The sequence below is a fragment of the Streptomyces sp. NPDC006207 genome (assembly GCF_040613835.1).
GTDB lineage: Bacteria > Actinomycetota > Actinomycetes > Streptomycetales > Streptomycetaceae > Actinacidiphila.
On record NZ_JBEXSX010000017.1, the window covers coordinates 113249 to 160602 of the forward strand.

The 47354-nt window shown below is 73.6% G+C and carries 41 protein-coding genes and 2 riboswitches (1 of these 43 cut by a window edge); of the genes, 30 read left to right on the forward strand and 11 right to left on the reverse strand.

All coding sequences use genetic code 11. The features are described 5' to 3' along the window. A protein-coding gene (locus ABZ312_RS16425) for an amino acid ABC transporter permease (RefSeq protein ID WP_500323465.1) crosses the window boundary here: on the reverse strand, positions 1-656 show its 5' portion. Its footprint begins 349 nt before the window's first position; the window shows 656 of its 1005 coding nt (coding positions 1-656); its start codon is at positions 654-656; the stop codon falls past the left edge of the window. 359 nt (positions 657-1015) lie between these two features. Next, positions 1016-1115, reverse strand: a riboswitch (SAM riboswitch). Between the two features lie 169 nt (positions 1116-1284). Continuing rightward, positions 1285-1388: riboswitch (SAM riboswitch) on the forward strand. Between the two features lie 201 nt (positions 1389-1589). Between ABZ312_RS16425 and ABZ312_RS16430 the strand changes: the two genes are divergently transcribed. Continuing rightward, positions 1590-2375 carry a glutathione S-transferase C-terminal domain-containing protein gene (locus tag ABZ312_RS16430; protein ID WP_500437946.1) on the forward strand — a complete coding sequence of 262 codons (786 nt, stop codon included), beginning with the start codon at positions 1590-1592 and terminating at the stop codon, positions 2373-2375. Positions 2376-2450: 75 nt separating this feature from the next. Here the strand turns inward: ABZ312_RS16430 and ABZ312_RS16435 are convergent, their stop codons facing one another. Beyond that, positions 2451-2957, reverse strand: a complete 507-nt coding sequence (locus tag ABZ312_RS16435; protein WP_500323463.1) for a cupin domain-containing protein — start codon at positions 2955-2957, stop codon at positions 2451-2453. A gap of 139 nt (positions 2958-3096) precedes the next feature. Here ABZ312_RS16435 and ABZ312_RS16440 point away from each other — a divergent pair, with 139 nt between their 5' ends. The 11 genes from ABZ312_RS16440 to ssuE all read left to right on the forward strand — a co-directional run bounded on the left by ABZ312_RS16440 (position 3097) and on the right by ssuE (position 14048). Further along, positions 3097-3531, forward strand: a complete 435-nt coding sequence (locus ABZ312_RS16440; RefSeq protein ID WP_326570637.1) for an RrF2 family transcriptional regulator — start codon at positions 3097-3099, stop codon at positions 3529-3531. Further along, positions 3528-4445, forward strand: coding sequence for a DsbA family oxidoreductase (locus ABZ312_RS16445; protein ID WP_500323462.1), 918 nt, complete (start codon positions 3528-3530; stop codon positions 4443-4445). Before ABZ312_RS16440 ends, ABZ312_RS16445 begins: the two co-directional genes overlap by 4 nt. Positions 4446-4933: 488 nt before the next feature. Further along, positions 4934-6508 carry an ABC transporter substrate-binding protein gene (locus tag ABZ312_RS16450; RefSeq protein WP_500323461.1) on the forward strand — a complete coding sequence of 525 codons (1575 nt, stop codon included), beginning with the start codon at positions 4934-4936 and terminating at the stop codon, positions 6506-6508. Positions 6509-6540: 32 nt separating this feature from the next. Then, on the forward strand, positions 6541-7569 hold the full coding sequence (locus ABZ312_RS16455; RefSeq protein WP_499516029.1) for an ABC transporter permease: 1029 nt from the start codon (positions 6541-6543) through the stop codon (positions 7567-7569). A 2-nt stretch (positions 7570-7571) separates the two neighbouring features. Continuing rightward, positions 7572-8459, forward strand: a complete 888-nt coding sequence (locus ABZ312_RS16460; RefSeq protein WP_500323460.1) for an ABC transporter permease — start codon at positions 7572-7574, stop codon at positions 8457-8459. Then, positions 8459-9337 (forward strand): ABC transporter ATP-binding protein, encoded by an 879-nt coding sequence (locus tag ABZ312_RS16465; protein ID WP_500437948.1) that lies wholly within the window; start codon positions 8459-8461, stop codon positions 9335-9337. Before ABZ312_RS16460 ends, ABZ312_RS16465 begins: the two co-directional genes overlap by 1 nt. Next, positions 9334-10206, forward strand: coding sequence for an ABC transporter ATP-binding protein (locus ABZ312_RS16470; RefSeq protein ID WP_500323458.1), 873 nt, complete (start codon positions 9334-9336; stop codon positions 10204-10206). The genes ABZ312_RS16465 and ABZ312_RS16470 overlap by 4 nt, the downstream gene beginning before the upstream one ends. 26 nt (positions 10207-10232) lie before the next feature. After that, positions 10233-11573, forward strand: a complete 1341-nt coding sequence (locus ABZ312_RS16475) for an NtaA/DmoA family FMN-dependent monooxygenase (protein ID WP_500437950.1) — start codon at positions 10233-10235, stop codon at positions 11571-11573. 24 nt (positions 11574-11597) lie between these two features. Then, positions 11598-12638, forward strand: a complete 1041-nt coding sequence (locus ABZ312_RS16480) for an LLM class flavin-dependent oxidoreductase (RefSeq protein WP_500437952.1) — start codon at positions 11598-11600, stop codon at positions 12636-12638. 1 nt (position 12639) lies between these two features. Next, positions 12640-13434 (forward strand): alpha/beta hydrolase, encoded by a 795-nt coding sequence (locus ABZ312_RS16485; RefSeq protein WP_500437953.1) that lies wholly within the window; start codon positions 12640-12642, stop codon positions 13432-13434. A 56-nt stretch (positions 13435-13490) separates the two neighbouring features. Next, positions 13491-14048, forward strand: coding sequence for an NADPH-dependent FMN reductase (ssuE, locus tag ABZ312_RS16490; protein ID WP_500437955.1), 558 nt, complete (start codon positions 13491-13493; stop codon positions 14046-14048). Positions 14049-14078: 30 nt separating this feature from the next. Here ssuE and ABZ312_RS16495 read toward each other — a convergent pair whose 3' ends face one another. After that, positions 14079-14573, reverse strand: a complete 495-nt coding sequence (locus ABZ312_RS16495; protein WP_500437957.1) for a LysR substrate-binding domain-containing protein — start codon at positions 14571-14573, stop codon at positions 14079-14081. Between ABZ312_RS16495 and ABZ312_RS16500 the strand changes: the two genes are divergently transcribed. Then, entirely contained in the window at positions 14461-15300 is an 840-nt protein-coding gene (locus tag ABZ312_RS16500; RefSeq protein WP_500323451.1) for an AAC(3) family N-acetyltransferase, read from the forward strand. The genes ABZ312_RS16495 and ABZ312_RS16500 overlap by 113 nt on opposite strands. On the opposite strand, the gene ABZ312_RS16505 is transcribed toward ABZ312_RS16500, so the two are convergent. After that, positions 15293-16408: a hypothetical protein gene (locus ABZ312_RS16505; RefSeq protein ID WP_500323450.1), complete on the reverse strand. Its 1116-nt coding sequence runs from the start codon at positions 16406-16408 to the stop codon at positions 15293-15295. The genes ABZ312_RS16500 and ABZ312_RS16505 overlap by 8 nt on opposite strands. A gap of 169 nt (positions 16409-16577) precedes the next feature. Here ABZ312_RS16505 and ABZ312_RS16510 point away from each other — a divergent pair, with 169 nt between their 5' ends. From ABZ312_RS16510 to ABZ312_RS16530, 5 genes are all read left to right on the forward strand, one after another. Beyond that, positions 16578-18845: a large ATP-binding protein gene (locus tag ABZ312_RS16510; RefSeq protein WP_500437959.1), complete on the forward strand. Its 2268-nt coding sequence runs from the start codon at positions 16578-16580 to the stop codon at positions 18843-18845. A gap of 68 nt (positions 18846-18913) precedes the next feature. After that, positions 18914-19819 carry an AAA family ATPase gene (locus tag ABZ312_RS16515; RefSeq protein WP_500437961.1) on the forward strand — a complete coding sequence of 302 codons (906 nt, stop codon included), beginning with the start codon at positions 18914-18916 and terminating at the stop codon, positions 19817-19819. Continuing rightward, positions 19816-20844 carry a hypothetical protein gene (locus tag ABZ312_RS16520; protein WP_500437963.1) on the forward strand — a complete coding sequence of 343 codons (1029 nt, stop codon included), beginning with the start codon at positions 19816-19818 and terminating at the stop codon, positions 20842-20844. The genes ABZ312_RS16515 and ABZ312_RS16520 overlap by 4 nt, the downstream gene beginning before the upstream one ends. Further along, positions 20838-23645, forward strand: coding sequence for a hypothetical protein (locus tag ABZ312_RS16525; protein ID WP_500437964.1), 2808 nt, complete (start codon positions 20838-20840; stop codon positions 23643-23645). Before ABZ312_RS16520 ends, ABZ312_RS16525 begins: the two co-directional genes overlap by 7 nt. After that, entirely contained in the window at positions 23642-24868 is a 1227-nt protein-coding gene (locus ABZ312_RS16530) for a toll/interleukin-1 receptor domain-containing protein (RefSeq protein WP_500323444.1), read from the forward strand. The genes ABZ312_RS16525 and ABZ312_RS16530 overlap by 4 nt, the downstream gene beginning before the upstream one ends. A 59-nt stretch (positions 24869-24927) precedes the next feature. Here ABZ312_RS16530 and fxsT read toward each other — a convergent pair whose 3' ends face one another. The 3 genes from fxsT to ABZ312_RS16545 all read right to left on the reverse strand — a co-directional run bounded on the left by fxsT (position 24928) and on the right by ABZ312_RS16545 (position 31584). Further along, positions 24928-28887: an FxSxx-COOH system tetratricopeptide repeat protein gene (gene fxsT, locus ABZ312_RS16535; RefSeq protein ID WP_500437966.1), complete on the reverse strand. Its 3960-nt coding sequence runs from the start codon at positions 28885-28887 to the stop codon at positions 24928-24930. Continuing rightward, positions 28884-30065, reverse strand: coding sequence for an FxsC protein (gene fsxC, locus ABZ312_RS16540; RefSeq protein ID WP_500323442.1), 1182 nt, complete (start codon positions 30063-30065; stop codon positions 28884-28886). Before fsxC ends, fxsT begins: the two co-directional genes overlap by 4 nt. A gap of 370 nt (positions 30066-30435) precedes the next feature. Further along, complete coding sequence (locus ABZ312_RS16545; RefSeq protein ID WP_500323441.1) at positions 30436-31584, reverse strand: FxsB family cyclophane-forming radical SAM/SPASM peptide maturase; 1149 nt, start codon at positions 31582-31584, stop codon at positions 30436-30438. Positions 31585-32305: 721 nt separating this feature from the next. Between ABZ312_RS16545 and ABZ312_RS16550 the strand changes: the two genes are divergently transcribed. Continuing rightward, positions 32306-34606, forward strand: a complete 2301-nt coding sequence (locus tag ABZ312_RS16550; RefSeq protein WP_500437968.1) for an esterase-like activity of phytase family protein — start codon at positions 32306-32308, stop codon at positions 34604-34606. A 93-nt stretch (positions 34607-34699) separates the two neighbouring features. On the opposite strand, the gene ABZ312_RS16555 is transcribed toward ABZ312_RS16550, so the two are convergent. Beyond that, on the reverse strand, positions 34700-35434 hold the full coding sequence (locus ABZ312_RS16555; protein ID WP_500437969.1) for a class I SAM-dependent methyltransferase: 735 nt from the start codon (positions 35432-35434) through the stop codon (positions 34700-34702). Positions 35435-35545: 111 nt separating this feature from the next. Between ABZ312_RS16555 and ABZ312_RS16560 the strand changes: the two genes are divergently transcribed. From ABZ312_RS16560 to ABZ312_RS16570, 3 genes are all read left to right on the forward strand, one after another. After that, positions 35546-36019, forward strand: coding sequence for a carboxymuconolactone decarboxylase family protein (locus ABZ312_RS16560; RefSeq protein ID WP_500323437.1), 474 nt, complete (start codon positions 35546-35548; stop codon positions 36017-36019). A gap of 110 nt (positions 36020-36129) precedes the next feature. Next, positions 36130-36765: a DUF1345 domain-containing protein gene (locus tag ABZ312_RS16565; RefSeq protein WP_500323436.1), complete on the forward strand. Its 636-nt coding sequence runs from the start codon at positions 36130-36132 to the stop codon at positions 36763-36765. A gap of 182 nt (positions 36766-36947) precedes the next feature. Beyond that, positions 36948-37274, forward strand: a complete 327-nt coding sequence (locus ABZ312_RS16570; protein WP_500437970.1) for a hypothetical protein — start codon at positions 36948-36950, stop codon at positions 37272-37274. A gap of 102 nt (positions 37275-37376) precedes the next feature. Here ABZ312_RS16570 and ABZ312_RS16575 read toward each other — a convergent pair whose 3' ends face one another. Next, positions 37377-37856 (reverse strand): MarR family winged helix-turn-helix transcriptional regulator, encoded by a 480-nt coding sequence (locus tag ABZ312_RS16575; protein ID WP_500323434.1) that lies wholly within the window; start codon positions 37854-37856, stop codon positions 37377-37379. A 383-nt stretch (positions 37857-38239) separates the two neighbouring features. Between ABZ312_RS16575 and ABZ312_RS16580 the strand changes: the two genes are divergently transcribed. From ABZ312_RS16580 to ABZ312_RS16605, 6 genes are all read left to right on the forward strand, one after another. Continuing rightward, positions 38240-38596 carry a hypothetical protein gene (locus ABZ312_RS16580; protein WP_500323432.1) on the forward strand — a complete coding sequence of 119 codons (357 nt, stop codon included), beginning with the start codon at positions 38240-38242 and terminating at the stop codon, positions 38594-38596. Between the two features lie 170 nt (positions 38597-38766). Continuing rightward, positions 38767-38979, forward strand: a complete 213-nt coding sequence (locus ABZ312_RS16585; protein ID WP_500323430.1) for a hypothetical protein — start codon at positions 38767-38769, stop codon at positions 38977-38979. A gap of 462 nt (positions 38980-39441) precedes the next feature. Beyond that, positions 39442-40095: an FMN-dependent NADH-azoreductase gene (locus ABZ312_RS16590; RefSeq protein ID WP_500323429.1), complete on the forward strand. Its 654-nt coding sequence runs from the start codon at positions 39442-39444 to the stop codon at positions 40093-40095. Between the two features lie 182 nt (positions 40096-40277). Then, entirely contained in the window at positions 40278-40559 is a 282-nt protein-coding gene (locus ABZ312_RS16595; protein WP_500437972.1) for a hypothetical protein, read from the forward strand. Between the two features lie 47 nt (positions 40560-40606). After that, positions 40607-43483, forward strand: coding sequence for a SpoIIE family protein phosphatase (locus ABZ312_RS16600; RefSeq protein WP_500323427.1), 2877 nt, complete (start codon positions 40607-40609; stop codon positions 43481-43483). 229 nt (positions 43484-43712) lie between these two features. Beyond that, the gene (locus ABZ312_RS16605) at positions 43713-43976 is read left to right on the forward strand and encodes a response regulator transcription factor (RefSeq protein ID WP_500323426.1); all 264 of its coding nucleotides are present in this window, start codon (positions 43713-43715) and stop codon (positions 43974-43976) included. A 27-nt stretch (positions 43977-44003) separates the two neighbouring features. Here the strand turns inward: ABZ312_RS16605 and ABZ312_RS16610 are convergent, their stop codons facing one another. Beyond that, a complete protein-coding gene (locus ABZ312_RS16610; protein ID WP_500323425.1) occupies positions 44004-44549 on the reverse strand; it encodes a TetR/AcrR family transcriptional regulator in 546 nt (181 codons plus the stop codon). Positions 44550-44723: 174 nt separating this feature from the next. On the opposite strand from ABZ312_RS16610, the gene ABZ312_RS16615 reads away from it, so the two are divergent. Together ABZ312_RS16615 and ABZ312_RS16620 are read left to right on the forward strand one after the other, a co-directional pair. Further along, positions 44724-45575, forward strand: coding sequence for an oxidoreductase (locus tag ABZ312_RS16615; protein WP_500323424.1), 852 nt, complete (start codon positions 44724-44726; stop codon positions 45573-45575). A gap of 74 nt (positions 45576-45649) precedes the next feature. Beyond that, positions 45650-47101 carry an aldehyde dehydrogenase gene (locus tag ABZ312_RS16620; RefSeq protein WP_500323422.1) on the forward strand — a complete coding sequence of 484 codons (1452 nt, stop codon included), beginning with the start codon at positions 45650-45652 and terminating at the stop codon, positions 47099-47101. Between the two features lie 79 nt (positions 47102-47180). On the opposite strand, the gene ABZ312_RS16625 is transcribed toward ABZ312_RS16620, so the two are convergent. Beyond that, on the reverse strand, positions 47181-47321 hold the full coding sequence (locus ABZ312_RS16625; RefSeq protein WP_500323706.1) for an ATP-dependent DNA ligase: 141 nt from the start codon (positions 47319-47321) through the stop codon (positions 47181-47183). Between the last annotated feature and the right edge of the window lie 33 nt (positions 47322-47354).

A 47354-nucleotide genomic window follows, 5' to 3' on the forward strand; every position in this document is an offset into this window, starting at 1 on the left:
AACTGGTAGCGCTTCGGCAGGCCGAGTGCGGCGGCCGCCTCGTGCTGGCCCTGGTCCACCGAGAGGATTCCGGCCCTCACCACCTCGGAGGCGTAGGCCGCCTCGTTCAGGCTCAGACCCACGACGGCCACCACCAGGTCGGTGGCGAGCCTGGACTCGTCGAAGGTGAGGAAGGCCGGCCCGAAGGGCACGCCCAGGCTCAACGTCCGGTACAGCGCACTGAAGTTGTACAGGAACAGCAGCACGACGATGAGCGGCACCGAGCGGAACAGCCAGGTGTACGTCCAGCTGACGGCGCGCAGCACGGGGCTGCCGGAGAGCCTGGCCAGTGCGAGCGCGATCCCGCCGAGCAGGCCGAGCACAGCGCTGTACGCGGCCACCTCCAGGGTGATGAGCAGCCCGTCCAGGATCACCGGCCGGACGAACCAGTACGCGAAGCGGTCCCACTGGTAGAAGGGGTTGGTCACCAGGCCGTGGGCGATCTGGGCGACGAACACGAGCACGACCGCGGTGGCGATCCAGCGTCCGCGCCGCCGCAGCGGCAACACCCGCTGTGCGGTGGGGGGTCGTGGTGCGGGGAGCGTTCCGCCGGCGGGCGTTCCGGGCGGGGGCGGCGCCGGCCGGGAGGACACGGCGATGCCGGATGGTTCGGTCATGGGGGACTCCAGCGGTTCGGTACGCCCCGGTCGCGCACGCGGCAGCGGCCCCGCCGGGATCGGGTGTCCGGCGGGCGTGGCGATGGGACGGGGAGGCGGGCGGAGCGGGCCCGGGCGGGCCCGGGCGGGAGGGCACGCCCCCGCGTCAGCGGCGGGGGCCGGGGTTCAGGAAGCCGTCAGCCTTGACAGAGGGCGCGACAGTGCGCGGTACACGCGCAACAGGAGGCGCCGGGGACGTGGTGCGCGGCGACGGGGAGCCGCGGGTGCGACGGGACGCGGCCGTGGGGCCGCTGTGCGGCCGTCCCCGGGGCTGCGTGCATCGTCGTCACCGTTCCGCCCCGCGGGGCCTCGCGTCCGCCGTCGTCATCGGACCGTCCGGTCCGGTCGTCATCCGGGGCGTCCCACCGCGACACGGGGGCCGCCGGCCGGCGAGCCGGGCTCGCGCCGGAGCTCATGACCGATCTGCGGCGTAAGTTAGGCACGGCCCACTGGGAATGTCAACGACGCCGTCTCACATCGTGAACGGTCCGATGAGACGCGTACGCGTCCCTTGACGCACGGGGTTTGACGACTCGACACTGATGGGCAGGTCACGATCGTCAGCGCCCACCACACCGCCCCGCGGCACGGTGGGTCATCGGCCCCGGCCCGCTGACCGGCAACCCTCACATCGCGGTGGGGTGCCCCGGGTGACGACCTGGTCCCGCCGGCGCGGCGGGGCAAGCGCGGTCCCGCGTCCTGCGGGCCCCGAGCCGGGGAGGTGGACATGCCCAGGGCACGCGCCCTCCTCCTCACCCGACGTCTGCACATCGACTTCCTGCGCGTCTGCAGCTCGTTCGGCGCGGCCGGCTGACCTCCACCCAGGACCTTCAGCCGTCCCGCCGCCGGTGCCCCCAGGGGTCGACCGGCGGCCCGCCACGCCTTGGAGAGGGCATGACCGAGACGATCCCGCTCGACCCCGCACTCCACGTCTCCTGTTCGGCGCTGCCGCGCGCGTCCCGTCCCGACCGCTTCCGCAGCCGCATCGGTGTCGACCTCGCCGGCGGCTTCTACCCCGCGCCACGCCGGTACGAGCTGTTCCTGTCGCCGGGGTGCCCGCTCTCGCAACGGGTCGCCATCACCCTCGACCTGCTGGGGCTGCGCGACTCCGTCGTCACGACGCCCGTCCCCGCGGGGGCCGCCGGCGACACCGCCCTCGCCGCGCTGCGCGCGGCCTACGAGGCCACGTGGCACCACTACGACGGACCGCTCACCGTGCCCGCGCTGTGCGACCGGTGGACCGGGCGGGTCGTCAGCAACCACACCCCGGACATCCTCGGCGACCTCGCGGGCCGCCTCGGCGCCGAGGGCTGCGCCTCCGTACCCCCGCTGTGTTCCCCGGCCCTCCTGCCCGACATCGAGGCCCTCCGGCACACGGTCGACACGGGCGTGACGAGAGCCGCCCAACTGGCCGCGGACGGGGCACCGGCCGACCGTGACGCAGCCCTGCGGACCCTGCACGCCACCCTCGACATGCTGGACCGCCGGCTGGCCTGCGGGCCCTACGTCCTGGGTGGCCACCTGACCGCCGCCGACGTCGACGTGTGGGTGGCCCTCTCCCACCTCGCGAGCGGTCTGCTCTGCTCCTACGGCCGCCTCACGGCGTACGTCGCCCGTCTCGGCGGGCACCCGGCGTTCCGTGCGCAGCGGACGGCCGCCGATCTCGCGTCCGCACCCTGACGCACACAGCCGTCCCCGCCCTCGCCACGGGGGCGGAGGTCGGGGACGGCTGCGTGCGTCCGCGGGTCCGGCCGCTCAGGCGTCCTCGGCCGGAAGGGCGTACAGACCGGGGAGGTTGACCACGACGGCCTCCTGGGTGCTGCGGGCGATGACGACCACGGCCTCCTGCGCGGGGTCCGGGTTCTCCTCGCGGTGCGGCACGAACGGGGGGACGAAGACGTAGTCGCCGGGCGAGGTGCGCAGGCGCACCTCCTCGGGCGCGTCGCCCGAGTCGTCCAGGAAGACGAACTCGGGGTGCCCGCTCACCACGTAGATCGCGGTCTCGGACGCGCCGTGGTGGTGGTCGGAGGACGCCGTCGCCGGGGCCACGTGGGTCTGGCCCATCCACAGCTTCTCGGAGCCCACGGTCCGTCCGCTGACGGCGGCGAACCTGCGCATCCCGCCGGTCTGCGCCGTCCCGCCGTCCAGGGCCCCCGCGCGGATGTGGTGCAGCCGGGTCCGCAGGGGCGCAGCCGCCTGCCCGGGCGCGTCGTGGAGATGGGGGTGGAAGCCTTCACCGGGGTTCGTCAGGGGCTCGCTCATGGCCGGGACGCTAGAGCGGCCCCGAAAAGGATGTCAAGAAGTGTCCTTTGTGCTTCACCTGCGGCAATGCTGCCGCAATGTACGGAGCACGGCGGCCGAACCCCCGGGCCGGGCGGGCCGGTTGGGGCATGATGGGCCCATGCATATCTCCGCGAAGGCGGACTACGCCACGCGGGCTCTGCTGGAGCTCGCCTGTGAGCCTGCCCGCCCCCTGACCTGCGAGGCCATCGCCTCCGCGCAGCAGATCCCGTTCCGCTTCCTGAAGTCCGTGGTGAGCGAACTGCGCAAGGCCGGCCTGGTGCGCAGTCAGCGCGGCTGCGAGGGCGGCTACTGGCTCGGCCGGCCCGCCGGCGAGATCACCCTGCTGGACGTGGCGCGCGCGGTGGACGGCGAGTTGATCACCCTGCGGGGGGAGTCGCTGGCCGGGCTCGGATACCCCGGTCCGGCCGCCGGACTACCCGGGGTGTGGCGCCAGGTCGAGGCGGGCGCGGCGGCGGTCCTCGGCGGGGTGACCCTCGCCTCGCTCCTGCCCGCGGCCGCCGCGGAGCGGCTGGACCGGAAGGGAGCCGCGTGACGGCCCCGCCTGCCCCGCCCGCCGTGGAGGTGGTGGAGTACACCGATCCGCTGTGCCCCTGGGCCTGGGGTTCGGAACCGGTGTTCCGCAGGCTGCGGGCCGCGCTGGGCGGCCGGGTGCGCTGGCGCCGCGTGCACGGCGTCCTGTTCGACGCCGACGACGACCCAGCCCCCGACCCGGCCGCGGAGACCGCCTGGTACGCGCGGCACGTCGAGGAGATCAGCGCGCACACCCGGGCGCCGCGGGCGCGGCGGCTGAGCCGGGTGGCGGCCAGCTCCTGGCCCGCCTCGCTGGCCGCCAAGGCGGCCGAGCTGCAGGGCGAGGAGGTGGCCGGGCGGGTGCTGCGCCGGCTCCGGGAGACCGTGTTCGTGCTCGGGGAGCCGGCCGACACGCCCGCGCTCGCACTGGCCGCGGTACGGGGCGCGCCGGGACTGGACCCGGTACGGCTCGCGGCCGACGCGGCGGCCGACGACGTCCTGGCGCGGGTACGGGCCGACCGGGCGGAGGCACGGCGCCCGGTGCGCGAGGCGCTGGCGGCGCGCGGCCCGTCGCCGCACCCCGGAGCGGCGAAGGAGACCGGCGGCGGCGGGTACCGGTACGCGCTGCCGACGCTGCTCGTACGCGCCCCGGCCGGGCAGCGCGTGGTGCCCGGCTGGCGGCCCTACGAGGAGTACGCCTCCGCCGTCGAGGAGTTGTGCCCGGGACTGCTGCGGACCCCGGATCCGCTGCCGCCGGACGAGGCGCTGCGGCGCTACCGGAGCCTCACCGATCCCGAGCGGGCCCTGCTGGTCACCGGGGCCTGGCCGCCACCGGAGGCGGTCCGGGTGGACACCGGGAGCGGCCCCCTGTGGCTGCACCCCGAGGAGGCCGCGACGCACCCGGCCACCGCTCGCGGTGCTCGCGCCGTGCGCTGACGGGGCTCTGATCCGCCGTCACGGACCCGTCCCGCCAAATGAGACACCAATTGGTGTCTATTGACAGCCGCTCGCGGCGCTCGCCAGGATGAGCAGCATGCTCACGACGCACCCCGGTGTGGTGTGCCGCTACGTGGACCTGCGGCGCACCTGCAGCGCCCTCTGTCGCTGACCGGCCGCCCACCACGGCCCACAGGCGCCTGACCGCATCCGTCAGCACCGGCCGCGCCGCCGCCCCGTCGAGCCGCGCCCGCCGTCCGCGCCGCCCCTTCCGCGCTTCGCCGCCTTCTCCCACCGCATCCCGGTGAGCCCCCGCGTACCCCCGATCGCCCTGCCCTGAGCGCGGCGTGCCCGGCGTCTGCCCGCCAGACCCCGTCGGCACGGCCGTACCGGCACGGGACGGCCTCGGGCGCGGGTGCGCGCCGTGCCCGCCGCCACGCCCCCGCCTGCCCTGAGCCGGTCCGGGGGCCCTCGAAGAAAGCACTCACATGCCCGGACGACTCACGCCCAGCCGCCCCGGACCCGCCTCCCCTGCCGCCCGGCGCCCGGGCCGGCTGCGCACCGCGGCCCTCGGAACCGCCCTCGCCTCCGTCCTCGTCCCCGCCCTCGGCGCGTGCGGCGGCGGCGCCGGCGCGTCGACGGGGAGCGCCACACTGAAGTGGGCCTCCTCCTACTTCCCCGCCCACTGGGACCCGGTGGTCTCCGGCAGCGGCGCCCAGTTCCGCGAACTCGCCCTGGTCTATGCCTCGTTGACGCGTACCGACGAGAACGGCAAGGCCGTCCCCGACCTCGCGAAGAGCTGGGAGTACAACGACAAGGGTGACGAGATCACCTTCCACCTCCGCCCCGGCCTGAAGTTCAGCGACGGCGAGCCGGTCGACGCGGCGGCGGTCAAGGCGGCGATCGAGCGGGCCAAGAAGCAGAAGAACTCGGCGCTCTTCGGCGACCTGACCTCGATCGCGTCGGTGGACGCCAACGGTCTGGACGCGGTCGTCCACCTGACCCAGGTCGACTACCAGATACCCCAGTTGCTCGGTGAGCGCGTCCTGCAGATCGCCAGCCCCAAGGCGGCCGCGGCCCCGCAGAAGCTGGACCAGCACCCCGTCGGCGCCGGTCCGTTCGTGGTGGAGCAGCTGATCCCCGGCACCAAGGTGCTGCTCAAGAAGAACCCGGACTACTGGGACGCGAAGAACATCCACATCGACGACGTGGAGCTCACCTCCGCCCCCGACGCGTCGACGGTCGTCTCCGGCCTCCAGACCGGCGTCTACAACTTCGCCGACCTCGAACCGAGTCAGGCGGAGGCCGCCGAGAAGGCCGGCCTGGACGTCTTCGTGCAACCCGGCTTCAACGCCTCGAACCTCAGCCTCAACGTCAACAAGGCGCCGTTCGACGACGACAGGGTCGTCGACGCCGTCCGCCACGCGGTCGACCGCAAGGAGTTCGTCGACAAGCTGACCTTCGGCTACGGCGAGGCGACCGACCAGCCCTTCCCGCCGGGGTACCTGGCCTACGACCCGACGTCCCGGGACCCGTACCCGTACGACCCGGCGACGTCCCGCAAGCTGCTCGCCGAGGCCGGCCACAAGGCGGGCGACGTCAAGCTCGACCTCGTCATCCCGGCGGAGGACCCGCAGGCCGAGATCGTGCAGGCGCAGCTGGCCGCGGTCGGCATCACCGTCCGCATCAAGGTCGACAAGAACTGGGCCACCCCGTTCTTCGCCAAGGACCTGACGTTCTCGCTCTACGGCACCACGGGGCGGGACTCAGCGGTGCAGACCCTCACCGCGCACTTCGGCCCCAACGGCCCGCTGAACCTGAGCACTCCGTACGAGCCGGCCGGCTTCGACACTGCAGTGGCGAAGGTCCGCCGCACGCCGCTGGACTCCCCCGACTACGTGGGGAACCTCCAGGCGGCGACCCGCGCCGGGCTGAAGAGCAAGGCCCTGGTCTTCACCTACTCCTCGCCCAACCTCTTCGCCAAGAGCAAGGCGATCTCGGACCTGCCGAAGAACCCGGCCCACATCGACTGGACCGGCGTGACCATCGCCGGCGGCAGCTGACCACCGTCCACCACCGAAGGGGAGGCAACCTCATGACGACGACCGCCGCGCCGGTCGCCCTCACCCCCCGTCGCGGCGTCGCCGCGGCCAGGGCCCGGCACGCCGCGGGCCGGGTCCTGGCCGCCCTCGCCCGGTCCGTCGCGATCATCGTGCCCGTGTTCCTGGTCGCGACCTTCGTGACTTTCGCGCTGCGGGCGCTGAGCGGGCTCAGCCCCGCACGGATCCAGCTGGGCGAGGACGCGACACCGCAGGCCATCGCCCGGGTCGAGGCCCAGTGGGGGCTCGACCGGCCGTTCCTGGTCCAGTACGGGGACTGGCTCGACGGCATCCTGCACGGGCGGCTCGGCACCAGCTGGGCCAACGGCGCCGACATCTCCACCCTCATCGGGCTCGGCCTGGGCGTCAGCCTCTCGGTCGCGACGCTGGCCCTGCTCATCGGGGTGGTCGTGGGCTTCGCGCTGGGCACGGTGGCGGCGCTGCGCAGCACCACCTGGATCGACCGTGCGATCACCGGATTCGTCACGGTCATCTCGGTGATGCCGGCGTTCGTGGTGGGCATCGTGCTGGTCGTCGTCTTCGCCGTCGGTCTCCACTGGTTCCCCTCCGGCGGCTACGTCCCGGCGGAGCAGGGCGTCGGGCCGTGGCTGGCGCACATCACCCTCCCGGCGATCGCGCTGAGCTTCGACGTGGTCGCCGACGTCGCCCGCCAGCTGCGCGCGGGCCTCGTGGCGGCCCACCGCGAGAACTACGTCACGGGCGCGGTGGTGCGCGGCCTGAGCCCGCGGCGGATCTTCTTCGGTCACGTCCTGCGCAACGGCCTCGGACCGGCGCTCGCCACCCTCGGACTGAAGTTCCCGGCCCTGGTGGGTGCCTCCGTCGTCACCGAATGGATCTTCGGTCTGCAGGGCTTCGGCAGGTTCGCCAACGACGCCGCCCAGGCCGGGGACGTACCCGCCGTCCAGGGCGTCCTCGTGGTGTCGATCGTCCTGGTCGTCTCCTTCAACCTGATCGTCAACCTGGTGCTGGCGCGCGTGACGCCGGCGTCCCAGCGGGGGGTCTGACCATGGTGCGCCGCGTCCTCTCCCTCACCTCCGGCCGGATCGCCGCGGTCGTCCTGACCGTGATCGCGCTGCTGGCGCTGCTCGGTCCCTGGCTCGCACCGCACGATCCCCTGGCCACCAGCGACAACACCCTGGCCGCCGCCTCGGGCTCGCACTGGCTGGGCACGGACTACCTCGGCCGTGACGTCCTCAGCCGGCTCCTGGACGGCTCGCGCGTCAGCGTGCTCGGTTCGCTCGAAGTCGCCCTGACGGCCCTGGTCGTCGGCGCGGTGCCCGGCATCCTGTCCGTCTACTGGGGCCGGGTCTTCGAGTGGGCGACCCTGCGCCTGGCCGACACGCTGGTCGCCCTGCCCTTCCTGCTGTTCGCCGTCGCCGTGGTCGCGCTCCTCGGCAACGGCCTCACCCAGGCCATGCTGGTCACCGGCGTGCTGGTGTCACCGCTGTTCTACCGGGTGGCCCGCGCCGCCACCCTGGCCGTGGCGCGCTCGCCGTACGTGGAGGCGGCGCTCGTCTCCGGTGCCTCGACGGGCTGGATCGTACGCCGCCACGTGTGGGGCAAGATCCTCCCGCCGGTCGCGGTCGCGCTCGCCCAGACCATCGGCGTGGGTTTCGTGATCGTCTCCAGCCTGACCTTCCTCGGCATCGGCGTGCAGCCGCCGGCGCCCACCTGGGGCGGCCTGCTCGCCTCGGACCTGGGCTACCTCAGCCACCAGCCGTGGGCCCCGGTGGCCCCCGCCCTGCTCATCATGGCCACCGTCTGGGCGAGCAACCTGCTCGCCGACGCGATCCGCGACGTCTCCGGCGAGGCGGGACGCGCACTGCTCGACCGCCGCAGGGCCCGCGCCAACCGCCTCGACAAGCCCGACCCCGCCCCCGCCGGAGGTGCGTGATGACGACCGTGTCCGAAGGACTGCTCCCCTTGCCTGCCCCGGGCGCCGCGCCGGGCACCCCGGCACCGCCGGTGCTGTCCCTCCGAGGCGTGCGCATCGGCGACCGCGCGGGCGACCGCGAGATCGTCCACGGGGTGAGCTTCGAGCTCGCACCCGGTGAGGCGGTCGGCATCGTCGGGGAGTCCGGCAGCGGCAAGACCCTCACCTGCCGCGCGGCACTCGGCATCCTGCCCGCGCACTTCGAGGTCACCGGTGGGTCGATCGAGATCGACGGCACCGACATCGCCACCCTGACACGGGCTCGGTGGACGGCCCTGCGGGGCGCCACGATCAGCGCGGTCTTCCAGGACCCGGCCTCCTACCTCAACCCCTCGATCCGGGTCGGCCCGCAGATCGCCGAGGTCGTGCGCGCCAAGAAGGGGCAGCGGCGCCGCGAGGCCCGCCGGCGGGCCGTCGAGCTGCTGCGGACGGTGCAACTGCGCGATCCGGAGCTGGTCTACGGCAGTTACCCCCACGAGCTGTCCGGGGGCATGCTCCAGCGCGTCCTGATCGCGGCGGCGATCGCCGCCGGCCCGCGGATCCTCATCGCCGACGAGGCCACCACCGCCCTCGACGTCACCGTCCAGGCCGGGATCCTCGACACGCTCGCCGAACTGCGCGAACAGGCGGGGCTGGCCCTCGTCGTCGTCTCCCACGACCTCGCGGTCGTCGCCCAGCTCTGCGACGAGGTCGTCGTCCTGCGGGAGGGCGTGGTGGTCGAGCAGGGCCCGACCCGCGCGGTGCTGCACGACCCGCGGCACGAGTACACCCGTCTGCTGATCGCCGAACACGAGCAGTACGGCCTGGACACGTTCCTCACCGTGAAGGAGGACGCATGACGACCGGCGAACCGCCGCGGACGGCGCCGGCCGACGGTGCGGACCCCGCCGGTCCCGTGCTGGAGATCACCGGCCTCGACGTGCACTACGGCCTGCGCCGCCGGCGCCGCCAGGCACTGCGCGGGGTGTCCCTGACCGTCGCGCCCGGCGAGGCCGTCGGCCTCATCGGCGAGACGGGATCCGGGAAGTCCACCCTGGCCCGGGCCGTGCTGGGCCTGGTGCGCGCCTCGGCCGGGTCGGTCGTCGTCGGCGGGGAGGACGTCGCCCGGCACGGCCCACGCCGGTGGCGCGCCCTGCGCCGCCGAGGCGTCGTCCAGTACGTCTTCCAGGACCCCCTGCGCAGCCTCGACCCGGACCTCACCGTCGAGGAGTCCCTCACCGAACCGCTGCTCCTGCAGGGCGTCCCACGCGAGGAGGCGGCCGACCGGGCGCGGGCGTTCCTCCCCCGCGTCCGCCTGCACGAGGAGCTCCTCGGCCGGCTGCCCGGGGAGCTCTCCGGCGGGCAGCGCCAACGGGTCTCGGTGGCCCGGGCGCTGGTCACCGGACCGCGCCTGGTCATCCTCGACGAACCGGTGAGCGCCCTCGACGCGGCCAACCGCGTGCAGGTCCTGGAGATCCTCAAGGAGCTGCGCGCTTCCGGAGTGGCCCTGGTCTTCATCTCCCACGACCTCGGCTCCGTGGCCGGGGTCTGCGACCGCCTCGCCGTGCTCTACCAGGGCGAACTGGTCGAGGTCGGCACCACGCACGACGTCGTCAACCACCCCCGCCATCCCTACACGCGCCTGCTCGTCGGCTCGGCGCCCACCCTGCGTTCCGCCCCGGCGGACCGGGCCGAACGCGAAGCGCTGCGCGCGCTGCTGCGCACCTGACCCCACGACAGACAGGAACAGCCACCATGTCCCGCAGGATCCACCTCGCGCTCCACCCCTACGGCGTCGGCGGCCCCGGCCAGCACGGCCTGTGGAAGGACGCCCGCGTCGCCAAGAACGCCAGCACCGACATCAACTACTACATCGCTCAGGCCAAGGCGGCCGAACACGCCCTCTTCGACGCCCTGTTCATCGTCGACAGCCAGTTCATCAACGCCACCTACCCCGCCCACTACCTCAACCGGCTGGAGCCGCTGACCCTGCTGTCGGCGGTCGCCACGCACACCCGTCACGTCGGGCTGGTCGGCACGGCCAGTTCGACGTACAACTCGCCGTTCAACCTCGCCCGCCGCTTCGCCTCGCTGGACCACATCAGCGGCGGCCGCGCCGGCTGGAACGTCGTGACCAGCTTCGACACGGGCACCTCCAGGAACTTCGGGTTCGACGAGCACCTGGACTACGCCTCCCGTTACGGCCGCGCCCTGGAGTTCGTCAAGGTCGCCCGCGGCCTGTGGGACTCCTACGAGGACGACGCCTTCCCGGCCGACGTGGAACGGGGCGTCTTCCTCGACCCGGCCAAGCTGCACGCGCTCGACCACGAGGGCGAGCACTTCAGGGTCGCCGGCCCCCTCAACCTGTCCCGGTCCCCGCAGGGCCAGCCCGTGATCTTCCAGGCCGGCGTCTCCGAGGAGGGCCGCGACCTGGCCGCCCAGGTGGCCGAGGGCATCTACGCGCCCGGGGGCACCCTCCGGCAGGCGCAGGAGTACTACGCCGACATCAAGCAGCGCACCGCTTCCTACGGCCGCGACCCCGACCACATCAAGATCTTCCTCCACGGCGGTCCGGTGGTCGCCGCCACCGACGAGGCGGCCCGGCGCCGCGAGCGGGAGATCTTCGAGGAGGACAACGACTTCGACCGCAACCTCGCGCTGCTGGGACGTTCCTTCGGCGCCTACGACTTCAGCGTGCACGACCTGGACGCGCCCTTCCCCGACGTCGCGCACCTCGCCGAGAAGGGCGGACGCACGGGCGCGGCCAGGATCATCGAGCGGGCCCGGGCGGAGAACCTGACCCTGCGCCAGGTCGCCCAGTCGGCCAACGAGTTCCGCACCTCCCCCTTCGTCGGGTCGCCGCGGACCGTCGCCGGCACCATCGAGCAGTGGTTCGACGCCGGCACCTTCGACGGCATCAACCTCGCCTTCCGCACCACCGACGAGCTCGAACTCTTCGTGGACGGCGTCGTGCCCCTCCTCCAGCAGCGCGGCCTGTTCCGCACCGCGTACGAGGCCGACACCCTGCGCGGCAACCTCGGCCTGCCGGTCCCCGCCAACCGCCACACCCACGACCGCCTGCTCGTGGCAGACTGAGCACGGGACGGGACGGACAAGGCCATGACCACCGAGCACCCGCGCCTGCGACTCGGCTTCCTCACCCACGTGCAGGGCCGCGACGACGACCCGGTCCGCACCTACCGCAACGCCCTGGAACTCTTCGTCGCCGCCGACGAACTCGGCTTCGACGCCGGCTGGGTGGCCCAGCACCACGTCTCCCTGGGCGGCGGGGGGCTGTCCTCGCCCTGGACGTTCCTCGCCCACGCCGCGGCACGCACCACCCGGATCCGGCTCGGCACCGCCGTCACGATCCTCCCGCTGGAGGACCCGATCCGGCTCGCCGAGGACGTCGCCACCGTCGACACCCTCAGCGGCGGCCGCGTCGAGATCGGCGTGGGCAGCGGCTACAACGGCCTGGAGTACGCCGCCTTCGGCCGGGACGTCGCCCGCAAGCGCGAACTGACCAGCGAACACCTCGACGTACTGCGCAGCGCGCTGGCACGTGAGGAGGTCGGCGCGCCCGGCTTCCGCATCCAGCCGGCCGCCGGCGACTTCGGCGACCGCATCTGGCAGGGCGCCTTCAGCACGCAGGGCGCCGCGTACGCGGCGGCCGCCGGGTCGAACCTCCTGCTCAACCGGGCGGCGTACGGCTTCGACTCCCTGACCGACGCGGTGCAGCGCCCATGGGCGGACGCGTACCTCGACGCCTGGGACCGGCCGCGCCGCCCGCGGATCGGGCTGTCACGGTTCGTGTTCCCGGCCAAGGACCGGCGGACGGCGCTGGGGCAGATCGGCGAGGACGTCCACCGGGCGGCGCTGCGCATGGCGGAGGGCGGCGCCTTCCCGAAGGGCCTGCAGCTGGACGAGGCGCTGCGCCGCTTCCACTCCTTCTTCGGGCATCCCGAGGAGATCGTCGCGGCGCTGCGGCGGGAGCGGGTCCTGCCGGTCGCGACCGACCTGATCACCCAGTTCAACCCCGCCGTCCCCGACCACGACGCGGCGTTGCGCGCCCTGGAGCTCATCACGACCGAAGTGGCGCCGGCGCTGGGCTGGCGGCGCGCGTCCGAACCCGAGCCCCGGCCCGAGCCGGCAGGAGTCTGAGATGACCGAGCAGACCGACCGCATCGACCACGCCGACCACACCGACCACCACGGCCCCGAGGGCCTGCTCGACCGCGGCACGGTCGTCGTGGTGCCGGGCCGCGGCGAGACACGGGCGACCTACGCCCGCTTCGCGCGGCGGCTGGCCGCCGACGCCTACCGCGTACGGGTCGTCGACCCCCCGGAGCCGGACGCGGACGACCCGGCCGGTTCCCTGACCCGGTTCGACGAGCGCCTCGCGCACGCCGTCGAGGGCACCGCCGCCGAGGGCGCGCTGGCCACCCCCGTCGTCCTGGTGGGCGCCGACTCCGGCGCCGTCGCCGTCGCCGCGCTCCTGGGCCGCCCCGGCCGGGCCGGCGTCCGGCCGGACGGCGTCGTCCTCGCAGGGCTTCCCGGCCGTGCGGCCCCTGCCGAGGACGGCGGCTGGGACGGGGAGCTCGACGTGCGCACGTCCTGCCCCACCCACCGCGACACGCTCACCCGGGACCCGCGCGTACGCCGGGGCTCGCTGGGCGAGGCGGTGCCCGACGCCCTGCTCACAGCCGCGTACGAGGCCGAACTCGCCCCGCCCGCGCTCTTCCTCGCCGGTGACGCCGACCCGCTCGCCGATCACGACGCGCTCGCACGCGCCGCCAAGTCCCAGCGCCGCGCCCGGCTTTCGGTCGTCCGAGGCGCCCACCACGACGTGCTCAACGACGTACAGCACCGCTCGGTGGCAGCCGAGGTCGTCACCTTCCTGGAGACGCTGCGCAACGGTCTGGTGCCCGTCGTGGCCGTCGAATCCAGCACCTGGTGACCGCGCCGAGGTCCCCGCTCGCCCCCACCCCGCCCGCCCGAACCCGGAAGGTCCCCATGGCCGTCATCCTGTCCGTCTCCGGAAGCCCCTCCGCCACCTCCCGCACCGCACGGCTGCTGCGCCACCTGGACGACCGGCTGCGGCTCCAGGGCCACGAGGTGGTCCCCCTGGACGTGCGTACGGTGCCCGCCGACGCCCTGCTCGGCGCCGACGTCCACCACCCGGCCATCACCGGGGCCGCAGCCCTGTTCCAGCGGGCGGACGGGGTGGTGATCGGCACGCCCGTCTACAAGGCCGCCTACTCGGGCCTGCTGAAGTCGCTGCTCGACCTGCTCCCGCAGTTCGCCCTCGCCGACAAGACCGTGCTGCCGCTGGCCACCGGCGGCACCACGGCCCACGTCCTGGCCATCGACTACGCGCTGCGCCCGGTGCTGAGCTCCATGGGCGCCGCCCACATCGTCCCGGGGTGGTTCACGCTCGACAAGGACCTCACCGTGGCCGACGACGGCACGCTGACCGTCGCGCCCGCCACGGCCGAGGCCCTGACGCAGGTCACCGACCGCTTCTCCGCCGCGTTGGGAGGCCGTACGACCGTGCTCGCGCCCACGGGGTGAGCCCCTGTCCGCCGTACGCCGCGCGCGGGGTCACATCACGGGGCCGGTCCCCTGGCACAGGTCCCGGATCGCGGTCACGTGCGGGTGCCAGGGGCGCGTGGCCGGCCCGGTGAGGAGCAACCGCCGTTCCACGCGCGGCAGTACGGGGACGAGGGTGAGGCCGCCGGGCAGCATGCTCCCCGCCAGGGAGGGGACGACCGCGACGCCGAGGCCGGCCTCGACCATGCAGAGCAGCGTGCCCAGTTCACGGATGTGCTGGGTGGGGCGATACGGAACCCCGGCCCGTGCGTGGAGCTCCCTGAGCGGATCCGGCCCCCTACCGGGCGGCCGGGCCCGGGCGGGACACTGACTGCGCGGTCGTGCCGGGCGGGGGCGGGTGGGTCCCGCGGCGCGGAGGGGGAAGGGGGACGGGATGGCGGTCGGCTCCACCGAGGTGACGGCTCTGGCGGGATCCCTGACGGCACTCGGCCTGGAAGCGGGCGGGGTCGTCCTGGTGCACGCCTCGCTGCGCGGCGCGGGCGGCACCCGCGCGGGAACGATGCTCGACGCGCTGCTACGGGTGCTGGGACCGCGCGGCACGCTGGTGACGCCCAGTTTCACACCCGAGAACTCCGACTCCTCCTCCGCCCACCGGGCGCGTGTGGCGGGGCTGGACCCGCGGGAGGCCGCCGCCGTGCGGGGCGCGATGCCGCCCTTCGATCCGGCGTCCACACCAGCGCCCGGGATGGGGGTGCTCTCGGAGACCCTGCGCACCGTGGAGGGTGCGGTGCGCAGCGCCCATCCGCAGACCTCCTTCGTGGCGTACGGCCCGGCCGGGGACGCCATCACGGCGGAGCACGGCGCCGACTGCCACCTCGGCGAGCGGTCCCCCTTGGCGGCGCTCTACCGGGCCCGTGCCCGGGTCCTGCTCCTCGGTGTCGGGTTCGACGTGTGCAGCGCGTTCCACCTGGCCGAGTACCGGGTGCCCCGGCCGCCCCTGCGCACCTACCGCTGCGTGGTCGTCAGGGGCGGGCGGCGTTCCTGGTGGAGCTACGAGGACGTGGCCCTGGACGACTCGGACTTCGCCGCCCTGGGCGCGGCGTACGAGGCCGAGGGCACGACCAGGACCGGCACCGTGAGCGGGCTCCGGTGCCGGTTGCTCGACCTGCGGGAGGCCGTCGACTTCGCGGTGCGCTGGATGCCTGTGAACCGGCCGCGACGGGCGGGCACCGGGGCCCGGACCGGTCCCGGTGCCGGGCCCGGGCTCACCTGACGCGGTCGAGGACCCTGCCGGCCCGCAGGAGGTGCAGGTCGTGCCGTACGGCCGCGGGGAGCGCGGCCTCGTCGTACGGCACGCCGTCCAGGAAGTCGCGCAGGCCGACGTCGCCCACGCGCGACATCGTGTACGGCGGAACGGAGTGCCGGGTGAGCACGAGGGGCCCTGGTCCGGCGTGCCCGAGCGCCTCGGCGAAGATCGCGCGCACCCGGTGGAAATGACGTTCCTGGACGCCGCCGATGTCGATGACGCCGACGGCTTCCGCGTCGGAGGGCGTCGTGCCGCCGATTCTTCGCAGCGGCAGCCGGCCGAGGTCGTGCAGCAGCACGTGGGCGGCCGCGTACGCGAGGGTCTGCCGGTCGGAGAGGCTGCCGCCCTTCCCCTGGAGCCGCCGGGCGATCTCCTCGCGGGGCTCCTCCCCGAGCCGGGCGATGGTGTCCTCGATCGGATCCTCGCCCGCGGGCAGGGGGAGGTCGGCGAACAGCCCGTAGTGGCCCGCCATCGGCCCCCGGTCCAGGACGCGGCACAGGTGCTCGGCGAGGAGCCGGCCCTCCTCCGCGACGACCGCGGCGGGCAGGGCGTTGATCCGCGCGCCCAGTTCGCCCACGTAGAGCACCTGCAGGTAGGGCAGCCGGCCCGTGACCGCCTGGACCCGTTCCGCCATGAGCACGGCGGGCAGCACGTAGCTCAGGGCACGCAGCGGCATGCGCACCGACGCACCGAACACCACCCGCAGGGCCGGAGGTCCGTACACGGCGGCCTTGCCCACCACGTCCAGGAGCGGCTCCACTCCCCCCTCCGGCAGCCCGCGGACGTACCCCTGCAGCCGGGCCGTACGGCCGACGACGGCGTCGAGGAGGGCCGGGCGCACCCGGTTGACCACCCCCGCGGCGGCTCCGTACTCCGAGGGCCGGAACCGGGCCAGGCACGAACGGACGTCCGCCTCGGCGAACGGGACCATGGTGTCCTGTCCCATCAGCGGGATTCCGCGCAGGACCGCGGTCAGCAGGTTCTCCTGCCGCTTGCCCAGGCCCGGGGGCGCGGAAGGGGAGGGCGCCGGCCGCGGGCCGGGACGGGAGAGCGTCGCGGGGTCGACCCCACCCATCAATGAGTCGTACATATAAAGTGATAGCCAGTCATACATGTGCTGCGGAACGGGTCATGACGAGACGTCAGCGGATTCTTCCATGATGACGCCAGTGCGGGCGTCCGTGACCGCGCCCGTTCGTACCGGTTCGGACGGGTGGGGGATGAAGAATACGTACACCTACGCCGTGAGTTACCTGCATGGCAGGGACGAGGCCTGGGTGGCGCGCTTCCTGGACGACCTGGACCGGCGGCTGGGCACCTCCCCGGTCCGTTTCGTCAGGGCGGCCACCGACGGCGGCCGGGGCCCGGCCTCGCCCGGGGTGGCGACGGCGGACCGCGTCCTCGTCCTGTGCTCACCGGCCTACTTCAGCGAGGGCCCCGCGGACGCGGACTGGGCGATGCTGGCCCACCGCACGAGCCTGGACCGGGCCCGCGGAGCGGCGGAGAACGGCATCGTGCTGCCCCTGCTCTGGGAACCCGTGCTCCAGCGGATGCCGGCGGTGGTCGCCGAGGCGGACACGTTCACGGCGGGGCAGCCGCCCGAGTACCGGACCCACGGACTCGCGTTGATGACGATGCAGGCCGCGCGCCACCGGGCCGCCCTCGACGAGGTGCTCGGCAACCTCACCCGATGGCTCACCACCGCTCCCCCCACCGGAAGCGGCCCCGCCCCGCAGGACATCCCCGCCGAACTCCCCCCGGCCCTGACCTCGGACGACACCCGGTTCACCGCCCTGTACCGCGGCCAGCTGACCGGCACCGCGCCCGGACTCACCGGCGGGCGCCCCCTGGGCCGGCGACTGAGCTGGCAGGACGGTCCGTCGCGACGGCACACCCCGTCCGGGGAGCCGGCGGCCGCGGGACGGCGGCTGCTGCTGGTCGGCCCGGCGGGTTCCGGGCGCAGCGCCGTGCTCGGGCACCTGGCGGACCGCGTCGCGGCCGGCCCGAGCGGAGCGCCCTGGGGCTGCCAGGTGGCGTTCACCCTGCGGGCGGACACCGGCGGCCTGCCCTCCCCCGACGGGATCGTCCAGGCGGCCGCCCCCTCGCTGGCCGCCCGGGAGCCCGCGGGCTGGACCGCCCGGCAACTGCGCGGCGGGCGCGCGCTGCTGGCCGTCCACGGCCTGGACCGCGCGCCGGTCCACATGCGCCCCGCGGCCTGGGAATGGCTGCTGCGCACGGCCGAGCACTACCCCGACGCCGTGATCCTGGTGGAGGCCAACGGCAGTTCGGTGCCCTGGCACCGGATCGACGGTGTCTTCACCCCGGTCCTCCTCGACCCCCTCGACCCCGCGGAACGCGAAGCCCTCCTCGCCGGGGGCGATCCCCTCGCCGGCGCCCCCGGCGGCAGTTCCGCGCTCACGGCCCTGGCCGACGACCCGCTGCTCGCCGACGCCGTGCGCTGGCCGTCCGCCGCGGTCGCGGTCCGGCACGCGGCCCGAGCCGCCGGGGACCGCGGGCCGGACCGCATGGATCTGCTGCGCGCCGCGGTGGCCGCCGTCTGGCGTCCCGACCGGGAGGCCGCCAACGCGCGTACCAGAGTGCGCGACAGCGTCCTGCGGGCGGCGGCCGGCGGCCTGGCCGCCGCGACGCTCGGGTCCGGCGACGCCCCGCTCCCGGCCGACACGGCGCTCGACGCGCTGTACGGACTCAACGCGCCCGGCCTCACCGGCAGCGTTCCCCCCGCCCGGCTGCTGTCGCAACTGGCCGATGAGGCGGGCATCCTGTACGCGCCGGCTCCCGCGACGATCGCCTTCGCCGGCGAGTCCGTACGGCAGTACCTCGCGGCGGAGCACCTTGCCACCCACCCCGGCCCCGACGGCGACCGGATCCTCGCCGAGCACCTCGAACGGACGGGGTCCGCCGGGCTCGCCCGTCTGGTCGCCGAACTGAGCGCGGTCCGCAAGTCGCTCCCGGACGTCCCCGGTCTCCTGGAGCACGGTGCCACCGGCCGGCGCCTGACGGCATCGGCGGCGCCGGGGATGCGGGCCACCGGTCCCGTCGTCGTACGGTCCGCGGAGGAACTCTCGGGCCTGGCGGCGCGGCGGCACGCCGCGCCCGAGGTCTGGTGCCAGGGGCCGCTCGGGGAACTGGAGGCCGTGCTGCCCGGGATCCCCGGACTGCGGAACCTGGTGATCCTGGACCACCCGGAGATGACCGCGGTGCCGGACCTGAGCCGCTGCGCCGCGCTCCGGTCGCTGCGCCTGTCGAACTGCCCCCGGCTGCACGACCTGACCTCCCTCGGCGCCTCCCCGGTGATGTTCCTGACCATCGCGCCCTGGCTCCCGTCCCTGGACCTGAGCCCGCTTCGGCGTGCGCCCTGGCTACGGAGGATCGACCTGGTGACCGCCGCTCCGCGGGGCGGCGACGACGCCGTCCGCGCCCCGCGCGTCGGGCGGGCCGACGTGCGCGTGCTCGCGCCGCCGGGGCCCCCGGGAGGGCCTCCCGGCCTGTAGATCAGCCGCGACGCGGTCCGTTACAGTGGCGCCACAGCGTGTGGTGGCATGACGTTCTCGGGGGGCACATGCGGTACACCAAGGTCTTCGACCCGCAGGCGCCCGGCGCCGTCGGGGAGACCGGCGCCGACGCATCCTCGGGGCGTCAGGACGACCAGGTGTACCTGTTCGACGAGGACACGGTGCTCGCCGTCAACGTCGCGCTGGTGACGCGCCGTCCGCTGCTCGTCCTCGGCCCGCCCGGCTCCGGCAAGTCCACGCTCGCCCCCAACGTGGCACGCGTCCTGCGCTACCGCTTCTACGCGGAGGTCGTCACCGCCCGCACGGAGGCACCCGACCTGCTCTGGCGCGAGGAGGCGTTCCGTCAGCTCAACGACGCCTCCCGGGGCCAACTCGGCTCGCCCGGCGACCAGCCGTACCACAAGCCCGGCCCCTTGTGGAAGGCACTGGACCCCGCCCAGGACGACACGGCGCCCGACGGTCTGCGCGACCGTCCCGCCGTGGTCCTCATCGACGAGATCGACAAGGCGGACCCCGACCTCCCCAACGCGCTCCTCGACCCGCTGGACAACCTGCGCTTCGAGGGCCCGGACCGCTCCCGGGTCACGGTGCGCCCCGAGATCGGGCCGCCGCTGGTCGTCATCACCAGCAACGAGGAACGCGAGTTGTCGGCCGCGTTCCGGCGGCGCTGCATCCCGCTGCGGCTGCAGGTCCCCGGGCGCGCCCACCTGCTGGAGGTCGCCCGGCTGCACATGGGATCGGACTTCGATCCGGAACTCGGCGCCGAGGTGGCCGACCTCTTCCTCGCCCAGGGCTCCGGTACGGGACGTCTCGCGGCGGCGAGCACCGCGGAATACCTGGACACGCTGCGGGCGTGCCACGAGATGGGGCTGACCGCCGATTCCGAACTGTGGCGCAGCGTCGCGCGGTTCGCCATGGTCAAGGACACCTACGAGCCGACGGCCTTCGCGTGAGCCGCGGTCCGGTGCACGCCGGCGACGTCGTGCGCGCCGCCGCCGCGCTGGGCATCGCCGACCCCGCCGGCGTCCTCTCCCTGGTGCGCGCCATGGGTCTGCCCGGCCCCGGACCCCGGCCCCCGGAACCGGACGGCCCGGCGACGGAACCCCGGCGGGGCACCGAACCCGCGCCGCCGGCCCGTCCCGTCGGCCGGACGGTGCCCGGGGACGGCGGCGGCGTGCCGGAGCCGTCCCCGCGGACCGCCACCGGCGCCGACCCCGCGGGCCGGTCGGTCATCACCTTCGCGCCTCCGCGGACCCCGCCGGGACCCGGGCGACCGGCCGGTGAGCCGGCGGGTCCTGAGGAGCCGCTCTTCGCCGACCGCGGGGAGGTCACCGAGCAGCCGCCGTCGCCGCCGTGGAATCCGCGCACCCAGCAGGCGATCATGCTCACGGTGGCGGCCACCGAGGCGCTCGGCAGGGATCTGGACCACCGCAGGCTGATCGACCTGATGGTCCGGCGCCTGGGCGGCAGGCCGTCGTCCGGCCTTCGCCTCCCCTACCGGCCCCGCCCCACCACCCGGGCAGGGCTGCACGTGCTGCTGGACCGGAGCCCTTCCATGCGGCCGTTCCGCCACGACCACCAGTGGGTCGCCCGGCTGGCGCGGCAGGTACTCGCCCCCGACCAGCTGCGGATACTCGACTTCCGGCTGCCCCAGGGCGCCAGCGCGGACGGCGGCCGCACCTGGGGTGCGGCGGTCCGCCCGGCACCCGGCAGTCCGGTGCTGCTCGTGTCCGACCTCGGCCGGCTGCGCCCTCCGGTGGCGGTGCGCAACCAGGCGTCACCGGCCGACTGGCTCGCCTTCCTCGGCCGGCTGAAGCACGCCGGCCACCCGGTGACCTGCCTGACCCCGTTCAGTCCTGACCTCTACCCGCCCGCCGTCCGCCGGTTGGTGGCCCTCGTCCCGCTGGACCGCCGTACCTCGGTGTGGTCGGCGCGCTCCCAGATCAGACGGCTGCGCCGCCGGAGGCAGGCATGGTGACGGCGGCGGCCGGACGGACCTCCGCGGCCAGGCTGATCCACGAACAGCGCCAGGAGGAACCGGACGTGGTCCGGCTGGCCCAGTCGCTGAGCCTGGCGGCCCAGGCCGAACCGTACGTCGTGCGTGCCGCGCGCCTGCGGTTCGTGCCGCGCAGCAGCGCCGGGCTGGAGGCCCAGCTGTGGTTCTCGCCCCTGGTCGAGGCCGCAGGCGGCCTGACCATGGTGCTCGACCCCGCGGTGGCTGCGGTCCTGCGCCGGGACCTCGCCACGAACGACCGCGCCCTGCTGGCCTCCGTCCGCAGCTTCACCGAACGCGCCCACCACGACGCGCCGCTGGCGGTGCGCACCTTCGAGACCCTCCTGTGGGCCGGCACGGCGCAGGCCGTGCCGGCGGAGGGCGACATCCGGCGGGAGCTCGAACCCTTCCTCGCCCAGGTGCTCTCCGACGGCCCCGAGGCCCTGGAGGCCGGCCGGTGGGCGATCCGTCACCTGCCCCGGCTGCCCGACGCCGTACGGGACTCGGCACCCGCGAGGCGCCTGCGCATCGCCGCGGCCGAGCGCCTGGGCCTGGAGCTGACGCCCGCCGCGGCGGGCCTGCTCCCGGAGGAGGTGACGGCCGTCCGCCGGATGGTCCACCGTGACGTCGACGTCGGGATCCGAGCCGAGCCCGGCGGCATCGTGCTGACCAGACCTCCCGAACGCGACGCCCAGGTGTGCCAGGTGAGCGGGGCCGCCCGGGTCAGGCTGCGCCTGCGCGCCGCGCTCCCCGGAGCGGCCTGGCACGAACTGGACCTGCACGACCGCAGACGGGCCGCCGCGCCCCTGGACGTGGTGGCTGCGGCCCGGCTCGACGGCAGCCTGGACGGCGCCCGGGCCGAACTGGGGGACGTGGTGCGCTGCGTCTGGGCCGGGGAGCACGGAGCGCTCGCGGTCAGCGCGGCGGGCCGTACCGAGATCCGGGTCGACGCGGCCGGACGGGTGCTGGTCGCGGACCTCCCGGTGCCCCCCGACCTGCTCGCGGTCGCCGACGCGGGCCCGCCGAGGGCGGCCGCGGCCGGCGGCTCCGGGCTCCAGGTGGTCGGAGCGGCCCTCGACGCCTCGGGCGAGGTGACCGCCCATCCGTGGTCCCCGGCGCCGACGGCCCTGGGCTGGGCGGCGCCGGGCGGGCCGGGCAGCGGCCCGGCGGTCCTCTGCGTGGCGGAGGGCCGGAAGGTGCACCTGCTGGACGACGGCGATCCGCGGCGCGTGGTGCTGACCCTCGATCACCCCGCCGACGTCACCCACCTGTGGACCTCGGTCTCGGCGGCCCTGATCGCGGTCGCGGACGCCGAGGGAAGGGTCGTGGCACGTCACGCCGCTCCCGGGAACGGCATGGTCTCCCGCCGGTTCGCCACCGGGGGGTCCCCGGTGACCGCGCTCGCGGGCGACCCGCTGACCGGGGACGTCGTCTGGGCCACCGAGGACGGCCGGGTGTGGCTGGCCCGGAGCCCGGAGGACGACGCGCGCGATCCGGTGCCGCTCGGCCGGCTGCCCCGGCCGGCCACCTCACTGGCCGTCTCCTCCTCCGACGCCACGGTGGTCGCCGCGGACGGGGGACGCCACCTGCTGCGACTGCGTCGTCCCGCGGCCGGCGACCCGGAGGACCCCGGCTCCGCGCCGCTCCCCGGCGCCCGGCTGCCGTTCCAGGTGCGCGAGGTGTTCGCGGCCGGCCGGGGCCGCCTGATGCTCACCGGAACCGGCGGGCCGGTCGAGATACGGTCCGAGGACGGCAGGGTGCACCTCGTCCTGCCCTACCCCGCCGCCGCGTCCACTTCCGCGTCGCAGGCGCCGGGGCCGGGGCCCTCCTGGCTGCGCGCATCGGTCGGCGTCGCGCTTCCCGGCCCCGGTCCGGAGGCGCCGCCCGAGGATGTGCTGCGAGCCGCCCGCCGCTGCGGCATCGGCCACATCCGGCTCTCCGGGCCGCACCCGCATGACCCCCGTCGCACGGACCTCGTGGTCGAGCGGGCCGGGGAGGCCGGACTGCGCGTCGTCGCCGGCCTTCCCGCTCCCCCACCGGAAGCCGCGCCCGCCGACGTGCTGCTCGACGCGCAGCGTCTCCTCGACGCCCGCGTCGACGCACTGCTGCTGGAGGACCTGGCGGCCTGGCCCGCCCACCTGCTGGACGACCTGCGGCACCTGACGGACGCCTACACCGGTGCGGGCCTGATCGGCATCGCCGGCCCGGGGACCACCGGCGGGCCGGAGGAAGCGGCCCCGCGAAGCGCCGTCCATCTGACCGTGGGCCCTGCGCCGCTCCCGCGACCCGGGGCCTGGACGGTCCCGCCGGGCACGGCCTGGGTGCTCCCGGATCGGCCGCCGGCCGATCCGGGGGTCCTGCTGGCCCTGCCCGGCTGCCACGAGGTCCCCGCCGGTCTGCTGACGGCCACGGGGCACCGGGCGGAGGCGCTGCGCGTCCTGCTCTCCGTCCGGGCACGGCAGCAGGCCCTGGTCCACGGTTCCGTCGACGCGGCGCTGCCCGAACCGGTGCCCGGGGTGACGGCGTTGTGGCGGCGCCACGGCAGCGAGGCCATCCTGTGCCTGGGCAACGCCGGCGACGCGCCGGTCACGGTCACCGTACCGGCGCCGCCCGACGGGCCCGAGCTGGTCGGGATCGCGACGCTCGGCGCCGCCGCGGGGGAGCCGCGGCCGCTCTCCACCGTACGCCCGTCGGCCGGCGGGTACACGATCACCGTGGCCCCCGGTGCGACCCACTGGCTGAGCCTGTGGGAGAGCACCGACCCCGGATGGCGGCCGGGCGCATGAACGGGACGACGTCGCGCCCGCTGGTCTTCCTCAGCCGCAGCGAACCGCCCGGCTGCACCTGCACCTGCTGGCCGGCCAGGAGATCGGTGATCGGCCTGCTCGAGGCCGCCGGCTGCGAACCGATCGTGATCGACCGGCAGACCCTGGTGCCGGGCCAGGACTGGATGGAGGCCATATCCGACGGCATGGGCAACGCCCACGGCATGGTGCTGCTCGCGTCGCCGCACGCCGTCGAGTCACCGCACGTCCAGAACGAACTGGCCATGGCGGAGCTGCGCAACCGGCACGACGGCTTCCCGATCATCCTCGTGCTGCTCCCCGAGGTCGACCGGGAGGGCCTGGAGGCCAGCAGGCTCGGTTCGCTCAGTCCCACCCGGCGGCAGAACATCGACTGGCCCGTCGACGGGGACCTGGCCGACGTCGTCAGGGACATCACTCCCCAACTGGAGCTGATGCGGGCCCAGGTCAACGAGGACCGGGTGCACCAGCGGGTCGTCCAGCACCTGCGCGAGGTCGACGGGCCCGTCCTCAGCCGTGCCGGGGACCGGCTCGGTGTCTCGCGGGAGATCCTGCTGCCCCTGATGCACCACCGCGTCGCCGAGGGGCTGCTCACGGAACGCCGCAGTGAGCCCCAGGACGATCCGCTGCGCGCGGCCCTCACCGAACTCCTGCCGCTCCAGGCGACCTCCGGATCGCGCGAGGTGATCGAACTCAGCGTCACCCATGCCCGGGTCCCCGCATCGGACTCCCGGCGCATCAACGAGGTGCTCACGGCCCCGGCCGCCCCGCGGGCCGCGGTCCTGCCCGCACACTCCACCGAGACCGCCCGGCGCTTCGTCCACCGCGCCAGCGGACAGCCCGTGGCCTGGGACCACTTCGTCGTGCCCATCGACGTGGGTTCCGGCGTCGCGGAGAGCCTCATCGCCGGAGTCCGGGACCACCTGACCGAGGTCGACGTCCACGACCTGGAGACCCTGCTGCAGCACGAGCACGACTTCGGCCCGGTGGTGGTGATCGTGCCGCATCCCCCGGACCCCGACCTCGTGGCGCGGCTCGGCGAGGAGTTCCCGGCGGGCGTGCTCTTCCTCTTCGTGGTGGACGGCGACCTGCTCGGCACCGCGCCCGATCCGCTGCCGCGGCTGCAGGGGCTGCCCCGCCCGCACGAGGAGGAGATGAACCGCACCATACGCACCTTCGTGCGCCGCTACGCGGGCCGCAACTGACGACGAGCCGCCCCCGGGATCCGGGAGCGGCTCGTCGTGGCGGCGGTCCGGCCGCCGGGTCAGATCGGCGGCATCTCCAACTCGAAGTCGATGCGCCGCTGTTCCCTCATGGCGACGGTCGTGGGGTGGGTGTCCCCGAACCGGGCGGCGGACCGGCGCGTGATCTCCCGCACGCGGTCCTCCGCACCGGGGTCGCCGAGGCGCATCCGGTCGACCGCGAGGTTGTACTCACCGCAGAGCACGCGGGGGTGCCGGTCGCCGAAGAGGGACAGGAACTCCCGGTGCGCACGCTCGTCCTCCGCCACCGCCTCGTCGTACCGCTCCAGCTGGGCGAGGACCCCCGCCACGTCGGCCCGGCAGGCGACCGCCGCCGGATGCCCGCCGCTCACGCGCCGTTCGAGCGCGGCGAGCGTCGGACGTCCCAGGTCGAGGGCGGCCAGCGGTTCTCCGCCCAGCCTGCGGGCGATGATCAGGTTGGTCGCCGCGGCGAGCGTGAACGGGTGCTCGGCGCCCAGCGTCGTGTGGTAGTTCGCATGGTTGCGCTCGGCGATCTCCCGGCCCTCGTCGAAGGACGGGACGCTCTGCGTGCCGGCCAGCGCGAGCAGGTCGCAACTGAGGTTCGCCGCGCAGGCCAGCGTCTCCGGGTGCCGATCGCCGTACCGGCGCCGGTACTGGTCGTACGTCGTGCGGGACAGGGCCTCCGCCGCCCGGAACTCGCCGAGCCGGCGACGGGTCACGGAGAGCGAGGCGTCGGTGCGCATCACCTCGGGAGAGTGCTCCCCGGACAGGGCGACGTAGTGCTGCCTGGTCTCCAGCAGCAGTTCGAGCGAGCCCTGGTAGTCGCCCATCTCGCGGCGGTCCAGCGCGGCACCGAGCGCGTAGCGCGAGCAGGCGGGGCTCCTGACCCCCAGCACCTGACGGGCCGTCTGGTAGGCCTCCTCGGCGAGTGCCAGCGCCTCACGGGGGCGTCCGATGAGGTTCAGCGACACGCCGTAGTTGTTGATGGCGCGGAGCGTGTCCGGGTGGTCGTTCCCCACCGACCGGCGGTACCGGTCCAGGGTGTCCGCGTCGGACTCGCAGGCCTCCGCGTAGCGGCCAAGTCCGTTCAGGTCGGCGCCGACGTTGCGGGCGGTGATGAGGGTGTGCGGGTGGGCGAGACCCAGCGCCGGGTGCTCACGCTGCCTGCGCAGGGTGTCCGAGTCCAGTTCGAAGGCCTCGGCGTAACGGCCCATCGAACGGAGCGGGTTGGCCAGCTGCGCCGCCAGGCGCAGGGTGAGCGGGTCGTCGGCGCCACGGTTCGCGGTCCACGCGTCCAGGGCCCGGCGCCCCAGACCGATCGCCGCCAGGTGGTCCTTGACCAGCCACAGGTTGCGGACCTGGCTCACCACCCACTCGCCGACCTGCGGGTCGACGCTCTCGATGGCTCCGGACGGCTCGAGGTGCGGGCGGAGCTCCGCGAAACGCTGGAGCGACGCCGGGTGGTCCTCCCCCTGCGAGGGCGAGGGGAGCGCGCTGGCCAGCACGAGGTGGGCCTGGCTCCTGGTACGCGCCAGGGCGTCGGGGTCCACCGCCATCCACTCGCGGACGAGGGCCTGCAGGAGCCGGTGCACCTGCAGCGAGCGTCCCTCCAGGCGGGCGAGGGCGTACCTGCTCAGATCGCGGATGAGGTAGCCCATGATCATCGGGTCGCGGAGCGCGGAGTCGGACTGGGCCAGCTCGTTCCGCATGCCGTCGCTGTAGAGCAGCGAGTCCGCGATCGGCTCGGGTGAGAAGAACGAGCACAGTTCCAGCAGGCGGACGGCCGCGGGCCGCTCCGCGCGCAGCCGCTCCACGGACAGCCGCCAGACGGCGGGCAGTTGGGTCTGCCGCTCGAACTCCCCCGCGGGGCCGGCGCTCAGCACCTCACCGACGCGGCTGCGCACCTGTTCCAGGTAGGTGTCCACCGGCATCCCGGTCTCCCGGAGCCACGCCGCGGCGAGTTCCACGGCCATGGGCAGGTCGCCGAGTTCCTCGGCGATCCGGTCCGCGTCCTGACGGGTCAGGTTCTCCACGCGGCGCCGGAGCAGCGCGACGCTCTCCGCCCGCCGGAAGACGCCCACTTCGACGGTGGCGGGGCCGCTGTCGGACTCACGTGCGGTGATGATGACGTGCCCCGGCCCGTTGGAGGGCAGGTAGTCCTCGAGCCGGCGGCCGCTCTGGCGGGTCTCCTCGTCGTTCGCCGCATTGTCGTAGACCAGCAGCCACTTGCCCCGCCTGCCGCTCTCCAGCTCGGCCAGGGTCGCCATGGCCAGGTCCTCGGCGGTCTCGCCCTGGACGCCCAGCTGGACGCCCAGGTTCGCCAGGCTCTGCGGGATCAGGTCGGTCTGCTCCGCCGGGATCCAGTGCACCAGGTCGTACTGGGCACCGAAGCGGTGGACGTACTCCAGGGCGATCTGCGTCTTGCCCATGCCGCCGAGCCCGTAGAGGAAGAGCCGGTCCGCCGGCGTGTGCACGTCGTCCAGGGAGTCCTGGCCGAGGTCGTCCCAGAACTTGTCGAGCTCCTGGTCCCGGCCCGTGAACAGGTTGTACCGGGGCGGGGCCTTGAACGTCGAGGGGGCTTCGCCCGGGTACCGGGTGCGGCCCGCGACGGGCTCGTTGAGGGCCGGCACCCCGATGAGCGCGGTCACCCGCTCCAGCGCCGTCGCGGCCGTCATGCCGACCAGGGAGAACCCGGGGAGGCTCGCCAGCGCCGTCGGGGTCTGGAACTCGCGGGTCCGCAGGCCGAGGATCCGCGGACCGTCGCCGCGACGGTCGGCGGCCTCGACCAGGGTGACCAGTTCCTCGGCGACGTTGGTGTTCACGAAGTCCGGTGACAGCAGCGCCAGGACGGTGTCCGCGGCGGTCGCGGGGACGGGCGCCAGCGCGGTGGCGCTGCTGGGGCGCAGTGTCACCGCCACGCCCGCCGCCTTGAGCTGGTCGGCGATCCACTCGGCCCACAGCCGGTCGCGCAGGGCGTGGTCGATGCGGACCCGCGGGGTGGCCGCGCCGGCCACGGGCACCCGGTCGAACCGCTTGACCAGCGACGCCCGCTGTTCCTCCGCCATGTGCCCGATCGCGGTCACCTCGCCGCGCGTGATGACGGACGTGAGGCGTTCGTAGGCGGCGAGCAGCGTGCCCTGGTTGCGGATCGGGTCCTTCAGGGTCGCCAGGACCTCTTCGTAGGCGTAGTAGGGGCGGTAGGGGATCTCGATGTCACCCCAGTACCGGTCCGGGTCCGGGTGCGCGGATTCGTCGAGGAACTCCTGGAAGCGGCTGCGCGCGTGCTGCCGGGCGGTGTCCAGCCGGTCCTGCTCGGCGGGGTCGACGCGCATCGGCACCGGCAGGATCGTCACATGGGGGGCGAACCTGCGGACGTCGCGCGCGACGTTCGCGCCGCCGTCTACGGACTGGACGTTGAAGGTGAAGCAGTTCACGAGGACGTCGGGCAGCAGGAGCGTGGTGATGCCCGAGGTGTCGCTGAAGCCCGTACGGCTGTCGATCAGCGCGTAGTCGTAGCCCGCCTGCATGTCCTCGCGCAGGGCGTGCAGGAACGCCTTCCCGTTCCGGTTCTCGTAGAAGCCGCGCCAGTCGTAGGTGTTGACGTTCTCGGAGTACTCCGGGGTGCGGCGGCCCGAGGAGACGAACTCGATGAAGCCGCCGCCGGGGAAGGAGCACTCCAGCGAGTGCGCGTGACGGTCGACGCGTGCGTACGTCCGCAGGCCGTCCGTCAGGTGCGGGCTCATCCGCTCGAATTCGCGGACGAGGTCGATCACGCCCGGCGTGGAGCTCAGTTCGGGGTCCCGCAGGAAGGGGGCGAAGTAGCGGTGCAGACCCGGCGCCTCCAGGTCCCAGTCCATGACCAGGACCCGTTTGCCGTTCGTGGCCAGGATCCAGGCGACGTTCGCCATGGCCATGGTGCGGCCCGTACCGCCCTTGAACGAGTAGAACGTCACTACGGTGCCGGGCCCCTGGGCGCCGGGACCGCCCGAGTCGTGCGTCATGAGGAAGACCTTCCGAGCAGGGGGAACGAGTCGAGGCCACCTGTGGGCGTGGGCAGGCGCTGAGCGACCTGTGCGGACTTCATGGCGTCGTTCTGGGCGCGGACCAGGGCCTTGCGGAGCGCGGCGGTGAACTTCTCCTCGTCGGGCAGTCCCCAGCGCTCCAGTTCCGTGGCCTGGCCGCGCAGCGTGGGCAGCACCTCGTCGAGGGCGGCGTCCAGATCCTCGGCGTGCTGCCACGACTGGGTGTCGTCCTGGTTGCGCGGTTCCAGCACGGCCGTGCCCTCGGGCACGGCGGCGTCGAGCGAGGTCAGCAGGCGCTGCTGCCGCTCGGCCTTGGCCGCCCAGGCGTCGACCAGCAGGACGACCAGTTCCTCCGGCCGCGGTCCTGAGCCCACCTGTTCCACGGTGCTCTCCTCGAGCGCCAGGACGTCGGGGGCGAGGTCCAGTTCCGCCGCCGTGTCGCAGAGCAGGGAGGCCAGCTCACCGGGCCGCCCGGGTGCGTACGGGGACCAGTCGACGGGCGTGGTGCCGTAGTACTCGCGAGCGGTCCGCTCGCCCGGCAGGTCGTCGGCGGCCGCTGCGGCCACGACGAAGCTCACCGTCTGGTGTCCCGGGTACGGCGGGAGCGGCGGTGCACCCTGTCGCCTGCCGGTCGCGTCGAAACCGGCGGCGTCCGGGAGGTGCTGCCCGAGGGCGGCCGCCACCCGGTCCGCGAGGGCCGCCACCACCAGCCGGTAGTCCTCGGCGTACCGGGCCTTCAGCCGCAGGAGGTGGAGCAGTCCTTCACGGGCGTAGGCGGCCGAGTCGGCGGTCAGCGGACCCTTCCGCCGGACGACGGGCGGCAGCGGCTCGGTGGCCGGCGCCCAGACCACCGGGATGATGGCGTCCGCGCTGCGTCCCGTCCGGGACCACAGCACCTCGGCCCGGTGTTCGAAGTAGGACCATTCGGTGGCGCAGTAGGACTGGCCGAAATACGCCGGTGTATAGAGCGCCACCATGGTGGTCGCACCGCGCATGCGCTCCACCGTGGCCTCGGGTGACCGGGGTGTGCCGCTCACTCCGACCGACTCGGGCGACTCACCGGTCCGGGCGGCGACCGCGTTGCGGAGGTCCCGGAATAAGGTCGCCGTCCACTCGTCGTCGACCCCGCGGATATGGCTCATGTAGAACCGGCTCATGGTGACTCCGTCGCGCGTGTCGGGACGCCCCGCAACGAGCGCGGCAGCGGGGACGACTCGATAGGGACCAACGGCTCGCCGTAGGCATCACTATTCGAGCAATAGCGGATAAATACCACATCCGGGCACCGCAGACGGGCGCGCATCGGGACCGTCACCCCTTCCTGATCAGGCTTTCCGCACCGTCCGTCGGGGAGCCTGCTCGGCGTGCCCGTGCGCTGCGGGGACAAGGGGAACACACCCGGCGGGCGGCCCGGCCGACCGCGGGGGCTGCGGGGCGCGCGACCACCGGCGCGGTGCGCCGGAGGTTCATCCGGACGGGTACCCGCCATGGACCGTTCGGCCATCCCGGCGGACGGTGGAGGGGCGCTCATGACGCCCCTCCGATCAGAGCGCGGACGTCGGCGGTCACCCGGTCCCTGATGTGCTCGGTCAGCAGTTTGAGATCGGCGCAGTAGACGCTCGGATTGGCGAACCCGCTCGAGGGGCGGTAGCGGTGCGCCCGCAGCCCGCCCCCGCACAGCCGCACCACGCCGCAGGCCCGGCACTCCGGGGAGAGGGAGCTCAGCCCGCGGCCCTGCTCCCGCAGCAGCGGATGGTCGGCGGCGGTGTCGAAGTCGTCCGCGCCGATGTCCAGGCCCATGGCGGTGGCGCCTTCGTACGCCGCCTTGAGCGAGTCCGGCTGTTCGATCGACCCATCGGTGTCGACGACCACAAACGGCGGGCGGTCGAGCCCGACGGCTTCGGCGGTCGCCTTGCCGCCGAGCACCAGATCCATGATCGTCTCGAACAGCCGGATCCGGGTCTCGCGGACCGGCGCCGCGTACCAGCGGTCGAAGACCGCGAGCAGCCACCGGCCGTAGGGGGCCGTCGCGGGGTCGTGGCCCGGTGGCGGGAACTCCCAGGTCGCGTGCGGGAGCAGCAGGTCGATGACCGGGGGCCGGTGGCTCAGCAGCGATTCGTAGACACCGAGGGGTTCATTGGCGAGGTCGACCGTACACAGCAGGCCGCCGTATAAGCCGGCGTTCTCCGCGCGCCGCAACAGCCCGATCCCCCTCTCGGCAGCAACGTGGCTGCTCTGCCCCCCACGTGTGCGCCGGTGGCGGTCGCTGGCGTCCCTGCCTCCGTCGAGGCTCACCCCCACGCGCACACCGTAGCGGCGGAACAGGTCCATCCAACCAGGGTTCAGCAGCGTCCCGTTGGTCTGTGCGGCAAATTCCACGGACGTGATTCCGTGCGCCGCCTCGCGCACCGATTGCAGCAGGTGCTCGACCCGTCGCCGTCCCGCCAGCAGGGGCTCACCGCCGTGCAGGACGACCCGGACGGACGGCAGCCGGTGACGCCCGGCGTGCTCGGCTATCCGTGTGGCCAGGCGCTCGGCGAGGGCACGCGAGAGCACGGCGGGCTTGCGCTGCCAGCTGCTGTCGCGGAGTTCGTAGACGTAGCAGTACGAGCAGGCGAGGTTGCACAGGCCGTGCACCTTCACCACGAACTCGTGGATGGGCCGCGTCCCCTCCATCACCGACCTCCCGCCGGGCCCTCACCCCCGTCCCGGGGTCACAACGAGGAATCGAATCCGTTGTGCGGGTCGGGAACGTGCTCCGACCGGTCCTCCGCGACGCGGAGCAGCGATTCCACCAGTGCGCACGGTGGGAGCGCGCGGAGGCGCTCCGGCTCGATGCGCAGGTGCATGACATCGCCGTGCGCGTCACGTGGTGCCGTTTCCATCGACCAATGCCCCCGGTACCCCTTGCCGCCCACGGTGGCTCGACCCTGCCGACGCGTGCGTGATCGGACGTGGCTGGAGCCCTCGGGTGTCACCGCCGGCTCCCCCGTGCTGACTGCTGAAGTGTCCCTCCCAGGGAAGCACAGCGCCACGGACCAGGCCAGACCGCCTCCCGGACAGCTTCACGCCCTCTCGCGCGGCATCGGACGCCACGCCCGGAACGGAGGACCGGTCCGCCGTACGATGCGAGCCGGTCCCGTTCTCCGGCCGATGTCACCGCGTGCCACCGCCGCCGCGGCTCCCACCGCACCGGCGCGCGGCCGGACCTGACGGTACGTCATCACCGTGCGGATCGCGCCGCATCGGGGCCGGCCCCGCACCCGCACCCGTACGGACCGGGGCGATCCGGTCACTACGTCCGGACGATCTTCGTCGTTTGTTCATCTGCGCGCCCGATTACGCTGGTCCGGCGGCGAGATGATCGGCATTCCGACCGTAGCGCAACGGAGAGACGATGCTCCCCAAGAGAACCTACGCCGCGCTCACGACCGCGGCTGTCGCTGCCGGCACGCTGGTGGCCGCGAGCCCCGCGAGTGCCCACCACCCGCACGTGACGCCGGCCTTCCAGCGCACCGCCACCTACCCGGTCTTCCAGAACCGCCCGGCGGGCGAGGACCCGGCAACGGCGACCGTCGCCGAGATCTCGGCGGTCAGCGAGGACGGCCGCACCCTGGTCTACACCGACGCCCTGGCGCGCCGGATCGGCTTCCTCGACATCAGCAGGCCGGGCAGCCCGCGCGGCCTCGGCACCCTGTCGCTGGCCGGGCTCGGCGACGCCGAGGACGAGCCCACCTCCGTGGCCGTGGTCGGCCGGTACGTGCTGGTCGTGGTCAACACCAGCAGCGGCTACTCCACCCCCTCCGGACGTCTCGACGTCATATCCCTGCGCGACCGCAAGCGGGTCACCAGCATCGACCTGGGCGGCCAGCCGGACTCCATCGCCATCACCAAGGACAAGCGGTACGCCGCAATCGCGATCGAGAACGAGCGCGACGAGGAGGCGACCCCGCCCGGCGGCGAGGAGGGCGACCTGCCCCAGGCCCCGGCCGGCTTCGTGCAGATCGTCGACCTCAAGGGCAGCTCGCCGCAGCACTGGCGCACCCGGCCCGTACCGCTGACCCGGCCCGACGGCGGCGCGCTGCCCGTGCTGACCGCCGCCGGGATCGTGGAGCCCACCGACCCGGAGCCGGAGTACGTCGCCGTCAACGGCCGCAACCAGCTGGTCGTGACGCTGCAGGAGAACAACGGGCTCGTCCTGGTGGACCTGCCGACGGGCCGCATCACCAAGGCCTTCAGCGCCGGCACGGCCACCGTGCACGGCATCGACACCGTCAAGGACGGCGTCATCGACCAGACCGGCTCGATCACCGACGTGCGGCGCGAGCCCGACGCCGTCAACTGGATCGACGACCGCTACTTCGCCACCGCCAACGAGGGCGACTGGAAGGGCGGCACGCGCGGCTGGACCGTCTTCGACAGCCGCACCGGCAAGGTCGTGTGGGACGCGGGCAACAGCTTCGAGCGCCTCGCCGTCCGCTACGGCCTGCACAACGAGGACCGCGCGGGCAAGAAGGGCACCGAGCCGGAGGGCGTGGTCGTCGCCTCCTTCCACGGCGTGCGGTACGCCTTCGTCGGCTCCGAGCGCAGCAACTTCGTCGCCGTCTACGACGTCAGCCGGCCGACCGCCCCGGTCTTCCGCCAGATGCTGGCCACCACCAACGGCCCCGAGGGACTGCTGCCGATCCCGTCGCGCGACCTGCTCGCGGTCTCCAGCGAGGAGGACGACGCCTCGGTCAACGTGCGGGCCTCGGTGAGCCTGTTCCAGCTGAGCAAGGGCACCCCGTCCTTCCCCGGCATCGTCTCGGCCTCGGACTCCACCGGCGCGCCGATCGGCTGGGGCGCGCTCGGCGCGCTGTCCGCCGTCCCCGGCCGGCCGCACGAGCTGTACACGGTCACCGACGCGGCGTACTCCGTCACCAAGATCATGACCATCGACACCTCGCGGAAGCCTGCGGTCATCACCCGGGCCCTGACCGTCAAGGGCGCCGACGGCAAGCCGGTCGGCTACGACGCCGAGGGCATCCACGCCCGTCCCCAGGGCGGCTTCTGGCTCGCCGTCGAGGGTGCGACCGGCGACGGCAACAAGCTCGTCCGGCTCGACCGCGACGGCGTGACCCGCCAGGTCGTCACGCTCCCGGCGGACGTCGCCGCGGGCCTGGCGAAGCAGGGCTTCGAGGGTGTCACCGCCACCACCGACCGGGGCGGCCGCGAGGTCGTGTGGGCCACACTGCAGCGCGAGGTCAAGGGCGACCCTGCCGGGGTCGTCCGGATCGGCCGCTACGACGTCCAGTCGGGCACCTGGAGCTGGTTCGGCTACCGGATCGGCACCACGGACACCCCGGGCGACTGGATCGGCCTGTCCGAGATCACGGCGGTCGGCGACAAGCTCGCCCTAATCGAGCGGGACAAGCTGAACGGCCCGGCCGCGAAGCTCAAGCGGGTGTACACGGTCGACATGCCGAAGTCCGCCGCCGCGTCGGGCCCGCTCCAGGTGCTGCCCAAGAAGCTCGCCCACGACGTGCTGCCCGACCTCCGGTCGACGAACGGGTGGACCCAGGAGAAGCTCGAGGGGCTCACCGTGGGCGGTGACGGCCACGTCTACGCCGTGACCGACAACGACGCCCTGGCCGACGCCACCGGCGAGACGGTCTTCCTGGACCTCGGTTCCGGCAGGAAGGTCTTCGGGCAGCGCTGATCCTCCGCGACGCCCTCCCCCGTACGGCCGCCGGTCCGCCGGCGGCCGTACGGGGCGGGCCCGTACGCATCGGGCCCGTGCGAGCCCGGCCGGTCACGCCTCCGGACGGCGCGCGAGGAAGACGAACTCCCGGCCGGGCCGGTCCGGGGCGTCCCGCACCTCGTCGAGGTCGTACCCCTGCGCGGTGAGCGCCGCCTCGACCTCCTCCCGCTCCCGGAACCGGAGGGTGGAGGTCGAGGTCAGCACCTCCCGGCCGGCGGCCAGGACGTAGGTCCAACGGAACGTCACCAGCGGCCCGCTGACGTCGAGCAGGTCGACCCAGTGCTCGACCGGTCCTGTGCCCGGCACGTCCACCACCCGGTGCGAGGCCTCGCGGTTCCAGCCCTCCCATGCGCGCTTCGCCGGGTCCCGGGTCTCGAACACCAGGCGGCCGCCCGGCCGCAGCGCCTCGTACGCCCCCCGCAGGGTGTCCCGCCACGCCGCGGGGTCGTCGATCGCCTGGGCGACGTTGGCCGTCATCGTCGCCAGGTCCACGCGCAGCGGCGGTAGCGCCGTCGCGTCACCGCGGATCCACCGGACCCGCCCACCCCCCGGCTTGGCCCGGGCGACGTCGAGGGCCGCCCCAGCCGGGTCGACGGCGACGACCTCGATGCCGAGGCCGGCCAGGCGCAGGGCGAACACCCCCGTTCCGCAGCCGATGTCCAGGACCCGGTGCGCGTCGTACTCCCGCACCAACGCGGTGTACGCGTCGAGGTCGCCGCGACCGGGGTCGTCGAGGGCGTCGTACAGCGCGGCGAGCCGCGGGTCCCGGAATTCCTCGTCAGCCATGGGGGCGACGCTACCCGCGGTGGGACCCACGTCACATCCGTGCCCGCGTCACGTTTCCACCGGCCCGTCCGTCATGGCTGCGTATCCGTCACCACGCAAGAGGAGCCCATCATGGAAGCCCGCGTGAACCTGTTCGGCAACGACCTCGCGCTCAGGTTCTTCAAGCACCTCAACTCGGCGGGCAAGGTGCCCGCAGAGTCGGGGCTGCCGACCGCGACGCAGGAGCTGGTGAAGATCCGCGCCAGTCAGATCAACGGCTGTGCCTTCTGCGCCGACATGCACACCAAGGAGGCCGCCGCGGCCGGTGAGACCTCGGTGCGCCTGAACCTCGTCGCCACCTGGCGCGAGGCCACGGTCTTCTCCGAGGCCGAGCGCGCCGCCCTCGAACTCACCGAGCAGGGCACGCGCATCGCGGACGCCGCCGGGGGCGTCACGGACGAGGTCTGGGCGAACGCCGCCAAGCACTACGACGAGGACCAGCTCGTCGCCCTGATCGGCCTCATCGCCGTCATCAACGCCTACAACCGGGTCAACGTCATCAACCGCCAACCCGCGGGCGACTACCGGCCCGGCCAGTTCGGCTGAGGGCGGGCGCCCCGGCCCGTGCCCACGGGCCGGGGCGCCGCTGCACCCTCCGGGCGATCCCAAGTGCCGCTGCCACGGGCCGCGGACGCCGGGTTGTAGCGTGATGCGGCATGAGGACCAGTTCGCCGCTCTCCGCGGTCCCCCGGCTGTCAGGCGCGATCGTCGTCGGCGCGGTGACCGGCGTGGTCGTCGGTGTCCTGACCGACGCGTCGCTGGGCGTCCTCGCCGGGATCGCGGCGACGGAGACGGTCTTCGTCGTGACGGGCTGGCTCGTGCTGTGGCCGATGGACGCGACCGCCACCCACCGCAACGCCCGGCGGGAGGACTTCCGGCCCGTCGTCGAGGAGCTGGTCGTCGTCGCCGCGGCCCTGTGCGGGCTGCTGGCCATCGTCGTCCTGCTCCTGCGCGGTGGCACCGACAAGGATCACGCCGCGGCGGCGACCGCGCTGGGCGGGGTGTTCATGGCCTGGGCGGCGCTCCACCTGATGTACGCCGCGCGCTACGGGTACCTCTACTATGCGGCCGCGGCGGGCGGGATCGACTTCAACTCCCCGCACCCGCCGACGTACCGGGACTTCTTCTACTTCAGCTACAACCTGGGCATGACCTACCAGGTCTCCGACACGGACGTCTCGAGCCCGGCGATCCGTGCGACGGTGCTGCGGCACTCGCTGCTGTCGTACGTCTTCGGCACCAGCATCCTGGCCACGACCATCAACCTGGTCGCCGGGATGGTCACGGGCTGAGAGCGGACCGGGCGTGCAGCTTATATCCCGAGCCGAAAATTCCTGTCAAGTCCCGAATTGCAGCGACATGACGCCGGAGGCCGTACCCGGCTTACTGGAGACATCGGGTTCCACCCCCCAGGGGCGGCCCACCGGACCACCACCGGAACCCCCTCCACACCCGCTCACGAAGGACGACGACCATGACCCCCACCCTCCGCACGAAGCGCCTCGTCACCCTCACCGCCGTGGCCACCCTGGCCGCGGGAGGGGCGCTGCTCCCCACCACCGCGTTCGCCGCCACCGCGCCGGCCGAGGCGCACGCGGCCACCGCGAAGGAGTCCGGCCGGGGTGGCGGTCACGGCGGAGGCCGGGGCCACGACGACGATGGCTGGGGTCGCGGCGGCTGGAACCAGGGCGGCAACCGCCCGAACGCCAATGGCAACGGCAGCATCATCATCGTCGTCGGTGACAACAACTCCACCAACATCAACAACGGCACCGTCAACAACGGCGTGATCTTCGACTGAGCGTCGCGTCCGTCCCGCCGACCCGAAACCACCAGCACCTCCGGCCACCGGGGGTGCTGTTCCCGTCCCCGTGCACGGACAGGCGCCGGCCGGGCCCACGGGTCACTCCTCGGCGCAGAGCTCGTCGCCCGGCGAGGTGCGCACCCGGGCCAGGAGACCGCGGAGCGCCGTGACCTCCTCCGGGGACAAGTCCCCGAAGAGCCCCCGCTCGACCTCTTCCACCGCCGCCTGGGCCTCGGCCAGCACGCCCCGCCCCCGGTCCGTGATGGCGACGATGTGCCGACGGCGGTCGGACGGGTCGCGACGGCGCTCGACGAGCTCCGCGGACTCGAGGTCGTTGAGGATCGCGACCATGATGCTGGGATCCACCTCGAGCGCCGCGACGAGACCCTGCTGCCCCATGGATCCGCACCCGCCGAGCAGCATCAGCGTGGCTCCGGCCCGCGGCGCCAGGCCGCAGGAGGCGAAGGCGCGCTGGACGCGGCCGTTCGCGATGGCGCCGTGCCGGGCCAGCAGGAAACCGAGCTGCTCCAGCGGGTCGCCGCCGGCAGCACCCTCAACCGCGATCTCGTTCACTGCCATGCCTGCATGATAGCGCGCCACCAACCATCGTGATCGATGGGTAATCCATGACCTTCAACGATTTCGCGACCACGACCCCACCACGACCCCCACGGACGAGGTCGCTCCCAGCGGTCGTTCGTGCCCCGTTATTCCACTTCTCCCGATTCCTTGCGCGAGGCGATGGTCACATCCCATAAATGATTGACCCTCCTCAATCATCTGTTAGGTTCCATTCACCAGCGATCCACAGCGACGCCGGCCTCGCGGAACCAGCACCTGCGAACCAGGCGCCCCGCCCCGGCGGCACCACGGAATCGCCCCCGCACGACGGGGACCGGCCCACCCGGCCGGACCGTCGTCCGACGCCCCGCACACCGGGGCACAGCTAGGAGACACCAGTCATGAACAAGTGGACGCGCATCATCGCCACCTCCACCGCCTCGGTGGCACTCGCCGGCACCGCCCTGCTCGGAGCCACGGGCTCCGCCTCCGCCGCCCCCCGGCCCGCCGGGGACCAGCACGCCGTGAGCGTCAGCAGCACGGCGTGGGACAGGTACGCCGACCGCACCGGGAACGACGACCGGCGCTGGAACGACGAGATCACCCGCCACCACTACGACTACGGCCACCACCAGGTGCAGTACTGGTACGGGTACGACGGCAAGCTCTACCGGTACGACGGCCACCGCCTGGCCCGCTGGTCCCACGGTCACTGGGTGACCGTCTGGCAGTCCCACGGCCACGGGCCCGTCCGCTGAGGCGCGACCGGATCCGGCGCACCCCGCCGGGCCGCGCACGCCGCGCCGACAGGCAGGAAGCCACGCCGGTGCCGAGCCGCCCCGTCCTCGCACGGCCCGGCACCGGCACCGGCCCCCGCCCCTCCCCCACCCGTGCCGCCAGCGGCACACCGAAAGACCCGGAGACCACCATGCCCATCCCGACGACGAAGTCCGGCGGCCTGCTCAACAACGCCTTCGTGGCGGTACGGCGCCTGCAGACCCCGGCCACCACCTCCGGTACCGGACGGCACCGCGGCCGGCCCGCCGGTGAGCGCATCACCTCCATCGGCGTCCGGGGCATGGGCGCCCACCGCCGCCCGCTCGATGCCCCCGACTCCGGCGACACGGCCGCCCAGGCCTGAACACAGCCGGCGCCGCCCCACCCAAGACCTCACCAACCCGCCTGCACCTGCACCTGCACCTGCGCCGGATCGACACCAGAGGGAACAACCAACTCCGCTGCCCCGGAGATGAGTTGGCCGCGCGTCCGCCGCGCACACCGCGCGCCCCGGCACCCCTCCATGGAAAACCGCCCAGGCTCCCCGTCCTGACTCCTCCGGACCGGGGAGCCTTCGGCGTGCCGCCGCACTCGCGGTTCGACTCCCCTTCCACCGAAGGCACTTCACCGCCCCATGGCCGGGTACTTACCAAAAGTTAGCGGCTAATCCCCTCTTTGGCCCGCGGGGCCAGGGTGCATCACGGTGGAGCCGTGGGACCCGCACCTCGCACCCCCCGGCGACGCGGGCCACCGGGCTCACCGGCGCCATGACGCCGGGGAGCCGCCCCACGGGGACACGCACACGTCTGACGCACCTGGAACTCACATGGCAACCCTGCTGCACCTCGACTCCTCCCTCCACCCGGGCTCCGACTCCCGCTCCCGCACCGTCGCGCTGACCTTCCGCGACGCATGGCAGGAGCAGCACCCGGACGGCACCGTGGTCTACCGCGACCTCGCCGCGGACCCGCTCCCCCACCTCGACGTGCACGGCTTCTCCGCCGCCTTCGTCGACGCCCCGTCGCACACCCCCGAACAGGCGGCGGCCTTCGCGGGCCGTCTGGCCCTGATCGAGGAACTGGAGAAGGCCGACGCCGTGCTCCTCGGCGCCCCGATGTACAACTTCACGATCCCGTCGACGCTCAAGAGCTGGATCGACCACGTGCTCATGGTCGGACGCACGACCGGTGACACCTCCAGCGTGAAGGGCGTGCCGGTGACCGTCATCGCCAGCCGCGGCGGCTCCTACGCTCCGGGCACCCCGCGGGAGTCCTCCGAGTACGTGCAGAACTACCTGCGGTCCATCCTCGGCGAGTACATGGGCCTGGACCTGGACTTCATCGTCCCCGAACTGACCGCTGCGGCCTCGAACCCCGCCATGGCCGAGCTCGTCCCGCTGGCCGAGGCCTCGTGGACCCGGGCACTGGAGGACGCGACCACCAAGGGCAAGGAAGTCGCGCAGCGCGTCGCAGCCGCCTGACCCCGGGCCGTGTCCTGCCCGCACCGGGCGGGACACGGCTCCCCCGCCCCTGCCTGGTACCGGGAGGCATAGGAACAGCGTTCCGTGGCCGGCGCGGCCGCGGTGACGCAACCTTGGCCGTGTCCGGCACACTTCGCACGGCCGCGCTCCGCGGTCACCCCCGCCCCGTTCGGAAGACGCCCATGAGCAACCAGACGACCTCCCGTCGCCACGCCGCCGTTCCCCACGGCCCCGCCGGCCCCGACGCCGCCTCCGGCCCGCTGGAGTCCGGCATCGACGGTCTGGCGCACCTGGTCGACGACCTCGCGCACGCGATGGCCACGACACCGGAGGCCCTCCTCGCCGGCATGCCGGACGACGTGCTGAACGCCCTCTTCCTCCTGCACGTCCAGGAGGCCCCGGGCCACGCCCCGCGCCCCGGCGGCCCCGGGGAGCCCAAGCGGAACCGGACCACCACGGAGTAAGGCCTGCCTCGCCTGCCAGCTTTGCTCCATAAATGTACATTTACATCGTGAACGACCGATTGGCGCTCCTCGCCGATGTGGAGAAGGGCATCGGTGAGGGCGAGGTGCTCCGGCTCGCGCTGCAGCACGCGGTCGCCGAGCTGGACGGGCTGGGCGGCGCGGTCCACCTGTGCGGGCCGATGTCGGCGCTGCGCCTGGTGTCCACGGTCGGGCTGTCACCGGGGTACGTACGCCCCTGGGAGATCATCGACCAGGAGAGCCCGGCGGTCCCGGCGCGCGCCGTACGCCGGCACGGCCGCGTGTGGGCGGCCGACGGATCGGCCGACGCAGGACGGCCCGGGACGGCGAAGGGATGGCCCGGCACCGGGCTGGCCTCCGTGGCCCTGTCCGACGGGGTGAGTTCGGTGGGGTCACTGACCGTCGTCACCGGCTCGGCCGGGGAGCCCACCGAGGAGCAGTGGCGGTTCCTCGAGGCGGTGACCGCCTGGGCCCAGGAACGCGTGGACCAGGCGCCGCCCCCGACCCGCCCCACGCACGAGGAACCCAGCGGCAGCCGGCTGCGGCAGGCGCTGAAGGCCGTCGAGGTGGGCACGTGGGACTGGAACATCCGCACCGGCGAACTCGCCTGGGACGACGCGGCCATGGCCGTCTACGGGACCGACCCCTCCGAGTTCGTGCCCCGGGTCGAGAGCTGGATGAAGGTCGTCCACCCCGACGACCTGCGGTGGACGCTCGCCACCGCCGAGAGGGCGATCCGGGACCGGGGTGTGTTCGAGGCCGAGTACCGGGTGCGCCGCCCCGACGGGAGCTACGGCTGGACCGAGACCCGCGCCAAGGTGGTCCTGGACGACAGGGGCGAGCCGTACCGGATGATCGGCACGGCGTGGGAGAGCAACGAGTCGCGGTCCGCGCGTGACGCGCTGAGCCGCGCCCTGCGGTACATGAGCGACGGCTTCCTCTCCGCGGACGAGGAATGGCGCATCACCTTCGTCAACCTGGAGGCCGAGGACGTGCTCGGCTCCTCCGAGGAGGAGCTGTTCGGCCGGGTGCTCTGGACGCTGCCGTCGCTGCGGCAGATCCCCGGCCTGGAGTCGCGCTGCCGGGAGGCCGCGGCCAAGGCGGCGCCCACGAGCTTCGACGTACGGATGCCGGACACGGGCTCCTGCTACCAGGTCCGGCTGGTCCCGCTGCCCGACGGGGTGACGCTCTACTTCACCGACGTCACCGACCGGCGCAGGCACGAAGCCGAGCGCGCCGCCGCCGAGCGCGCGGCGGGCGAACGCGCGACCCGGATCGCCGAACTGACCGCGGCCCTCGCCAAGGCGACGACCTCGCGCGACGTGGTGGACGCCGTCGCCCAGCGCGTCCTGCCGCCGTTCGGCGCCACCGGGCTGCTGGTGCAGGCGCTCGAGGACGGCAGGGCCTACAACGTGGGGTCCGTCGGCTACCCGCAGGCCTTCCTCGACAACCTCCAAGGCCGCCCCCGGGGTGCCAAGGACCCGGTGTGGGACGCCATCTCGACCAGTGGACCGGTGTTCGTCTCCTCCGCCGAGGAGTACGCGGCGCGGTACCCGGCCATGGCCGACCGCCCGCACCTGACCGGGAAGGGGTCCTGGGCCTTCCTGCCGCTGACCGCCTCCGGGCTCACCTTCGGCGTCTGCGTGGTCGCCTTCGACCAGCCGCGGCGCCTGACGGACGAGGAGCGCACCCTGCTGAGCGCCATCAGCGCCCTGGTGGCCCACGCCCTGGAACGCGCGCGCCTGTACGACGCCGAACACACCCGTTCCCGGGAACTGCAGAGCGCGCTGCTCCCCCAGGAGCTGCCCGCGCTGCCGTCGTGCACCCTCGCCGCCCGCTACCTGCCGACCGAGCAGGGCGCGGACGTCGGCGGCGACTGGTACGACGTGATCCCGCTGTCCGCCGGCCGGGTCGCCTTCGTCATCGGCGACGTGATGGGCCACGGCCTGTCCGAGGCGGTCACCATGGGACGCCTGCGCACGGCCGTCCACACGCTGGCCGGTCTCGAACTGCCCCCCGACGAGATCATGGGGCACCTCAACGACATCGTCGGCGGACTCGGCGCGGACTCCTACGCCACCTGTCTCTACGTGCTCTACGACTCGACCACCGGCACCTGTTCGGTCACACGCGCCGGGCACCCCCCGCCCGCGGTCGTCCATCCGGACGGGACCGTGCGCTTCCCGAAGGCGGCGCCGAACCCGCCCCTGGGGGCCGCGGAGCAGCCGTTCGAGAGCGTCGAGCTGCAGGTCCCCCGGGAGAGCCTGCTCGTGCTGTTCACCGACGGGCTGGTCGAGTCCTCCGAGCGCGAGATCGACGAGGGCCTGGGCGATCTGGCGCGCCTGCTGGCCGACGCGGACGCCGAGGACCTGGGGGCGCTCTGCGACGCCCTCATTTCCAGGCTGCTCCCGGTCGGGCGGACCACAAGCGACGACATCGCGCTCCTCGTCGCCCGCGTCCACGCGCTCGACCCCGAGCGGATCGCCTGCTGGCCGCTCCCCGAGGACCCGCGGGCGGCGGGGATGGCCCGCGGGCACGTGCGGGAGCAGTTGTCCGCGTGGGGTCTGGAGGAGCTGACGCCGACGACGGAGCTGCTCGCCAGTGAGCTGGTGGGGAACGTCGTCCGCCACGGGAAGGGCCCGATGACGCTACGGCTGCTGCGGGACATCGACCTGGTCTGCGAGGTCTCCGACGACAGCCTGACGATGCCCCGCATCCGCCACGCCTCCGAGACGGACGAAGGGGGCCGGGGCCTCCAGCTCGTCGCCTCCCTGTCCCAGCGGTGGGGCACCCGCTACACCCCGAACGGCAAGTGCATCTGGACGGCGCAGCAGCTGCCGGATCCCGACGCCGGCGTGCCGCTCCCGGAGCCGTTCGACGTGGACGCCGTTCCGCCCCTCGACTGACCGGCCCTCCAACTCCCCCCGTGGGCGGCGGTGTCGGTGGGTAGGTGGCCGCCCGGGCCGGCCTCATGGGGCATGGTGTGACACGTCTGTGACAGTCGGCGGACGGGGTCATGACGTCGCAGCGCGAAGGTGGTTCATAGAGGGCAAAACGCCCCAATCGGACATCCATCTCCTGCTACCGAGGGCGTGAGCAGGGACCGCAGCCGCCGAACCGCCGAAGGACACCACCATGAGCTCCGCACCCACCACGCCCCAGGCCGACACCAGCCCCGACGCCGACACCGCCGGGACCGGCGGCGACGTCCCCGAACTCGCCCCCCGCGAACGCGAGACCCTCCGCCACATCGCCGCGGGCCGCACCTACCTCCAGACCGCCCGCCACATGGGACTGTCCAAGCACACCGTCGACGCCTACCTCCGCCGCATCCGCGCCAAGCTCGGCATCTACAGCACCGCCGAACTCACCCGCACCGCCATCGCCCTCGGACTGTGACCTCCGCGTTTCCGGCCGCCCGGAGGATCAGGAGCGGCCGAAGCCGTTGAGGAACGTCTCCACCACGAGGTCGGCAGCCCGCGGGGGCTCCACGTCGGGAAAGCGGTGGGCGACGGTGTCCACCAGTTGGTCGAGGACCGCCCTCACCCACTCCGGGGAGGCGTCGGGGCGCAGATGGCCCTCGTCCGCGGCGCGCCGCAGGAAGGCGTCCAGCCGCGCACTCTGCTCCGCACGCCGGCGGTCGGCCTCCGGATCCTGCCGCATCATGCGGCGCGTGTCGACGGGCCACTCACGGCTGACGGGGACGATCCCCTCCACGTAGCGGTGGAGGGCCACACCCACGGGCGCCTCCATGAGCCGCGCCTCGTCGAGGACGCGCTCGGCGGAGTCGAGTTTCGCATGGAAGACGGCGTTGAGCAGGGCTTCGCGCGTGGCGAAGCGGCGGTGGACGGTCGTCCGGTCCACCCCCGCCGCGCTGGCGATGGCCGACATCGACGTGCCGGGGTCCTCGGCCAGCAGCCGGGCCCCGGTGCGCAGGACCACGGCGAGGTTACGTGCGGCATCGGCTCTCATGATGGCGTCATGGTAACAGCGAGTCGCAGTTAGACGCACATCACCATCACGCCCGCTGCATCGGGCCCACATAGTGCTACATTGGTGTTGCAGTTATTCGAAGAGCTTCGACAGTGACCTCGGATCCGTCCCCCCGGCCCGAGAGCGCTCGTCGCAGGACAGGAGGAACGTCCCATGGCACGTACATGGCTGATCACCGGTGGTTCCCAGGGCCTCGGGAAGGCCCTCGCGGTCGCGGCGCTGGAGGCGGGCGACCGGGTCGCGGTGACCTCGCGCAAGCCAGAGGCGCTCGCGGAACTGGCGGCGGCGCACCCCGAGCGGTTCCAGAGCCTCGCGCTGGACGTCACCTCGCCCGCGGAGGCCCGGCGCGTGGTCGCGTCGGTGGTCGAGCGCTTCGGCGGCCTCGACGTCGTGGTCAACAACGCGGGCTACGCGACCAACGGCTCGGTGGAGGACTTCCCGGAGGACGAGTTCCGGGCCCAGATCGAGGCGAACCTCTTCGGGGTCGTCAACGTGACGCGGGCGGCGCTGCCGGTCCTGCGCGGCCGGCGCACCGGGCACTTCGTGCAGATCTCGTCCATCGGCGGCAGGGTCGGCGGCACGCCCGGCCTCAGCGCCTACCAGACCGCCAAGTTCGCGGTCGCGGGCTTCTCCGAGGTCCTGGCGAACGAGGTGGCCCCGCTCGGCATCAAGGTGACCATCGTGGAGCCGGGCGGCATCCGCACCGGCTGGGCCGCCGGCGCCGCGCTGACCTCGGGCCCGATCGGCGCCGACTACGAGCAGACCGTCGGGCAGTGGCAGGAGCGGTTCGCGGCCTACAGCGGCAACGAGCCCGGCGACCCGGCCCGCATGGCCCGGGCGATCGTCGACGTCGTCGGCGCCGAGGAGCCCCCGCGCCGCCTGCTGCTCGGCAGCGACGCGCTGGAGATCGCGCTGGACGCCGAGGAGGCACGTCTGACGGAGGCCAGGACGTGGGCGCACCTCAGCCGCTCCACGGACCACCCGGTCACTTCCGGCTCCGCGTGACCCCCCGCCCCCCGTACTCCGCCCCGGCTTTGCCCTTGCCCTCGCCTTGCCCCCGCAACTGGAAGACGTGACTGATGACCCTTCGCGACAGGCTCTTCATCGGCGGCTCCTGGGTGACCCCCAGCGACCCTGACCTCATCCTCGAGATCCGCTCCCCCCACGACCAATCGGTCCTCGGCCGGGTGGCCCAGGCGGCCGACGCGGACGTGGACGCGGCCGTCGCCGCGGCGCGTGAGGCCTTCGACAACGGGCCGTGGCCGCGCACCGACCCCAAGGAGCGGCAGGAGGTGATCCGCCGGGTCAACGCGCTGCGCGAGGCCCGTGCCGACGAGATCGCCGCGGCCATATCCGCCGAGAACGGTTCGGCGGGCTGGTTCACCCGGGCCGGTCAGCCGTTCCTGACCCGCCAGGTCGACGCCTACCTCAAGGCCGCCGCCGAGCTCGGCTGGGAGGAGGTCATCGAACCCTCCGACCCCTCGGTGGACTTCGACACCGTGGTCAGGCGCGAGGCGATCGGCGTGGTCGCCGCGGTCATCCCGTGGAACTCGCCCTTCTCCGCGGCCACGGCCAAACTGACCCCGGCCCTGCTGGCCGGCAACACCGTGGTGCTGAAGGTCTCCCCGGAGAACTCGCTGAGCATGATGCTGCTGGCGGACCTCTTCCACGAGGCGGGCCTGCCCGAGGGCGTGCTCAGCGTCCTCCCGGCGGACCGGGAGACCAGCGAGCACCTCGTCTCGCACCCGGACGTCGACAAGATCGCCTTCACCGGCTCGACCCGCGCCGGACGGCGCATCGCCTCGATCGCCGGCGAGCAGCTCAAGCGGGTCAGCCTCGAACTGGGCGGCAAGTCCGCGGCCGTCATCCTCGACGACGCCGACCTCCCCGCCGTGATGCAGGGGCTGCGCTTCGGGTCGCTGGCGAACAACGGCGAGGCCTGCATCCTGCAGACCCGGATCCTGGCGCCGCGCAGCCGCTACGAGGAGGTCGTCACGGCCCTGAAGGAGATGGTGGAGTCGCTGAAGGTCGGCGACCCCTCCGAGCCGGACACCTTCATCGGCCCCATGATCCGTCGTGACCAGCAGCAGCGCGTGATCGACTACATCAAGCTGGGCATCGAGGAGGGCGCCCGCCTGGTGACCGGCGGCCCCGAGGTGCCGCGCGGGCTGGAGGCGGGCAACTACGTCACTCCCACCGTCTTCGCCGACGTCGACAACGGCATGCGGATCGCCCGGGAGGAAATCTTCGGCCCCGTGCTGGTCGTGATCGCCTACGACGACGAGGACGACGCGGTGCGGATCGCCAACGACTCCGACTACGGCCTGTCGGGGGGCGTCTGGACCACGAGCCCCGAGCGTGCGCTGGCGGTCGCCCGCCGGCTGCGCACCGGGACCGTCACCCTGAACGGCTCCCCGATGAGCTTCGACGGCCCGTTCGGCGGCTACAAGGCCAGCGGCGTCGGCCGCGAGTACGGGTCGGTGGGCCTGACCGGCTACGTCGAGCACAAGACGATCACCCGTCGGCGGTGACCGCGGACGGGCCGGGCCCGGGAGGTGTGTGGGGCGCCCCGGGCCCGGCGGTCACCGGTCGCGGCGGCCCGGGTGGGGGTCAGGAGTCGTCGGCGTGGAGGTTCTTGACCTTGATCCAGTCACGGCTGCGGCGACCCGGAAGGTACGTACTGGTCAACCGCTTCGCCACCACACCGTCGTACCCCTCCTGACGGATGTAGTGCAACGCCTCACTCGCCATCGCCGGCCAGTACGGCGGCACCACCACATGCGG

Bases quoted from the DNA above. Each gene is read 5' to 3' on its own strand.
- ABZ312_RS16430 (WP_500437946.1), top strand. From the start codon at position 1,590: ATGACCGAGACGATCCCGCTCGACCCCGCACTCCACGTCTCCTGTTCG.
- ABZ312_RS16435 (WP_500323463.1), bottom strand. From the start codon at position 2,957: ATGAGCGAGCCCCTGACGAACCCCGGTGAAGGCTTCCACCCCCATCTC.
- ABZ312_RS16440 (WP_326570637.1), top strand. From the start codon at position 3,097: ATGCATATCTCCGCGAAGGCGGACTACGCCACGCGGGCTCTGCTGGAG.
- ABZ312_RS16450 (WP_500323461.1), top strand. From the start codon at position 4,934: ATGCCCGGACGACTCACGCCCAGCCGCCCCGGACCCGCCTCCCCTGCC.
- ABZ312_RS16455 (WP_499516029.1), top strand. From the start codon at position 6,541: ATGACGACGACCGCCGCGCCGGTCGCCCTCACCCCCCGTCGCGGCGTC.
- ABZ312_RS16460 (WP_500323460.1), top strand. From the start codon at position 7,572: ATGGTGCGCCGCGTCCTCTCCCTCACCTCCGGCCGGATCGCCGCGGTC.
- ABZ312_RS16465 (WP_500437948.1), top strand. From the start codon at position 8,459: ATGACGACCGTGTCCGAAGGACTGCTCCCCTTGCCTGCCCCGGGCGCC.
- ABZ312_RS16470 (WP_500323458.1), top strand. From the start codon at position 9,334: ATGACGACCGGCGAACCGCCGCGGACGGCGCCGGCCGACGGTGCGGAC.
- ABZ312_RS16475 (WP_500437950.1), top strand. From the start codon at position 10,233: ATGTCCCGCAGGATCCACCTCGCGCTCCACCCCTACGGCGTCGGCGGC.
- ABZ312_RS16480 (WP_500437952.1), top strand. From the start codon at position 11,598: ATGACCACCGAGCACCCGCGCCTGCGACTCGGCTTCCTCACCCACGTG.
- ABZ312_RS16485 (WP_500437953.1), top strand. From the start codon at position 12,640: ATGACCGAGCAGACCGACCGCATCGACCACGCCGACCACACCGACCAC.
- ssuE (WP_500437955.1), top strand. From the start codon at position 13,491: ATGGCCGTCATCCTGTCCGTCTCCGGAAGCCCCTCCGCCACCTCCCGC.
- ABZ312_RS16500 (WP_500323451.1), top strand. From the start codon at position 14,461: ATGGCGGTCGGCTCCACCGAGGTGACGGCTCTGGCGGGATCCCTGACG.
- ABZ312_RS16505 (WP_500323450.1), bottom strand. From the start codon at position 16,408: ATGGGTGGGGTCGACCCCGCGACGCTCTCCCGTCCCGGCCCGCGGCCG.
- ABZ312_RS16515 (WP_500437961.1), top strand. From the start codon at position 18,914: ATGCGGTACACCAAGGTCTTCGACCCGCAGGCGCCCGGCGCCGTCGGG.
- ABZ312_RS16525 (WP_500437964.1), top strand. From the start codon at position 20,838: ATGGTGACGGCGGCGGCCGGACGGACCTCCGCGGCCAGGCTGATCCAC.
- ABZ312_RS16530 (WP_500323444.1), top strand. From the start codon at position 23,642: ATGAACGGGACGACGTCGCGCCCGCTGGTCTTCCTCAGCCGCAGCGAA.
- fxsT (WP_500437966.1), bottom strand. From the start codon at position 28,887: ATGACGCACGACTCGGGCGGTCCCGGCGCCCAGGGGCCCGGCACCGTA.
- fsxC (WP_500323442.1), bottom strand. From the start codon at position 30,065: ATGAGCCGGTTCTACATGAGCCATATCCGCGGGGTCGACGACGAGTGG.
- ABZ312_RS16545 (WP_500323441.1), bottom strand. From the start codon at position 31,584: ATGGAGGGGACGCGGCCCATCCACGAGTTCGTGGTGAAGGTGCACGGC.
- ABZ312_RS16550 (WP_500437968.1), top strand. From the start codon at position 32,306: ATGCTCCCCAAGAGAACCTACGCCGCGCTCACGACCGCGGCTGTCGCT.
- ABZ312_RS16555 (WP_500437969.1), bottom strand. From the start codon at position 35,434: ATGGCTGACGAGGAATTCCGGGACCCGCGGCTCGCCGCGCTGTACGAC.
- ABZ312_RS16560 (WP_500323437.1), top strand. From the start codon at position 35,546: ATGGAAGCCCGCGTGAACCTGTTCGGCAACGACCTCGCGCTCAGGTTC.
- ABZ312_RS16565 (WP_500323436.1), top strand. From the start codon at position 36,130: ATGAGGACCAGTTCGCCGCTCTCCGCGGTCCCCCGGCTGTCAGGCGCG.
- ABZ312_RS16570 (WP_500437970.1), top strand. From the start codon at position 36,948: ATGACCCCCACCCTCCGCACGAAGCGCCTCGTCACCCTCACCGCCGTG.
- ABZ312_RS16575 (WP_500323434.1), bottom strand. From the start codon at position 37,856: ATGGCAGTGAACGAGATCGCGGTTGAGGGTGCTGCCGGCGGCGACCCG.
- ABZ312_RS16580 (WP_500323432.1), top strand. From the start codon at position 38,240: ATGAACAAGTGGACGCGCATCATCGCCACCTCCACCGCCTCGGTGGCA.
- ABZ312_RS16585 (WP_500323430.1), top strand. From the start codon at position 38,767: ATGCCCATCCCGACGACGAAGTCCGGCGGCCTGCTCAACAACGCCTTC.
- ABZ312_RS16590 (WP_500323429.1), top strand. From the start codon at position 39,442: ATGGCAACCCTGCTGCACCTCGACTCCTCCCTCCACCCGGGCTCCGAC.
- ABZ312_RS16595 (WP_500437972.1), top strand. From the start codon at position 40,278: ATGAGCAACCAGACGACCTCCCGTCGCCACGCCGCCGTTCCCCACGGC.
- ABZ312_RS16605 (WP_500323426.1), top strand. From the start codon at position 43,713: ATGAGCTCCGCACCCACCACGCCCCAGGCCGACACCAGCCCCGACGCC.
- ABZ312_RS16610 (WP_500323425.1), bottom strand. From the start codon at position 44,549: ATGAGAGCCGATGCCGCACGTAACCTCGCCGTGGTCCTGCGCACCGGG.
- ABZ312_RS16615 (WP_500323424.1), top strand. From the start codon at position 44,724: ATGGCACGTACATGGCTGATCACCGGTGGTTCCCAGGGCCTCGGGAAG.
- ABZ312_RS16620 (WP_500323422.1), top strand. From the start codon at position 45,650: ATGACCCTTCGCGACAGGCTCTTCATCGGCGGCTCCTGGGTGACCCCC.
- ABZ312_RS16625 (WP_500323706.1), bottom strand. From the start codon at position 47,321: ATGGCGAGTGAGGCGTTGCACTACATCCGTCAGGAGGGGTACGACGGT.